This window comes from Paraburkholderia sp. Tr-20389 (genome assembly GCF_017104565.1).
GTDB lineage: Bacteria > Pseudomonadota > Gammaproteobacteria > Burkholderiales > Burkholderiaceae > Paraburkholderia.
Map to the genome: position 1 here is coordinate 56341 of NZ_JAAGPD010000039.1, position 57671 is coordinate 114011.

Consider the following 57671-nt stretch of genomic DNA (forward strand, 5'->3'; position numbering starts at 1 on the left):
GCTCGCCGTCGTATGCGCGCCGCTGCGCACCACCAGCCGCGACGGCAGATGATCGCGCAGCAGCCGGTCCGGCACCGCGCCGAGCAGAAAGCGTCCGCACAGGATGTCGGCCGTTTCGCCCGTGCCGCCGTTCTCCGCGACGGTCAGCATGAAGTTGCGCCGCTCCGTGGCGGGCACGGGCTGCGCGCCGCTGCCGTCGTGGATGCGGTGCGCGTTACCCGTCGGAAACACGATGATGTCGCCCGCCACCAGCGCCTCGGGCGGCCCGTTGCCGTCTTCGAGCACCGCGCGCCCCGACAGCAGCACGTGATACGGAATCTCGCGCACGCCTGCCGGGCCTTCTTCGATCGCCCACGGCGCGCCGAAGTGGCAGCGGACATCCACGCGCCCGCTCACGGGCATCAGCGACAGGAAGCGGCTTAGCAGGTCCATATGAGCCGAATAAGCATGTTTTTGAATCGTTCGAGGATTAGCACAGCGGACCCGAAACCGTACAGTGACACCGTGCAATGCAAACCGATTCTACTGGACGGCAGCACGGCGCGCGGCAGAGGGGAAACCGGATCCGCCGCCCGGCCGTCCGAGCGAGGAACATGATGAAGACGCTTCATATCGATGTCGCAGTGGTTGGCGCAGGCAGCGCAGGTCTGCCCGCGTTTCGCGCGGCGAAGGCGGCGGGCGCGAGTGCGGTGCTGATCGAGGGCGGTGCGTACGGGACGACCTGTGCGCGCGTCGGCTGTATGCCGTCGAAGCTGCTGATCGCCGCCGCAGAAGCCGCGCATGCGGCGCGCAGAACGGCGCCGTTCGGCGTGCACGTCGACGGCGCCGTGCGGATCGACGGACGCGAAGTGATGGCGCGCGTCAAGCGCGAACGCGACCGCTTCGTCGGCTTCGTCGTCGAATCGACGGAAAGCATTCCCGATGAAGAACGGCTGATTGGCTACGCGCGGTTCATCGACGACAACGTGCTGCAAGTGGGCGACCACACGCGCGTCTATGCGAAGAGCGTGGTGATCGCGACAGGGTCGTCGCCGTATGTGCCTGCGATGTATCAGGCGCTCGGCGACCGCGCAATCGTCAACGACGACGTGTTCGCATGGGACGACCTGCCGCGCAAAGTGGCCGTGGTCGGCGCGGGTGTGATCGGGCTGGAACTGGGTCAGGCGCTCGCGTGGCTCGGCGTCGAGGTGACGATGCTGGGCGCGCGCGGTCGCGTCGGTCCGCTGAGCGATCCCGCGATCAAGGACTACGGGCGCAAGGTATTTAGCGACGTGTTCCACTTCGAGCCGCATGCGCAAGTCGAAGCGGCGACGCGCGAAGGCGACAGCGTGCATCTGCGCTATCGCGACAGCGCGGGTGAACTGCGCGAAGACATGTTCGACTATGTACTGGTGACAGCCGGCCGCCGTCCGAACATGGACAAGCTGGCGCTGCACAACACCACGCTCGAACTCGATGCGCGCGGCGTGCCCGTGTTCGATCCGTTGACGCTGCAGGCCGGCACGCATCCCGTGTTCATCGCCGGCGACGCGAACGACGTGCTGCCGCTCCTGCACGAAGCCGCTGACGAAGGCCGTTCAGCAGGCGAGAACGCAGCGCGCTTTCCTGATGTGAAGCCGCTGGTACGTCGCGCGCCGATCTCCGTGGTGTTCTCCGAGCCGGGGATTGCGATGGTCGGTGCTCGCCATGCAGACCTCGCGGCGGGATCGTTCGTGACGGGCGAAGTGAGTTTCGAAGACCAGGGCCGCAGCCGCGTGATGCTGCGCAATCGTGGACTGATGCACGTGTATGCCGACAAGGCAACGCGCCGCTTCGTGGGCGCCGAGTGGATCGGGCCCGATGCCGAGCATATCGCGCATCTGCTTGCATGGGCGCTGCAGATGAACCTCACGGTCGATGCCATGCTGGCGATGCCGTTCTATCACCCCGTCGTCGAAGAAGGCTTGCGCACGGCTTTGCGCGATGCAGCTGCGAAATTGCCGAAGGCGTGATCAGCGTTGGTTTAGTCAATGCCGTCGCCGATTGTTCAATCCGCCGCAAGTGTTGTTGAAGCGCTCCCCGCATACGGCCACTGTCGTGATGCCGGGGTAGCGCTTTTCTATTCTTCCTACGCGATGTCGATCTGATACGCGTGACACACAGGCTTCACCGATATATCACAACATGTGATATTGGTGTCGAAGCGCCCGTCTCGCACCGCCTTCCTTACAGCGCACGCCTGGCGGCCTTGCTTCGCTTAGGGAGCGAGCGCTTGCGCGCTTCATCGGCAAGATCGATACGATTCGATGCGGTGGATGCCAAATACGTGTCAACTTTACATATTCAGCTTTGCATACTTTAATGCTTTAAACCGTCCCCCACGATAAAAGCAGGATCTTCCATGAGCCACTTTCTGGACAGGTTGCGCTATTTCACAACGGCCCGGCCGCAGTTCTCCGATGGACACGGCGCCGTCACGGACGAAGACAGAAAGTGGGAAGACGCCTATCGGCAACGATGGCAGCACGACAAGATCGTGCGCTCGACACATGGCGTGAACTGCACCGGCTCGTGCTCGTGGAAGATCTACGTGAAGGGCGGCATCGTCACGTGGGAAACGCAGCAGACCGACTATCCGCGCACGCGTCCCGACATGCCCAATCACGAGCCGCGCGGGTGTTCGCGCGGCGCGTCGTACTCCTGGTATCTATATAGCGCGAACCGTCTCAAGTATCCGCTCGTGCGCAGTGCGCTCATCAAGCTATGGCGGGAGCGGCGCCGCTCGATGGAACCCCTGCAGGCATGGCAGTCGATCGTCGAAGACGATGCGGCACGGCGCGGCTACCAGAGCCGTCGCGGGCTCGGCGGTTTTATCCGCTCCACATGGGACGAAGTCAACGAGATCGTCGCCGCCGCCAACGTCCACACCATCAGGCGTCATGGGCCCGACCGTGTAATCGGCTTCTCTCCGATTCCCGCGATGTCGATGGTCTCGTATGCAGCCGGCTCGCGTTATCTGTCGCTGATCGGCGGCGTGTGCCTGAGCTTCTACGACTGGTATTGCGATCTTCCGCCTGCGTCGCCGCAAACCTGGGGCGAGCAGACCGACGTGCCCGAATCCGCCGACTGGTACAACTCCACGTTCATCATGCTGTGGGGCTCCAATGTGCCGCAAACCCGCACGCCCGATGCGCATTTCATGACCGAGGTGCGCTACAAGGGCACGAAGATCGTATCGATCTTTCCCGACTACGCGGAAGGCGCGAAATTCGGCGACATCTGGCTGCATCCGAAGCAAGGCACCGACGCGGCGCTCGCGCTCGCGATGGGTCATGTGATCCTCAAGGAGTTTCACCTCGCGGGCAAGAGCGACTACTTCACCGACTATTGCCGCCGCTACACCGACATGCCGTGCCTCGTGCGCCTCGTCGCGCGCGGCGACCGCTATGTGCCTGAGCGGCTCGTGCGTGCATCGGATTTCGACGATGCGCTCGGTCAGCTCAACAATCCCGAGTGGAAGACGGTCGTGATCGACACGGCTACGCATGAAGCCGTCGTGCCCGTGGGTTCGGCGGGCTTTCGCTGGGGACAAAAGAAAGGCGAAGACAAGGGCAAATGGAACCTGAAAGAGCAGGCGGCTTCAGGTACTGCGATCGTGCCGCGGCTGTCGCTCGTCGATGCACACGACGAAGTCGCCGACGTGCTGTTCCCGTACTTCGGCAACATCCGGCATCCGCATTTCAATCACACGTCGCATGCGTCGGAACTGTCGCGCAAGATCGGTGTGCGGCGCATCGCGACGCGCAACGGCGACATGCTGGTCGCCACCGTCTATGACCTGTACGTCGCGAACTACGGGCTCGATCAGGGCCTGGGCGGCGAGCATATCGCCGCGAGCTATGACGACGATCTGCCGTACACGCCCGCATGGCAGGAAGCCATCACAGGCGTGAAGCGCGCCGACGTGATCAACGTCGCGCGGCAGTTCGCGGAGAACGCGCACAAGACGCAGGGCAAGTCGATGGTGATCATCGGCGCGGGGATCAACCACTGGTTCCACATGGACATGTCGTACCGCGCGATCATCAACATGCTGATCATGTGCGGCTGCATCGGCAAGTCGGGGGGCGGCTGGTCGCATTACGTCGGCCAGGAAAAGCTGCGTCCGCAGACGGGCTGGACGGCGCTCGCTTTCGCGCTCGACTGGAACCGGCCGCCGCGCCAGATGAATTCCACCTCGTTCTTCTATGCGCACACGGACCAGTGGCGCTATGACCCGATGGATCCCGCCGCCCTGCTTTCCCCGCTCGTCGACAAGACGCGCTTTCACGGCGCGCCCATCGATTACAACGTGCGCGCCGAACGCATGGGCTGGCTGCCGTCCGCGCCGCAGCTCGATGCGAATCCGCTCGAGATCGGCCGCGCGCTGAGGGACCCTGCGCAAGCGGCCGCGACGATCGCAAGCGATCTCAAATCGGGCAGTCTGCGCATGGCCTGCGAGGATCCCGACAGTCCGACAAACTTTCCGCGCAACCTGTTCGTGTGGCGCTCCAACCTGCTCGGCTCGTCGGGCAAAGGTCACGAGTACTTCCTCAAGCATCTGCTCGGCACGACCAACGGCGTGCAAGGCGAGGAAGTAGTGAAGTCGGGGCATCCGCGTCCCGAGGAAATCACGTGGCACGATGAAGCGCCGCGCGGCAAGCTGGATCTGCTCGTCACGCTCGACTTCCGCATGTCGACGACCTGCATGTACTCCGACGTCGTTCTGCCCACGGCTACGTGGTACGAGAAGGACGACATGAATACGTCGGACATGCATCCGTTCATTCATCCGCTGTCGGCCGCCGTCGATCCCGCCTGGCAATCGAAGAGCGACTGGGAAATCTTCAAAGGCATCGCGAAGCGCTTTTCCGAACTGAGCGTCGGGCAACTCGGCGTCGAGCGCGATGTCGTGCTTGCGCCGATTGCGCACGACAGTCCCGCCGAACTCGCGCAACCATTCGACGTGCTCGACTGGAAACAGGGCGAATGCGAGCCAATGCCGGGCAAGACGATGCCCTCCGTAATCGTGGTCGAGCGAAACTATCCCGCCACGTATGAGCGCTTCACGTCGCTCGGCCGGTTGATGGACAAGCTCGGCAACGGCGGCAAAGGCATTGCGTGGGATACGAAGGACGAAGTTGCGCTGCTCGGCGATCTCAACTATCGCGTTGCCAATGGCCATGACACGCCGAACGGTGCCGCAGGCCGTCCGCGCATCGACACCGCGCTCGACGCCGCCGAAGTGATCCTGTCGCTCGCGCCCGAAACCAATGGTGCCGTCGCCGTGAAAGCATGGCAAGCGGTGTCGTCGCTGACGGGCATCGAGCATGCGCATCTCGCCCAGGCGCGCGCCGACGAAAAGATCCGCTTTCGCGACATCCAGGCGCAGCCGCGCAAGATCATCTCGTCGCCGACGTGGAGCGGCATCGAGTCCGAGCACGTGTCGTACAACGCGGGCTACACCAACGTGCACGAACTGATTCCGTGGCGCACGCTCAGCGGCCGCCAGCAACTCTATCAAGATCACGTGTGGATGCGCGCGTTCGGCGAATCCCTCTGCGTGTACAAGCCGCCCATCGAAACCGGCAACTACGAGAAGATGCTGGGCACGCGCTCGAACGGCAACCCCGAGATCGTATTGAACTTCATCACACCGCATCAGAAGTGGGGCATCCACAGCACCTACACCGACAATCTGCTGATGCTGACGCTGTCGCGCGGTGGGCCGATCGTGTGGCTGTCGGAGACCGACGCGCATAGCATCGGCGTCAACGACAACGACTGGATCGAGTGCTACAACGCGAATGGCGCGCTGTGCGCACGCGCCGTCGTCAGCCAGCGCATCCCGCCCGGCATGGTGATGATGTATCACGCGCAGGAAAAGATCGTGAACACGCCGGGCTCCGAAATCACGGGCACACGCGGCGGCATTCACAACTCGGTGACGCGTGTCGCGCTGAAGCCGACGCATATGATCGGCGGCTATGCGCAGCTTGCGTATGGCTTCAACTACTACGGCACGGTCGGCTCGAACCGTGACGAATTCCTGATCGTGCGCAAGATGAAGCACGTCGACTGGCTCGACGATGCGCCCGCCGACCCCGTCAATCCCGCCACCGAGCATAAACAGCGTCAAGGAGAAACCTCATGAAGGTTCGCGCGCAGATTGCAATGGTGCTCAATCTCGACAAATGCATCGGTTGCCATACGTGTTCGGTGACCTGCAAGAACGTATGGACGAGCCGCGAAGGAATGGAATACGCGTGGTTCAACAACGTCGAGACGAAGCCGGGTATCGGCTATCCGAAGGACTGGGAGAATCAGGACCGCTGGCACGGCGGATGGAAACGCAAGGCCGACGGCAAGATCGAGCCGCGCCTCGGCAGCAAGTGGCGGCTGCTCGCGCAGATCTTCGCGAATCCGCATCTACCCGAGATCGACGACTACTACGAGCCCTTCACGTTCGACTACGCGCATCTGCAGGACGCGGGCGATACGAAGGCGATGCCCGTGGCGCGGCCGCGCTCGCTGATCAGCGGCGAGCGGCTCGAAAAGATCGAATGGGGGCCGAACTGGGAAGAGATACTCGGCGGCGAATTCGAAAAACGCTCGAAGGACTACAACTTCGAGAACGTGCAGAAGGACATCTACGGGCAGTTCGAGAACACCTTCATGATGTATCTGCCGCGGCTGTGCGAGCATTGCCTGAATCCCGCATGCGTCGCGGCGTGTCCGTCCGGTTCGATCTACAAGCGCGAGGAAGACGGCATCGTGCTGATCGATCAGGACAAGTGCCGTGGCTGGCGCATGTGCGTGTCCGGTTGCCCATACAAGAAGATCTACTTCAACTGGCACAGCGGCAAGGCGGAGAAATGCATCTTCTGCTATCCGCGTATCGAGGTCGGGCAGCCTACCGTCTGCTCGGAAACGTGCGTGGGCCGCATCCGCTATCTCGGCGTGATGCTGTATGACGCGGACCGCATCAGCGAAGCGGCGAGCGTCGAGAACGAAGCCGATCTGTACGAAGCGCAGCTGTCCGTTTTTCTCGACCCGAACGATCCCGAAGTGATCGCGCAGGCCGAGCGCGACGGCGTGCCGGCGGCATGGCTCGACGGCGCGCGCCGCTCGCCCGTCTACAAGATGGCGATCGACTGGAAAATCGCCTTTCCTCTGCACCCCGAATACCGCACGCTGCCGATGGTCTGGTACGTCCCGCCCCTTTCGCCCATCAACGCGGCCGCGAATAGCGGCGAACTCGGCATGAACGGCTATTTGCCCGATATCGACTCGCTGCGCATTCCGCTGCGCTATCTCGCGAACCTGCTGACGGCGGGCAAGGAAGCGCCTGTCAAGCTCGCGCTCGAACGGCTGCTGGCGATGCGCGCGTTCATGCGCGCGCGTCACGTCGATCAGGTCGACGCCCCCGGCGTGTTGAAGCAGGCGGGACTGAGCGTCGCGCAAGTCGAGGACATGTACCGCTATCTGGCCATTGCGAACTTCGAGGATCGCTTCGTGATTCCGACCTCGCACCGCGAGTACGCGGAAGACGCATTCGACCTGCGTTCGTCGTGCGGCTTCTCGTTCGGCAACGGCTGTTCGGACGGCCGCTCCGAAGCGAGCCTCTTCACGACGAAAAAGAGCAACCGCAAGATTCCGATCCGCCAGGAGTTCTGACATGGGTTCGCGCGATGCCGTTCCGCCCGGCGCAACGTATGCCGTGCTCGGCGCCCTGCTGAGTTATCCCGACGCGCCACTGCTCGACGCATTGCCGGAAGCCCGGGAACTGCTGAACGGCGAACGCGGCCTGAGCCGCGACGCCCGCGCCGGTCTCGACCAGTTCATCGACTACTGCGCGCAGCGCGATCCCATCACGCTGCAGGAGAATTACGTCGCGCTGTTCGATCGCGGACGCGCGACCTCGCTCTATCTGTTCGAGCACGTGCATGGAGAATCACGCGATCGGGGCCAGGCGATGGTCGATCTGCTGCGCATGTACGACGCGCACGGCCTGCATCTCGCGGCGGGCGAACTGCCCGATTATCTGCCCGTGTTTCTCGAATACCTGTCGCGCCTGCCAGCATCGGAGGCGCGCTCGCTGCTTGCAGAAACGGGCGAGATTCTGCAGTCGATCACCACGCAGCTCGCAAAACGCGGCAGTCCGTACAGCTTCGTCGTGGGCGCGCTGTTGCCGCTCGCAGGCGTCGGCAAGGGCGAGAAGCCCGACGCGTTGCACGACGACGACGCGCAGCAGGCGCCCACGCCCGCCGATTATCGCGCGCTCGATGCCGCATGGGCCGACGAGCCCGTGCGCTTCGTCGGCGCGTCGACACCCGCGCAGGCCCCGATCCAGTTCTACGACAGCCGCACGTCACGCACCCCAGGCAAACGGGAGAACAAGTCATGAGCGACTATTTTCATCAGTTCGTGTTCGGCATCTATCCGTACATCTGTCTTGCCGTGCTGCTGCTCGGCAGCCTCGTGCGCTTCGATCGCGAGCAGTACACGTGGAAAAGCGATTCGTCGCAGATGCTGCGGCACGGTGCGCTGCGGCTCGGCAGCAACCTGTTTCACTTCGGCATCCTCGTCGTGGTCGGCGGGCATTTCGTCGGCTTTCTCGCGCCGCACTGGCTCGTGTCGCCGTTCCTGTCGGCGTCCATGCATCAGTTGCTCGCGATGGTCGCGGGCGGCGCAGCGGGGGTCGTCGCGATCATCGGCCTGACCATCCTGATTCACCGGCGGCTCGCCGATGTGCGTATCCGCCGCAACAGCCGCGTCTCCGATATCGCGATCGTGCTGATCCTCTGGGTACAGCTCGCGCTCGGCCTCGGCACCGTGGTGTTGTCGATGCGTCACATGGACGGCGCGATGTTCGAGCAGCTCACCGACTACGTGAAAGGCGTCGTGACCTTCCAGCCGAATATCGCGAGCCTGCTGGTGGGCGTGCCGCTCACGTATCAGGTGCACATCGCGCTCGGCTTCACGATCTTCCTGATCACGCCGTTTACGCGGATGGTGCATATCTGGAGCGGCTTCGCGTCTGTCGCCTATCTGATCCGGCCGTATCAGCTCGTGCGCAAGCGCTAAGGAGAGCGCGATGAGCACGATCGAACAGTCTATGGCGCCGGAACAGGAAAGCGCATTGCGCGTGAACGGCGTCGCCATCGACGCGGCTACCATCGATTCCGAACGCGAACATCACGCCGACGCACCCGATCCGCACGAAGCTGCACGACATGCACTCGTGATCCGCGAATTGCTGCGGCAGCGCGCGGTCGAGTTGAAGCTGATCGCGGAAGGTGCCCAGTTGGACGACGCATCGCTGGATGAATTGCTTGCGAACGAACTGAGCGTGCCGACCGCGACCCGCGCGGACTGCGAGCGCTACTACGACAGTCATCCGACGCGCTTCCGTCGCAACGACATTGTCTTCGCGAGCCACATCCTGTTCGCCATCACCGAACACGCGCCGCTCGCGCTGATCCGGCAGAAAGCCGAGGCCACGCTGCATGCGATTCTCGCTGCGCCTGACGCCTTCGAAAGCACTGCGCGCGAAGTATCGAACTGCCCTTCCGCAGGCGTCGGCGGCAGTCTTGGACAGTTGCTGCGCGGCGACAGCGTACCCGAGTTCGAACGCGCCGTATTCGATGTGCAGGATACAGGCCTGCTGCCGAGGCTCGTCAACACGCGCTTCGGTTTTCACATCGTTCGTATCGAGCGGCGCGTCGACGGCGAGCCGTTGCCGTTTGAAACGGTCGAAGCCGATATCGCGCGCTTTCTCGGCGAACGTGTCCGCCACAAAGCGATCCAGCAGTACGTGACCGTACTCGCATCGCGTGCGCGAATCGAAGGCGCGCACCTCGGCGAGACCAGCGGGCCACTGCTTCAATAAGCGAGGTGACACCCATGAGCACACACAGCGGTATGAACAAGCTCGGCAGTTCACGCGCCGTCGGCTTGCAGGCATGGTCCGTGTTGCTGTCGAGCACGCTGGCGTTTCTGGTCTGCTTCGTGGTCTGGATGATGTTTGGCGTGCTCGGCGTGCAACTGCGCGAAGACCTGCACCTCAACAGCACGCAATTCGGCCTGCTGACGTCGACGCCCGTGCTGACGGGCGCGCTGATGCGCTTGCCGCTCGGCGCATGGACAGACCGCTTCGGCGGACGCATCGTGATGACGGTGCTGCTGGTGGTCTGCGCGATACCCGTCTATATCGTCAGCTACGCGACAGCGTTGTGGCAGTTTCTGCTGATCGGGCTTTTTCTCGGTTGTGTCGGGGCATCGTTCGCGGTCGGCACGCCTTACGTCGCGCGCTTCTTTCCGGCGGAGCGGCGCGGCTTCGCGATGGGCTTTTTCGGCGCAGGAACGGCGGGCGCAGCCGTCAATCTGTTCGTCACGCCGTCCTTGCAGGCTGCGTATGGATGGCGCTTCGTGCCGCGCGTCTATGCCGTCGCGCTGCTCGTCACCGCGCTGATTTTCTGGTTCGCGTCGGCGCGCGATCCCGGCGCGGGCAAGGCGCAGGGCTCATTGCTCGACTCATTCAAGGTGCTGCGCAATCCAAACGTATGGCGGTTGTGCCAGTACTACTCGATCACGTTCGGCGGCTTTACGGCGCTGTCGTTGTGGATACCGCAGTATCTGAAGGCCGAATACGGCATGTCGCTCGTGATGGCGTCCGCGTTCGCAGCGGGCTTCTCACTGCCGGGTTCTGTCCTGCGCGCAGTAGGCGGCGGACTCGCGGACCGCTTCGGCGCACACAGCGTGACATGGTGGGGACTGTGGGTGGCGTGGATCTGTCTGTTCCTGCTGTCGTATCCGTCGACCGATTTCGTGATTCACACCATCGACGGCACGAGGACGCTGCACATCGAGGTCACGCTCGCCGTATTCGTGCTGCTGACGTTCCTGCTCGGCGCGGTGTTCGCCTTCGGCATGGCGTCGACGTTCAAGTACGTGGCCGACGACTTCCCCGACAACATGGGCGTCGTGACGGGCATCGTCGGCCTTGCGGGCGGGCTGGGCGGCTTTCTGCTGCCGATCCTGTTCGGCATCCTGCTCGACTTCTTCAAGATCCGCTCGACGTGCTTCATGTTTCTCTACGGCATCGTGTGGGTCTCGCTGATCCTGATCTATCTGTCAGAAGTGAAACGCACGCCTGTGACGGGGTAAGCCCCGCTGCGTGACGAGGTGCATGCGCAGATTCAAGCACCCGTCACGCATCGTCCGCATGCGGCGGCAAGTACTCCATGTTCGCCTCTTCATACAGCCGATAGATCAGCTCCAGCATTTGCGTGAGATCTTCGGATTCGTCGAGCATGCGCATGCTCATGATGATGGGTGACACGAGGTTCGAATCGTCGAGTTCCTTGTAGCTGACATCGTCGCGCTTGAGTCCGTACACGCTGCTCGGCACGACGGATATCCCCTCGCCCGCCGCCACCAGTCCCAGCGCGATCTGCAATTCGCGCGTCTCGTAGATATGCGCCGGCTCAAGCCCTCGATCGCGGAAGGCGGCCAGCACCTGATCCGCGTAACTCGGACGCGGTGCCTTCGGAAAGATGATCAGCGTTTCGTTGATCAGATCGTGCAGCGACAACACCGGCTTCAGGTCCGCCAGCGGATGCCCGAACGGCAGCGCGACGATCATGCGCTCCTCGCGCAACACGATGCGCCTGATGCTCGGATCTTCATGACGGATGCGCCCAAAGCCCACGTCGATCGTGCCTTCTTTCAACGCCTTGATCTGGTCCATCGTCGACATTTCGAGCAGCGTCAGCTCGACGGCATGGTGCTCGGTGCGAAAGCGCCGGATGATCTTCGGCAGCATGCCGTACAGCGTCGAGCCGACGAATCCCACCGACAGACTGCGCTCGATCTTGCCGACACGTCGGGTCATCGATTCGAGTTCTGCCGTCTGCGCGAGCAACTGCACTGCGTGCGAGTAAAAGAAGCGCCCCGTGTCCGTCAATTCGACCGGCCGTGAATTGCGCACGAACAGTTGCACGCCAAGCAGATCTTCGAGTTGCTGCATCTGGCGGCTGAGCGGCGGCTGCGCGATATGCAGCCTTTGCGCGGCGCGCGTGAAGTTGCGCTCCTCGGCCACCGCGACGAAATAACGGAGATGGCGCAACTCCATGACGATACCCCTTGGATATTGAACTGATACTAAATCAGTGTTGGACGGGCCGTACGTGCGCCAACTACTCTTCACTCAACCGCAGCGCCCTCACAAATTATACCTTTCGGGTAGCAACCAGACGACGGGCGCGCGCAGACATCGAAAGGAGACATCCGATGATCCCCATCTACCCGGACCGCAGTCCGACACTCAAGCACATCGACGATTATCTGGTCGAAGACACCGCACGCGGCGACTATCGCCTGCACCGCAGCGCCTTCACCGACGAAGCGCTGTTCGAGCTTGAAATGCAGCACATTTTCGAAGGCAACTGGATCTATCTCGCACACGAAAGCCAGATTCCGGCCAACAACGATTACTTCACGACGACGATGGGCCGTCAGCCCGTCGTCATCACGCGCAACCGTCAGGGCGAACTGAGCGCGCTCGTCAATTCGTGCACGCATCGCGGCGCCATGCTGTGCCGCCACAAGCGCGGCAACAAGGCGACCTTCACGTGCCCGTTTCACGGCTGGACCTTCAACAACAGCGGCAAACTGCTGAAAGTGAAAGACCCTGCCGATGCGGGTTATCCCGAATGCTTCAATCACGAGGGCTCGCATGATCTGAAGAAAGTCGCGCGTTTCGAAAGCTATCGCGGCTTTCTGTTCGGCAGCCTGAATCCCGACGTGAAGCCGCTCACCGAGTTTCTCGGCGAGGCCGCACGCATCATCGACATGATCGTCGACCAGTCGGAGCAAGGTCTCGAAGTGCTGCGCGGTTCGTCGACCTATACGTATGAAGGCAACTGGAAGCTGACGGCGGAAAACGGCGCGGACGGTTATCACGTGTCGGCCGTGCACTGGAACTACGCGGCGACCACGAACCAGCGCAAGGAAAAGAACGCCGCAGAAGACAAGATCCGCGCGATGGATGCGGGCGGCTGGGGCCGTCAGGGCGGCGGCTTCTATGCATTCGAGCACGGCCATATGCTGCTGTGGTCGCGCTGGGCGAACCCGGAAGACCGCCCGAACTTCAATCGCCGCGATGAATTCGCCGCGCGCTGCGGCGGCGAAACGGCGGACTGGATGATCCAGAACTCGCGCAATCTCTGCCTCTATCCGAACGTGTATCTGATGGATCAGTTCGGCTCGCAGATTCGCGTGCTGAAGCCGCTGTCCGTCAACAAGACGGAAGTGACGATCTACTGCATCGCACCCAAGGGCGAATCCGACGACGCGCGCGCTCGCCGCATCCGCCAGTACGAAGACTTCTTCAACGTGAGCGGCATGGCGACGCCCGACGATCTCGAAGAATTCCGCGCGTGCCAGCAAGGCTATGCGGCGCGTTCCGTCGAATGGAACGACATGTGCCGCGGCTCGACGCACTGGATCGAAGGTGCGGACGAAGGCGCGAAGAAGATCGGTCTCAAGCCGCTGCTCTCCGGTGTGAAGACGGAAGACGAAGGCCTGTACACGATCCAGCACCGCTACTGGGTCGAAACGATCCGCGATGCCCTCGTGAAGGAAAGGAGCGCAGCATGAGCACGATTGCCACGCCGCCGACGCTCGCGGACATCCAGGCGTTTCTCTATCGCGAAGCGCGTTTGCTCGATGACGAGCAATGGGATGAATGGCTCGACCTGTATCACCCGGACGCCGTCTTCTGGATGCCGTCGTGGGACGACACAGATCAACTGATCACGGACCCGCAGCGCGAGATTTCGCTGATCTATTACCCGAGCCGTCAGGGCCTCGAAGACCGCGTGTTCCGCATCAAGACCGAGCGGTCGAGCGCGACGATTCCCGATACGCGCACGAGCCACAACCTCAGCAACGTAGAACTCGAACAGCACGACGATGGCGTCTGCACCGTTCGCTTCAACTGGCACACGCTCAGCCATCGCTACAAGACCAATTACAGCTACTTCGGCATGTCGCGCTACGTGATCGATTTCAACGGCGAGTCGCCGCGCATCCTGAACAAGTACGTCGTATTGAAGAACGACTACATCAATCAGGTCATCGACATCTATCACATCTGAGCGCGCGGTCTCTCACGATACGCGAGCAGCAGTCAGGAGCAGTTCATGGAACATCGCATCGCACTTCAGTTCGAAGACGGCGTCACGCGCTTCATCACGTGCCGCGACAACGAAACGCTGTCGGACGCCGCCTACCGGCAGAAGATCAACATTCCGCTCGATTGCCGCGACGGCGCGTGCGGCACGTGTCGCGGCTTCTGCGAATCGGGCACGTACGACCTGCCCGAATCGAGCTATATCGAAGACGCGCTGACACCCGAAGATGCCGCGCAAGGCTACGTGCTTGCCTGCCAGACGCGGCCGCGTTCGGACTGCGTGATCCGCGTGCCCGCTTCGTCGGCGGCGTGCAAGACGGGCGTCGCGCGTCATGAAGGCACACTCGCGAACGTGCAGAAACTCTCCGATTCGACGATCGAATTTTCGATCGACGTCGACGCGCCCGATCAACTGACGTTTCTTGCGGGCCAGTACGTGAACGTCGAAGTGCCCGGCAGCCAGCTGTCGCGCTCGTACTCGTTCAGCTCCGCGCCGGGCGAGTCGCGCGTGTCGTTCGTCGTGCGCAACGTGCCCGAAGGCAAGATGAGCACGTATCTGAGCGACCACGCGCAAGCGGGACAACGCGTGGCGTTTTCCGGACCGTACGGCGCGTTCTATCTGCGAGACGCCGCGCGCCCCGTGCTGTTTCTCGCGGGCGGAACGGGCATCGCGCCCTTCCTGTCGATGCTCGACGTGCTCGCCGCGAAAGACGGCGCGAAGCAACCCGTCCGCATGGTGTACGGCGTGACGAACGACATCGATCTCGTCGCGCTGTCGCAGCTCGATGCCGCGCAAGGCAAACTGCCGGACTTCGAATACCGCACCTGTGTGGCCGACCCCGCCAGCGCGCATCCGCTCAAAGGCTACGTGACGACGCATGTCGATCCCGCCTGGCTCAATGGCGGCGATGTGGACGTGTATCTGTGCGGCCCCGTCGCGATGGTCGATGCGGTACGCGGCTGGCTCGGTGAAATCGGCGTGACGCCCGCCAGCTTCCACTACGAAAAGTTCTCTGCCACCAACGCGGCCTGACCATCATGAATCAACGCTTCAAAGGAAAAGTCGTCGTCGTGACGGGCGCGGCACAAGGCATCGGACGCGGCGTCGCACTGACGGCCGCGCGGGAAGGCGCCACCGTCGTGTTGTGCGACCGTTCGGATTTCGTGCATGAAGTCGCGGCAGAAATCTCTGCGCCGGGCGCACGCTGCATTGCCGTGATCGCCGATCTGGAAACGTATGCGGGCGCGTGCAAGCTGACGGAAGCCGCACTCGGCGCATTCGGCCGCATCGACGTGCTGATCAACAACGTCGGCGGAACGATCTGGGCGAAGCCTTATCAGGAATACGAGGAAGCGCAGATCGAAGCCGAAGTGCGCCGCTCGCTGTTTCCGACGCTATGGTGCTGCCGCGCCGTGCTGCCCGCGATGATCGAGCGGCAGGCGGGTGCGATCGTCAACGTGTCGTCGATCGCGACCCGCAGCATCTATCGCGTGCCGTACGCGGCGTCGAAAGGCGGCGTGAATGCATTGACGGCCAGCCTCGCATTCGAACATGCCGCCGACGGCATCCGCGTCAACGCGGTCGCCACGGGCGGCACGGAAGCGCCGCCGCGACGCGTGCCGCGCAACGCGCAACAGCAGACGGAACAGGAAGCGATCTGGTATCAGGGCATCGTCGACCAGACCAGGGCAAGCAGCCTGATGCATCGTTACGGCACGATCGAAGAACAGGTCGGCGCGATTCTCTTTCTCGCTTCGGACGACGCGTCATACATCACGGGCACCGTATTGCCCGTGGGCGGCGGCGATCAGGGCTGACTCACACGCAAAAGACCGGCGAAAAAAAACGCGGCTGGAAAGCCGCGTTCAAAGCGTGTTTGTCTGCTGCGTGCAGACTGGATGAAACGCGGGCGATTTTAAAGCATCGCGTGAAACGATAAAGCCCGCAACAGGCAATTCATTATCGTGGTTTCCGCAATATTCCCGATCGCACGATTATGCGGGGAAATAACGGCGATAAAGCCACTCGGCTTTCGCATCTCCAGCACAATCCGCGCTCTCGCGCCCACAGAACAAGCGGCGCGGAAATACTGTTTGTATCAAGCCGCAATAATCGCGGCATCGCGTGTTGTGAATTTCACTAACGCCTTATTTTGGCGTTTTTACATTTCCTGTGTGCGCCTTTAGGCTCTCGTCACTCACGAATTACCACACGCAGGAGAATAGAAAAATGAAACGCACCGCCCTCTCGATGATGTCGCTGGCCGCTCTGGCCACGGCCACCAGCGCCGCGCACGCCCAGACGAGTGTCACGCTGTACGGCACGATCGACACCGGGATCACGTATGTTCATAACGCCTCGGGCAACAACAGCCTGTGGTCGCTCGGCAATACCAGCGCAGGCAATCTGTCGGGCACGCGCTGGGGCCTCAAGGGCAGCGAAGACCTCGGCGCCGGCATGAAGGCCATCTTCCAGCTGGAAAGCGGTTTTGATCCGAGCACCGGCAAGATGGGCCAGGGCAGCCGTCTGTTCGGCCGTCAGGCATTCGTCGGTCTTTCGCAAGATCAATACGGTTCCGTGACGCTCGGCCGTCAATACGATCCGCTGATCGACCTCGTGCAAGGCATCACGGCCGACAACTACTTCGGCAGCGCATTCGCGACGGCAGGCGACGTCGACAACTACGACAACAGCTTCCGTGTGAACAACGCGGTCAAGTACACGTCGCCCGTATTCGCGGGCCTGCAGTTCGAAGCGATGTACTCGTTCGGCGGCGTGGCGGGCAGCACGGGTTCCGAGCAGTCGTATTCGAGCGCGGTCGCGTACAACAACGGTCCCATCGGCCTCGCGGCCGGCTACTACTACACGACGAACAGCCCGGCTTCGGAAGGCCTTCGCACGACCTGGAACAGCACGTCCGACGGCACCTTCGACGGCCCCGTCAACCTCGGCTATCAGACGGCGCATTCGATCGGCATCGCACGCGTGGCAGGCCAGTACACGGCCGGTCCGTTCACGTTCGGCCTCGGCTACAGCAACGCGCAGTACCGTCGCGACGACAGCTCCGTGTTCGGCTCGAACGAACGCTACAACACGGGCCAGGGCTTCGTGAACTATCAGGCTGCGCCCGCGATCCTGCTGGGCGTCGGCTACAGCTACACGCACTCGAACGGCGACACGTCGGCGACCTATCACCAGGTATCGCTCGGCGCGGACTACACCCTGTCCAGGCGCACCGATCTGTACATGACGGCCGCGTATCAGCACGCCAGCGGCCAGACCCGCGACGCAACGACGAACACGATCACCGACGCGCAGGCATCGATCGGTTCGTACGGCTACGCAGGCACGAGCCATCAGGAGATGGTCAACCTGGGCATTCGCCACAAGTTCTAAAGCGCCGGGTTTCGCCCTGTACGGCGGTTTCTGGCCGGCATGCGGACGCGTGCCGGTTCGGCACCGCCGTTTTTCGTTGTGCGGCCTTTTCCATAATGGCTCATTCAATCTGTCGATAATGGCTCTTTCTATGAACCATTATCGATCGTAGTCTTCGGGTGTGGGCGGCAAGGCCCGGCATACACGGAGATCATCGATGAACAGGACAGTCTTTCTGGCAGGCGCCGCGGGCGCAATCGGCAGCGCGCTCGTGCCGCAACTGGTGGATGCGGGCTATCTCGTCTACGGCAGCACACGCCGCACCGACCGCGCGGCGCAGATCGAACGGGCGGGTGCGACGCCCGTCATCGTCGACGTATTCGACGCAAAAGCGCTGAAGGACGCGCTGCTGCGCATCCAGCCCGCCGCCGTGATCCATCAACTGACCGACCTGCCGCCCGCGCTCGATCCCGCGCGCATGCCGCAAGCCATCGCAGGGAACGCGCGCATCCGCGACGAAGGCACGCGCAATCTGCTCGCCGCTGCGCTGGCGGCAGGCAGCAAGCGCTTCGTCGCGCAAAGCATCGCGTGGGCTTATCGCGAGGGCGCGCAACCGTACGAAGAAACCCAGCCGCTCGATACGGATGCCGAGGGCAACCGGCTCGTCACGGTGCGCGGCGTCGCATCGCTCGAAACGCAGGTGCTCACCGCGCCGCTGATCGGCACGGTGCTGCGATACGGTCAACTGTATGGCCCCGGCACCGGGTCGGCGCAGGCAAAAGGCGCGAGTCCGGTTCATGTCGATGCGGCCGCGCACGCCACTGTGCTCGCCCTGAAGCATGCGCGAGCGGGCGCGTTCAATATCGCCGAAGACAATCCCGTCGTTTCGACGGGCAAAGCGAAGCGCGAACTCGGCTGGTCGGCCGCCTGGCGGCGCACCGCCGCCGCTGCGGCAATGAGTACGGCGAGATGAACGCCGCCCACCTGTTCGCGAGCGAACATGCACGGCATGCGCGCACGCTCGCGACCTTCGCCACCCTCGCGCTCGCCCCGCTCGCCATGCTGCCGGCGCGTCCTGCCCTTCAATGGCTCGACGCGATGTGCAGCACGCCGTTGCTCAGCGTCGCATCGTCGTCCGGCGCAGCGGCACAACGCCCTACGTCGACATCGCACACGCTCTCATGCGAGCCGCTCGCGAACGTGCCCGGCAAATCCGTGACGACCGTCGTGGTCGATTTTCCGCCGCACGCTTTCACGGGCGCGCACCGGCATCCGGGATCGGTCACGGCGTACGTCATATCGGGCACGCTGCGCTCCCGGTTGAACAGCGGTCCGGCCATCGACTATCGAAGCGGCCAGACGTGGTTCGAGCCGCCCGGCACGCTGCATGATTTCGTCGAGAACACGGACCCGGCGCAGCCCGCTAAACTGCTCGCGGTGTTCGTCACCGATTCGAACTGCGGACCGCTCGTGCTGCCGCCGTGATACGCGCAGCGAACCTCACGTCTTGTCGAGCATTTTCTGCAGCACGCGCGCAAGGGTCCGCGCCCCCGCATCGATGTCGTCCACACCGACGCTCGCAAATCCCAGCACCAGCCCCGCCGGCGCCGCACGCCCGATCGCATACGACGACAACGGCCGCGTCTCGATGCCCGCTTCGGCGGCAAGGCGCGCAGCCAGCGCATCGTCCGCGCCTTCGGGCAGGAACGCGGGCGCATCCAGCCCCGCGACGATCGGCGGCAACGCAAGGAGCCCCGTCCAGTGCCGGCGCGCCGCTTCGCGCAGCGCCTCGGCACGCTCGCCGTACAGTTCGCGCATGCGCCGCACGTGACGGCCCGCATGCCCTTCCGCGATGAACGCATGCAGCGTCGCCTGCTGATCGAGGGGCACGTGCCGGCCCGTCAGCGACCACGCGGCGACGAACGGCTCGACGAGACGTTCGGGCAAGACCGCATACGCGATGCGCAGCGCCGGAAACAGCAGCTTGCTGAACGTGCCGCAATAGATCACGTGATCCGCGTTGTCGAGACTCTTCAGCGCCGCGAGCGGACGCCCTTCGAAGCGATACTCGCTGTCGTAATCGTCCTCGATCACGAGCGCGCCGCGCGCGTGCGCCCAATCGAGCAGCGCGAGCCGCCTCTCCAGCGATAGCGCCGGACCCAGCGGCGCCTGGCGACCGGCCGTCACATACGCGAGCCGCGCATCGGGCGCGAGCCGTCGGCCCTCGGCCACGTCGATGCCGTGCATGTCGACGGGAACGGCCGCGATGCGCGCGCCCGCCGCTTCGAGCACGAGCCGCGCGCCCGGATAGCCCGGATCTTCCATCCATGCAGCGTCGCCGGGGTCGAGCCACAGACGCGCGGCAAGATCGATCACCTGCTGCGCGCTGCCGACGATGGCGACATGCTCGGCCGTACACGCGATGCCGCGCGTCACGCGTACATGTTCCGCGATGACCTCGCGCAGCGGCCGGTAGCCTTGCGCTTCGCCATCGGCGAGCATCGAGCGGTTCAAGAGCCGCGAGCGGCGCGCCGCGACACGCGCCCACAACGCAAAGGGAAACGACTGCAAGTCGGGCTGACTTGGCCGGAACGCACGCGATGGAACCGTCCGGCCTTCGACGGCGAACCCGCTGCGCGCCAGCAGGCGTCCGCGTGCGGACAGACCGATATCTGCGTTCGCTGCGTCGCGTGCCCCTGCTTTTCCGCGCACAAGCCGCGGTGCCGCGGCCGCGGGCGCCGGCTCGAAGCGGCCGTCCGGCAATTCGCCCGCAACGAAGCTGCCCCGGCCGACGGCCCCCGACAGATAGCCTTCCGCCGCGAGCTGCGCGAACACGCCCAGCACCGTGCCGCGCGACACGCCGTGACGTGCGGCGAGATCGCGCGTCGCGGGAAGCCGTGCGCCGGGCCCGAGCCGGCCCTGCAGAATCGCCGCGCGCAGTTCGGCATAGAGCCAGCGCTGCAGCGGCATGCCGTCGGGCCGCTCGTTCAGCGCAAGATCGATTTCCGTCGCACGCCGCATGTTCTCCGCTCCGTAAATGGCTCAGCACCTGAAAGATAATTCGCCGACTTGACCAGGCCAATTCCGCGATTATGCCTGCTTGTTCACCACATGAACGCCGTGCGTCGCAGTTGATAAACTGAAGCGGCCCGCGCACGGCCGTCGTGTCGGTTCTGCGTCCGGGCCTGCGTATTGCTTACAATGGCTGCCCCCTATCGATGGCACGCCCGACCGCGGCACAGGACGTCATGAAACTTCCTCTCCAACCGCAACGCCCTTCGTCCAACCGCGTCTACCCGCCGGGGACGCCGGGGCTGCACGGCCTGACGTCGATGATCACGTTCGTCGTTGTAGTTTCGGGACTGTACTTCGCGCGTGAAGTGCTGATCCCGATCACGCTCGCGGTGCTGCTGAGCTTTCTGCTCGCGCCGCTGGTCGGCCTGCTGCGGCGCCTTCACTTCGGCCAGTTGCCGTCGATCTTCGTCGCGGTGCTCACCGCCGTCGTCACGCTGCTCGCCGTCAGCACGCTGATCGGCGCGCAGATCGCGCAGCTTGCCGGCTCGCTGCCGCAATACCAGGCGGCCATCGAGCGCAAGGTCGAGACCGTGCAGGAGAAGACGGTCGGACGCGCCGATGCGCTGCTCGCGCGCGCTGCTACCGCGCTCGCGCGTGTCGCGCCGGAACGCCCGGCGCCCGCGCACGAAGCCGGCCGCTCCCAGAAGCCGACCGTCGCTGCACCCTTGCCCGTCGAAGTGCACGAGCCGATTCCGTCGCCGCTGGAACTCGCGCAGCGTGTGTTCTCGCCCGTGGTCGGGCCGCTCGAAACGACGTTCATCGTGCTCGTCGTCACGATCTTCATCCTGCTGCAGCGCGAAGATCTGCGCGATCGCCTGATACGACTGTTCGGCGCGCGCGATCTGCACCGCACGACCACCGCCATCAACGACGCGGCGAGCCGCCTGTCGCGCTACTTCGTCGCGCAACTCGGCGTGAACCTGGGCGCGGGCGCGACGATCGCGATCGGTCTCGCGATCATCGGCGTGCCGGGCGCGCTGCTGTTCGGCGTGCTGACCGCGCTGCTGCGTTTCGTGCCGTACATCGGCACGTGGATCGCGGGGCTGCTCGCCGTGATTCTCGCGGCCGCGATCCAGCCGCAATGGACCATGGCGGTATGGACGATCGTGCTGTTCGTGTCGATCGACGTGGTGGCGGGTCAGGTCGTCGAGCCGCTTCTGTATGGACATAGTTCGGGGCTGTCGCCCCTCGCCGTGGTCGTCGCGGCGATCTTCTGGAGCTGGCTGTGGGGGCCCATCGGCCTCGTGCTGTCGACGCCGCTCACGCTCTGCCTCGTTACGCTGGGCCGATACGCGGAGCGCCTGAAATTCCTGACCGTGCTGCTCGGCGATCAGCCCGCGCTGACGCCTGCGCAAAACTTCTATCAGCGGCTGCTCGCCGACGATCCGCACGAGGCCATCGTGCAGGCCGACCGTTTTCTCAGAGAGATGCCGCTCACCCGCTATTACGACGACGTGGCGCGCGAAGGCTTGCGGCTGGCGCGCAACGACACGCTGCGCGGCGTGTTCGCGCCCGAGCAGCTGGCGCGCATGAACGAGACGCTGCTCGATATCGTCGAGAACCTCGAACAGGTCGAAGGCATGCCCGAGGACAAGGCCGATCCGAACGCACCCGATGCGCTCCCCGCCCTGTCGCCCGACGACGCTGCACAGCAACAGGTCGTGTGCGTGGCGGGCCGCGGCGCATTCGACGAAGTGACGACGGCCATCGCCGTGCAACTGCTGGCGCGGCGCGGCTTCACGCCCGTCACGGCGAACTACGCGCAGTTCAGGCGCGGTCAGGCGGATGCGTTCGGCGCCGACGGCGCGGCCATCGTCTGCGTGATCACGCTCGATGCGCCCGAAGCGCCGCCCTATCTGCGCAATCTGCTGCGGCGCATCCGTGAGCGTGCGCCCGGCGCGCATCTGATCGTCGGCATCGGCGGGCAATCTGAGACGGTCGACGAGGTCGGCGCATTGAGCGGCACGAACAACGCCAACGCCTTCAGCGACCTCGTCAATCAGTGCGTGCAGGCGGCCTGCGCGCGGTCCATGCCGGCCGTCGAGCAGGCGCCGCGCGGCGTCGACGCGTGAGCGCGCGCGGGCCTCTTTCGGCACGAATGCATCACGCGCTTCATACGTTCTGCGCGTCTGCGTTCGTGAGCGCATCGATTATCTGCATCTTCGCGCGGCAAAGCGCCCATGCGGTGATAAGCTGAATGAAAGCGCGTATGCCGCTGCCCGCAAGCTCACGCGCTCCCTTCCGCTTCGTTCCATTGCCGCCGGGAGGCTCATGTCAGCCACCATCCCGAAGTGCAGGCAGCAGATCCGGCTGTGCACCGCACACGACGGCGCGCGCATCGCGTACGCAACCTGTGGCAGCGGGCCGCCCATCATCAAGGCCGCGAACTGGCTGAGCCATCTCGAGTTCGATCTCGCGAGCCCCGTCTGGAGCCACATGATCGCGGAGATGTGCCGCGAGCACACGCTGATCCGCTACGATCAGCGCGGCTGCGGACTGTCGGATCACGACGTCGACGACATTTCGTTCGACGCATGGAAGCACGACCTGATCGCCGTGATCGATGCGAGCGGTGTCGACCGCTTCGTGCTGCTCGGCATTTCGCAGGGCGCGTCGATTGCCATCACGTATGCCGTCGCGTTTCCAGGACGCGTGTCGCACCTCATCTTGCATGGCGGCTACGCGCGCGGGCGGCTGGTGCGCTCACGCTCCGAGCAGGCGCGCGATGAAGCGGAAACGCTCGCCAAGCTCGCCGAAATCGGCTGGGGCCAGCACAACCCTGCCTTCCGCCAGTTCTTCACGACGCAGTTCATTCCGGGCGGCACGCCGCAACAGCATCACTGGTTCAACGAACTCGAACGCATCACCACCACACCGCACAACGCCGCGCGCATCATGCGCGTCTTCAACAATATCGACGTGGTCGATCTGCTGCCGCACGTGCAGTGTCCGACGCTCGTGCTGCATGCGGTACGCGACGCACGTGTGCCGTTCGAAGAGAGCCGGCTGCTCGCGAGCCTGATTCCCAATGCGCGCTTCGTGCCACTCGAAAGCGACAATCATCTGACGCTCGAATGCGAAAGCGCGTGGCAGCGCTGGCGCGATGAAGTACGCGCGTTCCTGCCGCCCACACGACACATCGACCCTGTGTTTTCAGCGCTTACTCGACGCGAACGCGAGATCGTCGAACTGATCGCGGGCGGCCGCGACAATGCGCAGATTGCCGCGCGGCTTGGCCTGTCGGAGAAGACCGTGCGCAATCACATCACCAACATCTTCGCGAAGCTCGAAGTGGAAAGCCGCGCGCAGGCCATCGTGATGGCGCGCAAGGCCGGCTTCGACGCACCCGCTGCGTAACGGGGCACATGTCCCGGCTTTTCGCTGCTTTGTGCAGTGCGCATCCCGCGTATCGGGACTCGCGTCTCATGCCTGACGAACAGCCGATGCACACACTCTGCATCAGCGTTTCGCTTCGGCTTGCAGCATGTCACGGCGCAGCGCTTTGAGTCAGCGCCGTCTCTGTTCGTTCTCCTTTCGGCGCTCCCCACTGCAATCCCCATTGCCTCATCGCAAGCACAGCCCACTTCAGCTTTAGCGCCGGGGCCGAAGTCCAAGGAGTTCAGAGATGCAAGCTGTAGAGTACCAACTGCCTTCCCATCGCTACGCCAAATGCGTCGAAGTGTCCAAGCGGATCCGCTGGGATATCGACAACGACGTGATTCGCGGCCGCACCTTCGACATCAATCAGAAGTTCCTGCCCGACGGCCTTTCGCAGGTCTACCGGCTGCCGTTTCTGAACGAGGCCGAACGCCGCTTCTATTCGCAGGTTCAAGGGCGCACCTATGCCAACATGTTCAAACTCGTCGAACGCTTCATCGGTGCGAAGATGCTCGAACTGGGACGCGATCACGCACTGGGCGATCAGATCGCGCTCGAAGCCGTCGTGCGCCTGACCGACGAAGAACTGAAGCATCAGGAACTGTTCCGCCGTATCGAACTGCTCGCGGGCGCGGACATGCCGGCGGGCTATCGCTTCCTGCCCGATGCCGACGATATCGCCACGTTCGTGCTGGGTAAATCGACATGGTCGATTCTCGCGCTGACGTGTTTCATCGAAATATTTTCGCAGGTGCATTACCGCCAGAGCATCGAGGCGGACGACACGCTCTCGCCGCTCTTCAAGGACGTGTTCATGTACCACTGGAAAGAAGAATCGCAGCACGCGATCATCGACGAACTCGAATGGATGCGCGAGGACGCGAAAGTCGGCGAGCGCGAGCGCGAGCGCGATGCCGCCGTCGACGACCTGATCGCGCTGGTGGCGGGCGTCGACGGCGTGGTGCAGATGCAGGCGAAGGAAGATGCCGCGTACTTCTGCGAGCACATGGGCCGCACGCTGCTGCACGAAGACATCGCGGAGGTACAGGCCGCGATGCTCGACGCGTACCGTTGGCAGTACATCGTGTCGGGCGTTCAGGAGCCGCGCTTCAGTTCGCTGCTCACCAGCGTGATCAACGACGAGCAAGGCGCGCGCACCTTCGCCGCGCTCACGCCGATCATGACGCCGGCACTGAACCGGCCGACGTTGCCGCTCGTCTGAACACACGGTGACATGCAAACGGCGGGTGCCTGCGGGCACTCGCCGTTTTTTCATGCGTTGCCTGCCTGATGCGTCCCGTCACTTGCTCACTGCAGCCGATGTGCGACACTACCTGCGAAAATGCGCACGACACAGGCCGCGCTGCTGCAAGGGGCATATGAAGGTTCCCTACCGATACCTGTCCGCGATGGTCGTCAATCTCGCGCTGCCGTGGCTCGCGTACCGGGTCGCGCTGCCGCACTGGGGCACGACGTGTGCACTCGCGGCATCGGCGGCGCCGCTGGTGGCGTGGATCGGATGGGACCTGTATCACTCGCGGCACTTCGACGCGCTGAGTGCGATCGTGCTGGCGGGCATTCTGCCGCTGCTCGCCTGGGCGCTGATCGATCGGAGCGAACACCGGCGCGCGCTCGAAGATCCGATGGTGTCGGGCGTCATCGGCGTGACGTTTCTGCTGTCGCTGCTGCTGCGCAAGCCGATGGTCTATTACCTCGCGCGTTCGACGGTATCGCGTGAATCGCACGAACGCGTCGAGGAATTCGAGCGCCATTATCGCGAGCGCCCCGAACTCGTCACGATGATTCGCCGGATGACGGTCATCTGGGGCATTGGTCTCACGGCTGAAAATGTCGCGCGTTATTGGGTCGTGTCGACCTTGAGCGATACGGAGCTGGCCGAGCAGATATCGACGGTGCTGCGCTGGGCCATCTACGGCTCGCTCACGCTCTGGACGATCTGGACGCGCCGCCGCCTGAAGCGCATCGACGCTGCAAGAAGAATGGAGTCTGCATGAAAGACCAGATGTTGATTACCGATGTCCGGATGCCCGACGGCATACGCGTGAATGTGTCGATCGCCGGAGGCCGCATCGATGCGATCGGCCCTGATTTGCAGGTCGAAAGCGCCGTCGCGCGCGAGCACGGCAACGGTGCGCTGCTGTTGCCGGGTTTCGTCGAAGGCCATACGCATCTCGACAAGACGATGTGGAGCATGCCGTGGTATCAGAACGAAGTCGGACCGAAGCTCACCGATCGCATCGAAAACGAGCGGCGCTTTCGTGCAGAGAGCGGACACGACGCGGCGGCGGCATCGCTTGCCTTGGCCCGCGCGTTCCTGCAAATGGGCACCACGCGGTTGCGCACGCACGTCGATATCGACACGGATGCGGGCCTCAAACACCTCGAAGGCGTGCTGAAGACACGCGACACGCTAAGCGGCGTCCTCGACTTGCAGACCGTCGCGTTTCCGCAGTCGGGCATGCTCAAACGCGAAGGCACCATCACGTTGCTAGGCGACGCGTTGCGTGCGGGCGCCGACGTGCTCGGCGCGCTGGACCCGGCGTTGATCGACGGCGATCCCGTCGCGTCGCTGAATGCCTCCTTCGATCTCGCGTCACGTCATCAGAAGCCGATCGATATCCATCTGCATGAGCCCGCCGAGATCGGCGCCTTCACGTTGAAGCTGCTGCTCGATCGCGTCGAAGCGCTCGGCATGCAAGGACGCGTCGTGATCAGCCATGCGTTCTGTCTCGGTGCGCTGGCGCCGCGCGAGCGCGATCCGCTGCTCGAACGGCTCGCGCTGCTGAACGTCGCGCTGCTCACGACGGCGCCCGCTTCCGTACCCGTGCCGCCGCTCGCTGCATGCATCGAAAAAGGTGTCACGCTGTTCGGCGGCAATGACGGCATCCGCGACACCTGGAATCCGTTCGGCTCGCCCGACATGCTGGAGCGTGCGGCGCAGATCGCGATGCGCTACGACCTGCGGCGCGACGACGCGATTGCAATGGCATTCGATTGCGTGAGCCACGCAGCCGCGCGCGGCTGCCGGTTCGCCGACTACGGCCTGCAGGTGGGCGCGCGTGCGGACCTCGTGCTCGTCGATGCGGAAACCGTCGCGCATGCCGTTGCCGCGCGGCCCGTGCGCAAGCTGGTGGTCGCGAACGGACGGGTCGTTGCGCGTAACGGCATGCTGACCGAGGACATTTGAATCCGCCGCTCGCACACAAACCTTGAACGAAAAAAGCCCCGGCACGTGAACCATGCCGGGGCGAAGGTTTGCGCTGTCTTATACGTTATTGTTCAGGCCATGGTCCTTTACGACGCCGCCATGACGGGCGTCACGGCAGCAGGATCGCTGATGCTCGTCTTGCCCGTTTCGACGTGACCCGCAAGGCGGCGCTGGAACGACGCATCGTCGTTGTCGGTCACCGTCAGGTCGTACCAGTGATGGCTCGCCGACAGCACCCACGCCTCTTCGACCGATGCGCCCGGCGGCACGATCACGGGGCGCGGATGCGCGCCGTACGCGTTGTCGACGACCGACAGCCGCGCGATGCTCTCGCCATGATTCTTGAACGTCAGGTACACGTTGCCGTTGCCGACGTCGTAATGCGTCTTCACTTCGGGCAACGCGGGCTTGTGATTGTGATTCACGAGAGCCGCTGCATTCGACGCATTGGACTGTGCATTGCCCGCGAATTGCCGCACGAAACCATTCGGACCATACACGGTGAACTGATACACGCCGTTCGTCGACGCCAGGTTGAACACGTCCTTCAGCGTCTTGCCCGCTTCCACCGTATAGCGCCACGGACCATCCGTGCGGTTGGCCGAGTACACGTAGAAGTGCGCGCCCTGCTCGCCCGTATTGCCGATTTCGATCGTCAGCGAATTTGCCTTCTGATCGACCTTGCCGTTCACATGCAATTCATACGGCAATGCACGCGCGAAGCGGATGCCCGATTCCTGCGGATCGAACGGACCCGGCACGGCAGGCACCGTCGGCGCGGGCTGCGTCGCGCACTGGTTGTCGGCCATGCTCTTGTAGTTGCTCGTGTCCGGCAGCGGCGGCATCTTCGCGTCCGGCGTGCGGAAGTCGAAGGCCGTCGTGAGGTCGCCGCACACCGCGCGGCGCCATGCCGTGATGTTCGGTTCATTCACGCCGAAGCGCGATTCGATGAAGCGGATCACCGACGTGTGATCGAACACCTGCGAGCACACGAAGCCGCCCTTCGTCCACGGCGACACGATCGTCATCGGCACGCGCGGCCCGAGACCGTACGGCAGATTGTCGGCCGTATAGCTGCCGCCACGGGCCGGATTGACGATGTTGTGAATCTCGCCGTCCGTCGTCACCGTCGAGAGACCCTGCGCGCGCGACGTAGCCGGTTGCGGCGGCACGATGTGATCGAAGAAGCCGTCGTTCTCGTCGTACATGATGAAGAGCACCGTTTTGCTCCACACCTCGGGGTTCGACGTGAGCGCATCGAGAATCTGCGACGTGTATTCCGCGCCGTAAGCAGGCGTGTATTTCGGATGCTCCGAATACGCGGCGGGCGGGCACAGCCACGACACTTGCGGCAGGCGGTTGGCCTGCACGTCGGCCTTCAGGTCGTCGATCGTGCGCACCGTCTGCGCGCGCTGGAACAGCGACGAACCCGGCTGCGCGTTGATGAAGTTCTCGAAGTTCTGCAGGATGTTCGTGCCGTAGTTGCCGTTCAGCGGGTCCGAGCCATCCGTGCCCTGCTGATAGATCTGCCACGAAATACCGGCCGCTTCGAGACGTTCCGGATAGGTCGTCCACGACAGCAGCTGATACTTCGGCGGCACGTCGCCATCGACGAAATCGTTGTTGTCGAGCAGCGGGCCGCCCTTCGTGCCCGTCGGATCGACGGTGCCCGTCATCAGATACGAGCGGTTCGGGTGCGTCGGTCCCGGCAGCGAGCAGAAGTAGGCATCGCACACCGTGAACGCATCGGCCAGCGCGTAATGGAACGGAATGTCCGGGCGCAGGTGATAGCCCATCGTCATGTCCGTCTTGTTCGCGGGCCACTGGTCGTAACGGCCGGCGTCGATCGCAGCATGCGTCTTGTACCAGGAGTGATCCAGATCGCCGACGCACTGCGCGCTCGTCGTCTGCGTATTCAGGTGAAACGGCAGCACGGGCTTGGTCGCATCGGCTTTCGACGGCTGATACCAGACGGGCTTGCCGTTCGGCAGCGGAATCGGGAAGCGGTCGTTATAGCCGCGCACGCCGCGCATATGACCGAAGTAGTGGTCGAACGAACGGTTCTCCTGCATGAACACGACAATGTGCTCGACGTCACGGATCGAACCCGTGCGCGAATTGGCGGGCACGGCGAGCGCATTGCGGATCGATTCCGGCAGCATCGTCACGGCGGCGGCGGCGCCCGCGGACGTTGCAGCAGTCTTTAGAAAACGGCGACGGCTATTGGATGTCATGATGTTATTGCCTTCTTCTCGGGGGGAAAGGAATTAACAACGGAATAAGCGCGCGCATTCACGCGCATTCTTTAGTTCTTTATTGCGAGAACATCGATTCAATGGGTGTCGTCGCCTGGCGCGTAGCGGAGCACGGGCGCAACCTGCTGGCTGTCGGCAGCGAGGCTCGCCTGCGCGCTGAGAATCGCGGCGCTGTCCTGGCCGTTGTCCTGCGCTTCGTTTCGTGCGTTACGGGACGCGCTCATGCCGAGCGCCGACGGCGTATTGAAGGCATTGGCGGTACTGCCCGTGGGGCTCGTCGGCAGCGGTGGCGATATGGACGCGTTCAGTGCGGAAGGCGCGCCGTTACTGGATTGCGACGCAGCCGGCGGGGTGTTGCCGACGGTCGCCGCATCATCCGGCCCACAGGCGGCGAGTGCGAACGATGCAAGTGCAACGATTGTACTCACGCGCAAAGACGAGAGAGGAAGTCCGTTCATTCGAGCATCCCGATTCCAGCGTCTGACTACCGGTTAGACCGATGACGGCTCGCTTAAAGAAGGCTTGCCGTCGCTGGAAACGCAGTCTGATGTCGAATGAAGAAATTATTGTGAAACGTTTGCAAAGGCAACGAAATACCTTGAAATATCCTTTAATGGAAAGCTATCAGAAAGCGAAAAGAAACACGCTAGTCATCGTGCTATAGCGCTTATCAGCAGGTCGGCATTAAGTGCCGTTTTTCTATCGCCGCGCAATGCACGGGCGGCATATTCGACCGGCGGCCCTTCGCGCCGCCTTGCCTTCTGCGTTGCAAGTGGCTGGCCGCGCGCGAACTCGACGCAACACTTCGCCAGCACATCCGTCGGATCGACGAGCTGCGCAGTGCGCCCGTTGCGCGTCACCGTGGCCGCTTGCGGAAACAGCAGCGGCAACTCCGTGCAGGCGAGCAGGATGACTTCGACATGCTGGAACAGAAGGCTCTCTACGGCGGCGATGATGTCGTCGGCACATTCGCCGCTCGTATAACCGGCTTTCACGCCGCGTGCGCCGTAGATGGCGTTCGTCACACGCGCCTGCAACGCAGGCGGCGGCAACACCTCGGTCATGCCGCGCGCTTCGAGCGCCTTGTGATAGACGCCGCTCGCAATCGTGCCCTCGGTGGCAAGCAGGCCGATGCGGTCCACCGAAGGAAACGTCGCGCGCAGATAATCGGCCGTCACGTTCATCATGTTGACGATGGGAATCCGCAAACGCGCTTCGATGGATGCGATGAACGCATGCGCGGTATTGCACGGAATCGCGATCAGATCGGCGCCGCCGTCTTCGAGCTTTCTGCATGTCGCGTACAAGGCGAGCGTCGGATCCGCGCCCTTGCCCGTCAGGTAATCGGTGCGATCGGGAATTTGCGGATTCTGTTCGACGATCACCTTGATGTGATCCTGATCGCGCACGGCGGGCGTATTGCGCACGACCTTGTGCAAGAAATCGACGGTCGCGGCAGGCCCGACGCCACCGACCACGCCGAGCTTGATCTGCCGTGCCGGCTGACGAAAGTCCGCATCGAGCAGATGCTGCGCGTACACCGAAAAGGAATCGATCACGGGCACGGCCAGCTCGCCGATACGCCGCAATGACAACGCGCTATCGGTACTGCCCGGCAGCAGCAAGTCGACGCCTTGCAGGATCAATGACTCGCATGCGGCCCGCAGTGCACCGATGCTGTTGACGCCCACGCTCACGACTTCGATGCCGGCGCGTTCCCCGTAGCGCTCGAACAGCCGGCGTTCGCACAGCACCGGCGACGTCAGTACGCCGACGCGGCACCCGGGCGGAAAGCGATGCCGGATATGCGCGAACAACGCGGCGATCATATCGACGATCGCGATGTGCGTGTTCTGCTGCAACGCGTCGATGAAGAGATGGCTTTCAAAACAAGGCAGCGCCACGGCAGGCACATCGCGTTGCTCGAAATCGCGAATCGCGTCGAATGTGCGTAGTTGATGTTCCGCCGAACCTGCCGTACAGGAATCCGATTCACGGCGCCCGCTATTGGACGCGCACTCGACGGCAATATTCAATGGTCGAAACGTTCGCGCCGTGGCATTGGCATCATGCATTTTGCGCAGCACGTCGACGCTCGCGAGACGCGCCGCGCCACCGACCATGCCGAGCGCACGCCGTCCCATCACAGACGATGTATTCATAGTCCCTCGCTTGCAGTCTTATTGCTTTCGGTCTTATTGGAAGCGCGGATTCCAGTCGCCCTGAGCAGCGCGCGGCCCGCGCGCTGCGTCGAATCCGTTATTGCGGCGCCGATCAGAATATAAATCCGAATGCCGATTTATGTCGCATGAATAAAACAGAAAGTCACCCGATAAACAACAGCATTCCGTTTATTCCAATTCGTTTAGCGTCTGCCAATTGCTCTCTTTTCGCTGGTTAACCCTGAGAGGCGCCAAAATTGTCAATTACCGATGATTGATGAGATTGAGAACGGTATTCAACGCGTATCGAATCCGGTCGTCTCGGGCCCGCCCCTTGCTGGATTCGCAGCCTTGGGCAAGCACGCAATACAACGAGGACTGCATGGGACCAGTCCACAAGGAGACCTCCGACAATGGCAACCAGAAACCCGCACGACAGTGACGACGAGTTGCAATGGCGGCCCGTCGGCACGCACATGACCGACAACCGGCGCGTGCTGGTCGTCGACGATTACGCCGATGCCGCCGACGCGCTGCAACTGCTGCTGTTTGCGAACGGCTTCGAATGCCGCGCGATGCATGGCGCCGAAGATGTCTGCGAACTCGCGTCCGAATGGCAGCCCTTCGCCGTCGTGCTCGACATCGCGATGCCCGGCGTCGATGGACTCGAACTCGCGCGCCGACTTCGCGCGAACCCATCCACCTCGCATATGCTGCTGATCGCGTGCACGGGCTACGCGTCGCATCACGACCGCGAACGGGCGCGCGAAGCGGGCTTCGACGCCCATTGCGCGAAGCCGCTCACACCGCAGCGTCTGCTCGAACTGTTGAAGCGGGCCACCTCCGACGACGCATAGCGCGCGTGTAATTCATACATACGCGGCCGCGCGGCACGACGGCATCCATACCCCAAAGGACTGATCGCGCCGTTCGCCAGCTCGCGTGCGGGGTCCGCAGCGGGGGCAGGCACACGAACTGCTGTCACATCGTCAGTCCTTGCCGCTCAAGGGTTTCACCCCGTCGGCGGCGACGGCGCAGCCCCAAGGGAGGAGCTCGCCGAAGGACCTTGCGCTGACAGACAGGAGAACGATGATGCATAGAAGAAAATTCATATTGAGCACCAGTGCCGCGCTCGCTGCGGGCGGCCTTGCCCTTTCAGGCTGCACGATGACGGGCACGCATTCCTCGACGAACGCGAGCAACGCGGATAAGCGCCGCGCGATCGATTCGAGTGTCGACGAAACGCTCTCGCGGCTCTACACGACGGCTCACGGTTCGCGCGAACTCGTGTCGAAAGCGCGTGGCGTGCTGGTGTTCCCGTCGGTCGTGCAGGCGGGATTCTGGATCGGCGGGCAATACGGCCAGGGGTCGCTGCGCGTCGGCGGGCAAACGGTGGGTTACTACAGCACCGCTGCAGGTTCGTTCGGCCTGCAGATCGGCGCACAGTCGAAGGGCGTGGTCTTCCTGTTCATGACGCAGGACGCGCTGGACCAGTTCCGCAACAGCAACGGCTGGTCGGTCGGCGGCGATGCGACCGTCGCGCTCGTAAAGGTAGGCGCGAACGGCAACATCGACACGACCACGGCAACGAAGCCTGTCCAGGCATTCGTGCTGACCAATGCCGGCCTGATGGCAGGCGTGTCGCTCGAAGGCGCGAAGATTTCGCGGCTCGATATCTAGTGCATTTGCGGGTTCGCGCGTGGAGCGTGCATATTCGCGCGCTTCATGCGTCGAGCATACTGGCGAGCCGCGAACGCGCGTGCCAATTTAAAGCGTCCATGTAAAACCCGCTGTTTGTTCCGGCGCGTTTTACATTCGCGCGCAAGCCCTCATTTGTTGCAGGCGCATTCACCAAGTTGACGCATTTCACCCTCTACAGTGCGTCATGCACGGCAGCAAAGCCGCGCGTAAAGATGTGAAGAAAGCTGTGCGCCGCACCACAGCGGCATCGCGCTGGCGCGTGCGTTTGGCACACCGCTTGCTGTTCATCGAAGCCGTCCGTCCTTCGCCTTTCGCCGACCCGATCCGCCTCGCGAATCGCGCCAGCCATTTGCGGCGGCTTTTCAAGCGTCTCCCCGATTACTCTTTCACCAGGAGTCATAACCTTGACGCTGAACGTCCTTCTCGTCGCCTCGGAGGCGATGCCGTTGGCGAAGTCCGGCGGTTTGGGCGATATGGTGAGTGCGTACGCCGCCGCGTTGCGCGATGCTGGCGTCGATTCGACCATTCTGTTGCCGGCGTATCCTTCAGCGCTGGAGCGCGCTGTCGGCGTCACGCCCATTTGCCGCATCAGCGGACTGCCGGGCGGCGACGCGCGTCTGTTGCGCGCGCACATGCCCGATACGGGCGTGCCCGTCCTTCTGCTGCAGATGGATCATCTGTTCAAGCGCGACAATCTCTATCAGGACGAACAGGGCCGCGACTATCTCGACAACGCGATCCGCTTCGCGTCGCTGTCCGCCGCGGCCACCCGTATCGCACGCGGCGTGCGCGGCGTGCAGAAACCCGACATCGTCCACGCGCACGACTGGCACACGGGTCTCACGCCGCTGCTGATGAAGCTCGCAGGTGTCGCGGCGAAAAGCGTGTTCACCGTGCACAACCTCGCGTTCCAGGGCAACTATCCGCTCGCGCTCGGCAGCTGGATGGGCGTGCCGCCCGAGCTGCTCGCGCCTGCACTGACTGACCCGCGCAGCATCGAGTTCTATGGCGCGCTCAGCATGATGAAGGCGGGTATCGTGCACGCGCATCAGGTCGTGACCGTCAGCGAGAACTACGCGCGCGAGATTCTCACGCCGCATTTCGGGCATCTGATGGAAGGCGTGCTGCAGGCGTGCTCGCACAAGCTGTCGGGCATCACCAACGGCATCGACATCGACACGTGGAATCCTGCTGCCGACCCGCTGATCGCGCGCGCGTACTGCGCCGACGACGTGCGCGGCAAGCAGGCCTGCAAGCGCGACCTGCAGCAGACCTTCGGCCTGAGCGTCGATCCTTTCGCGCCGATCGTCGCGATCGGCAGCCGCCTGACGTCGCAGAAGCTCGCCGACGTGGTGGTCGATGCGTTGCCCGTGATACTCGCGCGAGATCCGCGCCTTCAGGTCGCCATTCTCGGCAAGGGCGAAGCCTGGCTGGAAGCCGCGATGCGCGATCTCGCCGCTGCGTGGCCGCAGCGAGTCGGCGTGCACATCGGTTACGACGAGCAGCGCGCGCACATGCTGCATGCAGGCGCCGACCTGCTGCTGCACGCCAGCCGTTTCGAGCCATGCGGACTCACGCAGCTTTACGCGCTGCGTTACGGCACGATTCCCGTCGCCTCGCGCGTCGGCGGACTGCGCGATACGATCGTCGATTACACGCCGGAGCGTTCGCCCGAACTCGGCTTGCCCGAAGACGGCGCAACGGGTTTTCTGTTCGATGGCGAAACGGCCGACGATATCGCCGCGGCCTTGCAACGCGCGCTCGATGCCTTCATGCGGCCTTCGTCGTGGCACGCGTTGCAGCGCAATGCGATGCAAGGCGACTTTAGCTGGCGCAAGCCGGTGCAGGCTTACCTGAAACTGTATGGCAGATTGACGGATGCCCGTCCGGCACTACCGCGCGTCGATGTCGAACGTGTCGCGGCCGGCTCGGCGCAGCGTCGCGTGAATGTTGGCAGCGCGGTGGGCAATGCCGCGAACGCACCGGCGGCGTGGAGCAATGCGGCAGCATCGCAGGAGAGCGTGGCGCGCAGCGCGTGATATCAAAGCCAGATTACATAAAATGAAACGGACCTCTTCTGATGACGAGGTCCGTTTTTCTTCCTACTGCTGCTTCCTCTCAGGTCCGCCACTACGCCTTCAAAACCCTCGCTCTTCTCATTCGGTCAGCCGCTCTTCCAGACGCTGAAAGATCCGCTTCGTTTCGCCCTTCGCGTGCAACGCAAAGAGCAGCAACGAGCGCCCCGTCACCTGGTACACATCGCCCGATTCGAAATCGGGCAACTCGTCACGTTCTGGCGCATTCGTGTCGATCATGCAACTCCATTGATCGCTGCCCGGAATCTCCGGCAGCGTGAACTCGACCACGTCGTGATACGCATTGACGACCACCAGCAGCGTCGCATCCGAAGCCGGGCGCCGGATGCCACTCGCCTGCGCGCGCCCGTCTATCACGAGGCCGAAGCAGCGCATCGCGGTATCGGACCATTGTTCGTCCGTCAACTCGACGCCCGCCGGGCTCAGCCACTTCACGTCCTTGACGCCGATGTCCTCGCGCATCTCGCCCGTCAGAAAGCGATTGCGTCGCAGCACGGGCAACGCATGACGTAACGTGGTCAGCTTGCGCACGAACTCGGCGAGCGCGCGGCCGTCGTCGTCGATACCTTCCCAGTCGACCCAGCTGATCTCGTTGTCCTGGCAATACGCGTTGTTGTTGCCCTTCTGCGTGCGGCCGAATTCGTCACCGGCGAGCATCATCGGCGTGCCTTGCGAAAACAGCAGCGTTGCAAGCAGATTGCGCTTCTGCCGCTCGCGTAATGCGATCACGTCCGGATCGTCGGTCGGCCCTTCGACGTCGCAATTCCACGAGCGGTTGTCGCTATGGCCGTCGTTGTTGTCCTCGCCGTTCGCCTCGTTGTGACGCTCGTTGTACGACACGAGATCGTTCAGTGTGAAGCCATCGTGCGCAGTGATGAAGTTCACGCTCGCCCATGGGCGTCTGCCGCGCCGGTTGAAGAAGTCGCCCGAAGCCGTGAGGCGCGTCGCGAGATCGGCCGCACAGGCTTCGTCGCCCTTCCAGAACGAGCGCACGGTGTCGCGAAAGCGGTCGTTCCATTCGGCCCATCCCGGCGGGAAACCGCCCACCTGATAACCGCCCGGCCCGCAATCCCACGGCTCCGCAATCAGCTTCACGCTGGAGATGATAGGGTCTTGACGGCAGCTGTCGAGAAAGCCGCCACCTTCGTCGAAACCATACGGCTCGCGCCCGAGGATGGTCGCGAGATCGAAGCGGAAGCCGTCGACGTTCATCTCCGTCACCCAGTAGCGCAGGCTGTCCGTGACCATTTGCAGCACGCGTGGATGCGACAGGTTCAGCGTATTGCCCGTGCCCGTATCGTTGATGTAGTAGCGTTGTTCCTCAGGCATCAGCCGGTAGTACGACGCGTTGTCGATGCCGCGGAACGACAGCGTCGGTCCGCGCTCGTTGCCTTCCGCGGTGTGGTTGTACACGACGTCGAGGATCAGTTCGAGGCCGCCATCGTGCAGCCGGTCGATCATCTCCTTGAACTCGTCGATCGCGCCGGGGCCGCGTGCGAAGTAGCGCGGATCGGCCGCGAAAAAGCCGATCGTGTTGTACCCCCAATAGTTCGTCAGCCCCTTGTCGAGCAGATATTGATCGTTGACGAACGAGTGCACGGGAAGCAGTTCGATCGTCGTCGCGCCGATGCGCCGGATATGGTCGATCACGGCCTTTTGCGCGAGTCCGTCGAAGGTGCCGCGCATCGCCTCGGGCACACCCGGATGCAGCTTCGTATAACCGCGCACGTGCGTCTCGTAGACGATCGTACGGTCCCACGGCACGCGGATGCGCGTCGGATGCGTCCAGTTGAAGGTCTGGTCGACCACCTGGCACTTCGGCATGAAAGCCGCGCTGTCGCGTTCGTCGAACGTCAGGTCGTCTTCCGTTTCGAGCGTATAGCCGAACAGCGACGGATCCCAGCGCAATGATCCGACATGCGCCTTCGCGTACGGATCGAGCAGCAGCTTGTTCGAATTGAAGCGATGTCCCGCCTCGGGTTCATACGGACCATGCACGCGATAACCGTACACGGTGCCCGGCTTCAGACCTGCTATATGCACGTGCCACACTTCGTCGGTGTACTCGGGCAATTCGATGCGCTCGAGCTCCTTCTCTCCCTTCTCGTCGAAGAGACATAGCTCGACCTTCGTCGCATGCGCGGAAAACAACGCAAAGTTGACGCCTTTGCCGTCCCAGGTCGCGCCGAGCGGAAACGGCAAGCCCTCGGCAATGCGGGAATCGGTTGGCATGGTTGGGTTCCTCGGGCGAATGGGCTAGAACGGACCTGAATGACGAATGACGATATGCAGGCTGGCTATGCGGCGCAATGGCGTGCATGAAGAGCAATCCATGTGCCCGAAGAAAGTCCACCACTGCCGCGAATCGCCTGTCGCGCGCCAACCAGCCGAATGGAAAAACGGGACCCTGAAAAATCGGCAGCGCGATGCGCCTAAACTTACAACGGTGCGCCCGCTCACCTGGGAACTCGCCCGGTTTCCCGACCGGCCGTTCATGCGCGCCGCTTCCGAACGCACGATGCGCGCCACCTCACGATAACCCGCGCCACGTCTAGGGCAGACGCATCCGCGTGCGTGAACCGATGCACCAGCGGGAGCGCACAAACGCGTACCCCGTGCATCTTCGATACCGCTTCGATCGAATTGGCACGGGTCATGCGTGCCGCGTAATCAATTCACGATCACGATTCGCCTGCACCCGTTAGCCGGCTGCGCGAGCAGAAGTCTGCCTGTACACATGGAATCGAACGCCTTATCGGACAGCCGCCTCCCCACCATCCTGCTCATCGACGACGAGCCGGACCTTCTGATCGCGTGGGCTCTCCTGCTCGAACTGGAGGGCTTTCATGTGCTCACTGCTTTCGAGCCGCGCAAGGGCGTCGAACTCGCGCAACGTGTGCACCCCGCCCTCGTCATCACCGATCTGATGATGCCGGGCATGGACGGCGCCGAAGTGTGCCGCATGCTCAAGAGCGATCCCGGCCTCGACGGCATGCCCGTGATCCTGTGGAGCGCCTCGCCCGACATTCCCGGCGATCTCGATTGCGAGGCCACGTTGCACAAGCCCGTCGCGCGTGAAACCCTGCTCGGCCAGGTCGACCTGCTGCTGCGCCGGCCGCATGGCGGAGCCGGCCCGCTGCAAGGCGCGGGCGACGCGCCGCTGAACTGAACCCGAACCCACTGAAGCGGAATGAACGTCGCGCCAGGCGCTCAATGCGCCCTGCGCGCTCTGCGTGCGTGCGTCGGTGCCCGTGTCGCTTTCGATGGCCTGCGTGGCCGGGTTCCTGACCAGAAGACGATCGCTTCATCTCGATCCGCTTCAATCGCATCGTTCTGTACTCGCAATCAAGCATCCGCGAGCCACGCCGCAATCCGTTGCAGGTACAAGCGATCGTCACGCGGGCCTGGCGCGTCCATCGCAAGCGGCATCGCGGAATCGATCAGTGCATGACGGCTGCGCGTCGCGTCGCGCAGCGCGGCCAGCACATCGAGGAGACGACACGCAAGGTTCCAGTGCGGAATGAATGGACCGCTCATTCCAATGGCTGCGTGCGCAACGGAACGCATAGGGGACGAATGCGACGCAAGGACAAGATGCAAATGCAGGAGCCGGAATGAAACGGGCCGCGTCGCAACGCGGCCCTGCGGGCTTCGCCCGTCTGCTTATACGCTCCCTGCAATCGAACCGCCGGGCGGCGGCTCTATTCTGTGCGCCGCCTGATCAGTGATGATGCTTGCGGTCTTCGCGCGCAACGTCCTTCGCGGCCTCCTTCGCATCGCCATAAGACTTCTGCATTTCGCCGGCGCCTTGTTGCAGGTCGCCCTTCAGTTCCTGGCTACGGTTGCCCGTGGCCTTGCCGACCGCCTCGTTGACCTTGCCCTTCACCTTTTCGGCGGTGCCCTTCACTTGATCCTTGTTCATGGCTGACTCCGTCTGGTTACGCCGACGCACGGTTGCGTCAGTCGACGAGAATCGAGCATCCGCTGTGCCTGGCGCGTCTGGCTCCGGGTCGTCGAACGACAAGCCATCAACCCACTGCGGGCGCACGCGTCTCCAGCGTCCGCAACTGTCCGTCGAGCTTGCTCGCCCGCGTCCGTTGCGACGGCACCAGTTGCGCTGCCAGCACCGCATTGAGCCTGTTGCGCCAGTATGAAAGCGGAAAGCGGTGTTCCGCGGAGAGATGGCCGAGCACCCGCTCCAGATGCTGAAGCTCGCTTTCCAGCTGATAGTTGTCCATTGTGGTCCCCATTGTGTGTTGTTCCTGCCGGGAGATCGATGCGTTGGCGCGGGCGGCGTTCGACACAGCCGCGCATGCGCTGGCCGTTTACAGCACCCGCCGTACCTGAAAACCAATCCGCATCGCCCGACGGTCGACACACCGTCCGGACGTCACGCTAGACGTAAGGGCGCTCGCGCATCCATTTCGTCATGATCCATTTCTCGCCGCTCGTGACGGGCGCGCCGCCGTGCAGCGTCAACGGATCGAGCTGGCGGCGCCCGTTCATGTAGCGAAAGTAGATCGCGCCGCCCTGCCGCGCCATGACCGCGAGCCCCGCATCCGGAAAGACCGTTTCCCCGCCGCCCGCGACATCGCTCAGATAGACGATCAGCGTCGCGACGCGCTGACCGCCACGCGACGTATGCAGCACGCTGCCGTTCTGGCCGGGCGGAAAATAATCGAAGTGCGGGCGGTACTCGCCGCCCTTCGTGTAATGCAGAATCTGCAACCCCTCGCCGTGTTCGAGCGGCCAGTTCATCAAGGCCGAGATGCGGCGGTCCAGCCGTTCGATGAATGCGTCTTCGCAGCGCTGAAACCAGAAGCCTTCGCTGGTGCGCAGCTGGATCACGTCTTCGCGGCCGTTCTCGGGGTTGACGGTGGTCGAGCGCTTCAGGCGATGCCGCGCGCGCTCGATCAGCTCGTCGCATTCGTCGCGCGACAGCACGTCGTCGAATGCGATCACCTGTGGACGCTCGAAGCGCACGCGCACGGCCACGTCGCGGTCGTGCGCACGCACCGTGTTGCCCGCCGCGACGGGACAGGCGTCGTAGTCGTAAGCACGTGCCTCGTCTTGCGGCGTTTCGATGACGACGGCTTCCGCGCCCGTCTCCGACGCCGCGCGGCGCACGATCTCGCGTGCCGCATCCGTTTCGAAGCCCGCCTGCACCATCGCTTCGACCATCGATTCCGGCGTACATCCACGGCCCACGTTCGTCGTGAGCCATTCCTGCCATCCTGCATCCATTTCGCGCATCACACCCTCGCTGCCTGGTTGACGTGCCCCATTACGTCCTGCGTCGTGCCGCATTCACGCTGCGCTCTTACCACCTTTATGCCGATCGCGCCCGCCACGCGGCGAGTCCGCGTTTCGCCTGTTCGCGAATGGCGCCCTGCACGAAGGGCGTCCAGCCGAGCAGCGCGCCTTTCGCACCCAACGCCTGACTGGCCCAGCGCCACAGATCGAAACGGTCGCGGTGCTCGACGATCAGTCCGTCGCGGAACACGAAGCGCGCGTCGATCTGATTGACGACGGCTCTGCCCGTCTGGCTGAACACATAACTCGCGACCCAGTGCGCACTGCCGTGCTGGTCGTCGGCGGTGACATGACTGAAGGCGAGCGTGAACTCCTGCGCGCGCGACACCAGCATGCGCCACATGTCGCTGACTTCATTCCCGTGCAGTTCCGTGAACACGGGATCGCTGAACGTCACGTCGGGCGCGTAGCACGCGGCCATCGTCTCGACGTCGCGCCGCTGGAACGCCTCGTAGAATCGCTCGATCAATGCCGCATTGGGATGAGTCATGTCGGTCTTGTGTGCCCCGTTTTACTTGCCTTTCATGGCCGCCGTCATCACGTCCGATGCGACGGCCGCCATAGCGTCCGATTCCGCCGCGCATGCCGATACGTCAGCGCGATTCAGGCAAGGTACAACACGCGCACGCGGTCGCGCAATCGTTCAGTGATGTCGCCGTCTTACACGGCCTCGGGATCCGAGCGATGAATCGCGATGCCTTCCATCGGGTCCGGCTCGGCGCGCCAGGGCGCCCGTTCGATCATCCGCTGTGTGTCCGCATAACCCGCGTCCCAGCGGCGGCGGATGCCTTCCGCCGAAAAGTCGATGTCCTTGTGCAGATCGTCCTGCCCGAAGCTCGGCGCATCGAGTTCGATCACCTGCATCGTGGTGCCGCAGCCCCAGGTCAGCAGTTCCTTGACGGCTGCCGTATCGCGCTGGTCGTCGGGCAGATGCGTGCCCAGTTCGCGGATCACGTGCCGCAAGCGGTGAATCTGCCGCTGACGCTCCAGATGGCTCTCGGCGCGGCTCGAATACTGGATGTCGCGCTGTCGGCTCATCGCTTCGCGGATCGACGCCGGCTCGGCGCCATGCGCGGGCCACAACTGCACCGTGAAGATCACGGAGCTATGCCGCGGCCGGTCGTCGAGCACGGCTTCGAGCGGCGTATTCGAATAGATGCCGCCGTCCCAGTACGCTTCGCCGTCGATGCGCACGGACGGAAAGCCCGGCGGAAACGCCGCCGACGCCATCACGTGCCCGACGTCGAGCGACTCGTCGCGATTGGTGAAATAACGCATCTGCCCGCTGCCCACGCCGACCGTGCCGACCGTGAGGCGCGTCTCCTTGCCGTTCAGATAGTCGAAGTCGATTAGCGAAGCAAGCGTCTCGCGCAACGGCTCCGTGTGATAGAACGCGGCCTGCTCGATGCCGACGGGCGTATGCAGTGCGAGCCATGCGTGGGCACGCGGCGTGAAGAACGCGGGCAAGCCTTGCGACATGATCGACAGGTTGCGCAGCCATGCCTCGTAGCCTGGAATCCATGCAGCCCACGCGCTCGCCAGATACGCGGGCACCCCCAGTGCGGTGCACGCGGGCGCGCAGGCGGCGAGCCAGTTCGGCGCGTGATGGCCTGTCCATGTCACGCGCTCCCAGAACGTGCGCAGACGGTTCATCCGGTCGGCGGGCCGGTTGCCCGCGATGATCGCCCCGTTGATCGCGCCGATCGACGTGCCGATCACCCAGTCCGGTTCGATTCCGGCATCGTGCAGCGCTTCGAATACGCCGGCCTGATAGGCACCCAGCGCCCCGCCGCCTTGCAGCACGAGCACCACCTGGGCATCGATGTCGGGATGCGCGGCGGCCCAGCGCGAGCCTTCCGGCGCAACTGTCTTGCGAGCCCGCGTGGATCCACGCGAGGCCTGCGCGGAATGCGCGGCAGCATGCACGGCAGCTTTCTTGACCATCGTGCTTCTCCGTTGAGAATCGAAGCGTTCGACTCAAGGTCTGCGGCCCAGACTCAGGCGAGCCCTCAAGGGCAACGCCAGCCGCAAGCAGTCACACGATAGCGCACCTTTATTTCGCGCGCACTTCAGGGCGCGCGCGCCGATCGCCGCGCCGCAACAGAAGCGGCTGACACGGCGCCGTCACCTGCGCCTGCTGCGTCCTCACTTCGCAATGCGCAGAATGGCGGACGCGAGCTGGGCATAGCACGGTTTGATGTCGTTGATCGTCGCCGCGTAGCAATACACGCCGACGGGCTGCTTCGCGTCGAAGCAGCGGCTCGGACCATCTGCGACGTTGGCGATGCACTTCAGGATGTCCTGGCCGACCTCGCCGCTGCCCGCACCCGTCTTCGTCAGCAGCGACGGACCATAGCCGAGCGCGAACACGTAGATCCCTTCCGCGCGCGCCTTGGCAGCCATCATCTCCATCAGGTTGCGCGACGCGTTGTTCACGTTCGCGTACTTGATCAGCATGTTGCTCAGCTTCGAACTGGACGAGGCGACGTTCGGCATGCTGCTGGTCACGGTACGCGTCAGCGTCCCCGCGATGGGAGACGCCGGCGTGATCGGCAGCGTCGAGCTGGCGTCGGATGCGGCGTGCACGTCATACGTGGCGGGCATGCTGGTCACGTTGTCGGCGTAGTTGTCATGACAGCTGCTCTGCTGGTTCTGCACGCTCATGCTGTTGAACGCGCCTGGATTGTTGGACGTGGACGACGACGTCGGCGGGCTGTCGCCGGACACGATCGTGTAGCCGCCCGTCGCGCAGGTCGTCGTCGAGCCCTTGGTGAAGTTCGCTGCAAAGCTGTTGGGCGCGCCGTCCGAAAAGAACACGATCACGCGCAGACTGGACGGCTGCGTGATCACGTGATCGAGCTGGTATTTCGCGTTCCAGATGGCATCCACGGAAGCCGTGTTGCCGCCGAAGCTGTAGCCGTTGATCTTCGTGGTCATCGTCGTGCGGTCGAAGCCGCGGCTCTGGTCGCTCTTGAACGGCACGTCGACCACGGTGCCCGTCGCGAAGTGCATCAGCGACACGCGGTCGGTCGACGTGTTGAAGTTGTTCAGGAAGCCCGTCGACCCTGACCGCACCGCCGCCTGCGTCGTCGAATCGCTCATCGAACTCGTCACGTCGATCACGAACGACAGATCCAGATCGCGCCGGATCGCCTGACCCGAGGTCGCGACATTGAGCACCTTGAAACCCTGGATCTGCATCAACGTCAAGGGCACGGATGCCTGCGCGGCGAGATCGATCGTCACCGTGCCCTTGTCGATCTTGATCGACGGCGCGCTGAGCGACGCGGTCGAGCCGAGGAAGCCCGCTGGATAGTTCGCCGCGAAGAACGCATTCGCGGCAGTGGTTGCGTTGGTGATCTGCTCGTCCTGGCTCGCGCCGCGCGTAACGGCCTGGCCGGCAGCGATCAGCGCGCCGTCGACGGCGGAATCCAGTCGCGCCTTGATCATGTAGCCGAGCCCCGCATCGATCGCGAGGCCGGCAATGCCGAGCAGCGCCACCAGCGACACCACGACGAGGATGCTCACCGAGCCCCGCTGGCGCGTGGGCGTACGCCTCGTTCTTCTGCAAGTTTTCATCGCTTTCCCCGTACCCGGCGCTGCATCGGCGCCGACGCTTCAGAACACGCTCATCGAATAGAGATCGGGCGACAGCGCGGGCGTCGTGACGCCGTTGCCCAGATCGATCGCGCCGACCAGCGGCGTCTGCACATAGAACGCTTCGACGGCATAGGCGATCTGGCCATCGGAGAGCTTGCCCTTGAGCAGCGCGACCGGCTGCGGCGGCGTCTTGCCGCCGAGGCCGTTGCACGCACCGCTGCCGTCCGTCGCCCATGAGGTGCCCGCCGTCGAGCAGTTCCAGATCTTGCTGGCCGCGCCGCCATCGCCGCCGCCCGTCCATTTCCATTGCGCGACGACCGTTCCCGTGCAGCCGTTGCCCTTCGCATCGCACCCCGTCGAGCCCATGATCTGCGTGATGTAGATCATGCCCTTCCCGCTCATGCTGAGCGGCGGCGTGGTGGCCGCGAGCGACGACATGATCGTCTGCATCGGATAGGTGGCTGCCGCGCGCGACGCGAGGTTCGCGCCTTCGCGGCTGACGTTGATGAGGATCATCTGCGCCTGCACGTTGCGCGCGATGTCGTAGAGCGGCAGCGCGACACCGAGCAGCAGCGGCAACAGCAACGCGAACTCGACGCTGACGATGCCGCGCGTCTTGTGGCGCCTCGTGAGCCGTGGTCTCGTCTTCATGTCAGAAGCCCTCGTTGCGCATGGTCGCGGCGACGCTGAAGTTGAAGAAGCCGCCGGGAAAGAACGAGCGGATCATCGGCGTAATCATCGGCCATGCGCAGTTGACCTGCAGCACGACGATGTCGCCGGGATTGCCGAACATGTTCGACTGGTAGCTCGTGTCGCTCGCATAGCTCTGCGTCTTGCCGCTGTTGACGGTGATCGCGTAGCTCGGATTGACGAGGGGATACAGGCCCATCGACTGATCCCTGATTTCCTGGATCACGGCCAGGTAGCGCTGCGGGTTCGACTGGTTCGGATCGAGCCCTGCCTGACCCGTCACGGCATAGCGCGCGCCCTCGCGCACCGCGTATTGCATCGTCAGGTTCACCCACAGCGCGATGCCGAGATCCATCACCATGCACAACAGAAAGAACAGCACGGGCGCCACGAGCGCGAATTCAAGGGTCGCGACGCCGCCCTGGCGCCCGCCGCGCCTTCGTATGCGTGGCAGCACGCGTGGATGATCACCTGTGGTTTTCATCGTGTTCGCTCCCCGTAGACCGTTCAGTGCATGCCGCTCATGGTCGGCAGCAGCTCATGTACGACGCGCATCGCGGCAGGCCCGATCAGCACGATGATCAGCGTCGGGAAGATGCAGAACATCAGCGGAAAGAGCAGCTTCAGCGCGATCTTCGCCGCCTGCTCCTCGGCGCGCAGACGGCGCCTCGTGCGCAGCGCGTCGATGAACACCCGCAGCGAATCGCCGACGCTCGTGCCGAAACGGTCCGCCTGAATCAGCATCGACGTGAGCGTGTCGATGTCTTCGACGCCCGTGCGCAGCGCCAGATTGCGCAGCGCCTTGTCGCGCCCCGAGCCCGCGCGCAGTTCGAGCAGCACGAGTTCGAGTTCGTCCTTGAGTGCGTGGCTCTTCACGCCGATCTCTTCGGCGACGCGCTGCATCGCCGAGTCCAGCCCCAGTCCCGCTTCGACGCACACGGTCATCAGGTCGAGCGCGTCGGGCAGGTCTTCGAAGATCGTGCGCTTGCGCGACTCGACGAGACGGCTCAGCACCACGTTCGGCAGATAGAAGCCAAGCGCGGCCGACCCAAGCGTCGCCATCAGCAGGAACTTCTGCGCGTCCTCACCGGCCAGCAGCGTGATGCCGACCAGCGCGAATGCGGGCAGCGCGAGGGCGAGCAGCGTTTTCGCGGCGAAGTAGATCGCGGGCGCGCTGTCGCTGCGCAGCCCCGCATTCGCGAAACGGCGCCGCAACACCGACTTGTCCCAGTCGTCCTTCGGCAGCGACAGCCGCGCGACGTGATGCGACACCTTCGCGACCGTTTCCATCCACGCGGGACTTTCGTCGTCCGCGGCACCCGGCGCGCCGTCCATGCCTGCCATGCCCGCCGAAGACGACGCCGCGATACCGTCGATACGGCGCTTCAGCGGATCGGGACGAAGCAGCGACATCGCCTTCCACGCCGCGCCGAACACGATCGCGAACATCGCGGCCAGCACGAGAATCTGTTGGGTTTCCATGATTTCCCCGTTTATTGCGTTGCCTGTGTTGTTTTCGTCGATCCGGTTTCGCGCTTGCACGCCACTACACGCGGATGCGCACGGTCCTGCGCAGCCACAGCACGCCGAAGAACATCATCGACAGCGCGATACCCGCGATCTTCCGGCCCGTCTCGTCTTCCCAGAACACCTTGCAGTAGCCGGGATTCAGCACCGACAGCGCGGCGATCACGAAGAACGGCAGCAGGCCGAGGATCCACGCCGACAGCCGGCCTTCCGCCGACAGCACGCGCACCTTGGCGAGCAGCTTGAGCCGCTCGCGGATGATGGTGGCGATGTTGCCGAGAATCTCCGCGAGGTTGCCGCCCGCCTCGCGCTGGATCAGCACGGCGATCACAAAGTAGCGCACGTCGTCGACGGGCACGCGGCTCACGAGGTTCATCAGCGCGTCGTTCATCGACACGCCGCAATTGATCTCGTCGAACGCGATGCGGAACTCGCCGCCCAGCGGCATCGGCAGCTCGTCGGCGACCATGCCGAGCGAGGCGGGGAACGAGTGGCCGGCGCGCAATGCACGGGCGATCAGATCGGCGGCGTCGGGCAACTGGCGCTCCAGCTGCACGATGCGCTTCGCGCGCTTGCCGCGCAGATACACGAGCGGCAGCAGCGCGGCGCCACCCGCTATGGCCAGCGCGATCGCGAACGGCAGGTGCATCCCGCCGATGCCGAACAGCAGCCCGCCGACCGCACACGCGGCCGAATAACCGACGAAGCGTCCCACCGACCACGACAGCCCCGACTGCTGCAGATACAGGTCGAGCAAATGCACGCGCGGCATGTGCATCAGCACGCGCGTGAAGGTCGGCGATTCGCTCAGCAGACGCTGCTTGAGAATCGACATCTGTTCGCCGCTCACGTGACCGCCCGCCGACATCGCGCGGATGCGCGCATCCATCCGCTTGACGACGGGGCCGTGCCGGCTGTTCCAGAACACATACACGCCTTCGATCAGCAGCACGATCGCGACGAAGCCGAGGACGGCAAATGCCAGCAATGTCGTATCCATGTCCGTCTCCGTGACCGTTCAGACTTCGTAGCGTCGCGACGGATCGAACATCTGATCCGGCAGCGCGAGACCGAACGCGGCAAGCCGGTCGGCGAACTTGGGGCGCACGCCCGTGGCGCAGAAGTAGCCTTTGACCGTGCCGTCTTCCGCAACGCCCGTGCGCCTGAAGGTGAAAATCTCCTGCATGTTGATGATCTCGCCTTCCATCCCGGTGATTTCCTGGATGCTCATCAGCTTGCGGCGGCCGTCCGTGAGACGCGACGCCTGCACGACCACCGTGATCGCCGATGCGATCTGCTGGCGCATCGCCTTGATCGGCATCGTCAGGCCTGCCATCCCCACCATGTTTTCGAGGCGCGTCAGCGCGTCGCGCGGTGTGTTCGCGTGCAGCGTCGCCATCGATCCTTCGTGGCCCGTGTTCATCGCATGCAGCATGTCGAGCGCTTCCGCGCCGCGCACTTCGCCGAGGATGATGCGGTCGGGGCGCATCCGCAGCGCGTTCTTCACCAGCGAACGCTGCGAGATTTCCCCTTTGCCTTCGATATTCGGCGGCCGCGTTTCGAGGCGCAGCACGTGCTCCTGGCGCAGTTGCAGTTCGGCGGCGTCTTCGATCGTGACGATGCGCTCGTCGTTGGGAATGAAGCCCGACAGCAGGTTGAGCATGGTCGTCTTGCCGCTGCCCGTGCCGCCCGAGATCAGCACGTTCAGCTTCGCCTTGATCAGCGCTTCGAGCAGTTGCGCCATCGCGGGCGTGAAGGACTGGTTCTTCACCATGTCGTCCACTTTCAGCGGATTCACGGCGAAGCGGCGAATCGACACGAGCGGCCCGTCGATCGCGGACGGCGGAATGATCGCGTTCACACGCGAGCCGTCGGGCAGACGCGCATCGACCATCGGCGTCGACTCGTCGATGCGCCGTCCGACGCGCGACACGATGCGCTCGATGATCTTCATCAGATGCGCGTCGTCGAAGAACGTGATGTCGGTCTGCTCGAGCTTGCCGCGCCGCTCCACGTACACGTGCTGCGACGTGTTGACGAGAATGTCCGACACCGTCGGATCGGCGAGCAGCGGTTCGAGCGGTCCGAGTCCGAACATTTCGTCGTGCACGTCCTGGGCGAGACGCCGGCGTTCGATCTCGTTCATCGGAATCTTGTCTTCGTCGACGATGCGCTCGACCAGTTGCGCGAGTTCGCGCCTGATCTGTTCGGGCGTGAGGCGCTGCAGCTTGTCGAGTTCGACGCGGTCGATGATCTTCTCGTGCACGTTCATCTTCAGCTGCTGATACGCGCGCCGCGCGGCCATGCTCTCGGCCGTGTTGCCTGCTGGCAGGTCGGCCGAGGCGGCACCGCCGGCCGCGCCGTTCATCGACACACTCTGCAATCTCAGTTGATCGCGCAATGACATGATGAGGTTCCCCCGTTGCTGTGAGATGGCGCGCGGTGCGTCAATGGCCCGTCTTCAGTTGCGGCACGTCGCGCGGCTTCGACGCGAACAGGCGCGCAAGGCCGCCCTTCTTCTCTTTCTGCGGCGCGGGCGACAGCACATGCGCGAAGGCCACGATGTCCTGCGCGAGCGCGCTGCCTTTCGCCACACTCATGATGGGCAGCCCCTGATCGAGCGCCGCGCCCGCCTGTTTGTCGTCGCGCGAAAAGCGATGCGCGATGCTCATCCCGAAGCTCTGCTCGAACGCCTGCAGATCGACGGGTGCGTGTTTGTCGTACTGGTTCACGAGCACGCTGATCTTGCTGCTCGCGTAGCCGAGTTCGTTGAAGATGTCGAGCATGCGGCGGCCCGCGCGCAGATAGAGCACGCTCTGGCGCACCAGCATGCAGATGCGTTCGCTCTGGTCGAGCACGTGGATCGCGAGCGGATTGATCCCGAGGCCGAGATCGACGATCACCGCGTCGTATTGCGAGCGCGCGAGCGCGAGCACGCGTTCGAGCTGGGCGGGGCGCAGGTCGCCCGCGCGGATCGGATCGCCCGCTCCCGCCAGCACGTCGAGGTTCTCGTTCATGTGCATCACACAGGAGTCGAAGAACGCGTTGTCGAGCCGGTCGATCTGCGCGCACACATCGGCGAGCGTCGCGGCCGGCGTCTGGTCGGCCACCAGCAGGCTGGCGTCGGCGAACTGCTGGTTGGCGTCGACCAGCAGCACCCGCTTGCCGCGCTGCGTCGCGAGCGCATGCGCCACGTTCATCGCGATGAAGGTCGTGCCCGTGCCGCCCTTGCACGAAGTCAGCGATACGACCCGCCCTTCGCGCCGCGTACCCGCGGTCTTCTTGCCCCACACGTGCGAAAGCTCGCTTGCGAATGCCTGCGCGTCGAGCGGCCAGGGCAGCACATGGCGCACGCCGGCCCGCATCGCCGCCATCAGCAGCGCCGTCGAGGGCGCGGGCGTCACCAGCATGCAGTTCAGCTGCGGCACGTGCGACAGCGCTTCCTCGATCGACGCCATGTCGTGGGGCTCGAGATCGACATCGTCGACGATCAGCAGATCCGCCGACTTGATGTCCGCGGCGTGCGCCCGCAATTGCGGCACCGAGCCGTGCTGCACCCGCACGCGATGCGCGATGCCGCATCCCTCCAGCAACTGCTCGATCTTCTGCGAGCGGTCCGGACCCGATGAGATGAGGAGGATGTCGATCATGTTCAGTCTCCGCGTACGGGGCTTGTCGTGAGTTGGGTCGGTGGCGTGCGCGCGCCGTGCTGCGACGCGCGCGCGTCTTCGTCAGTTCACCGTCGCCATCAGTTCGAGTTGGGCAGGCCGACCGCGAACACGTTGACAGGCGGCGGCGGCGACGTGAACGACTTCGCGTAGTTCTTCTGGATCGCCGTGGCCGTCGCGCCGTCGACGCCCGCCACCGGGTCGGTGTTCATGCCCGCGTTGGGATTGAGCGTCTGCATTTCCTTGATCTGCTGAACGGAACTGCCGAAGGTCGCGTCCCAGTGCGGCGTCGAGGTCAGGCAGCCTCCGAGCGTCACGCTCGCCGCCGCGCACAGCGACGCGCGGATCAATGTCTGGATGGTTTTCATGTCGGTCTCCAGGGGTTCGTCGGTTGCGCGTCGCGCTTATTGCGTGCGAGCGTTGTCGCCGGTTTCTCGGGCCTGCTGCGTGGCGGGCTGCGTGGCGGCCTGCGTGGCGGTCTCTGCGGCAGGCTGCGCGACGGCGGTCGTGCCTGCCGTTGCCAGCGGCTGCACGCTCACGCTCGCCGTCTGCACGGCTGCCGTATGCACGTCGGTGGGTTCGACCCGCGTGATCGGGCCCGAACCGTCGCCGCCGTTGCCGCTCTCGGGTGCGCGAGGCGTGGCGGGTGCGCGGATCGCGTCCGACACCGGCTGCGTGCGCTCGGGCACCGGCACCGGCGTCGGCGCCGTCGTGCCTTGCGAGGTGATGACGGGCGTCAGCACCACGGGCGCAGCCGAACCCGTCGTCGGAATCGAGCCGCCCTTGACGGGCATCGGCGACGGAATCGCATTGGCGGGCACGGCGGCGCCCGTCGACGGCGGCGCGGCTTCGGCGGGCGCCTTCGGATTCTTGCCTTCCATGTTGCCCGTGAAGAGCACGCTCGCTTCCGTCACCTTGCCGAAGTGATCGGTCGGCAGCGGGTAGTTCTGCGGCAGCGGTTTCGCGAGGCGCGGCGTCACGACGAACACGAGTTCCGTCTTGTCCTCCTGGAAGTTCGTGCTGCGGAACAGCGCGCCGAGCACGGGCACTTCGCCGAGTCCCGGCAAGCCCTTGAGCGTGCCCGTCACGTTGCTCTTCATCAGACCGCCGATCGCGAAGCTCTGACCGTCGTACACCTGCAGCGTGGTCGACGCGCGGCGCGTGGTGATGAGGGGCAGCACGGCCGTCGTGCTGACGGTGCCCGCCGTGACGGCGACGCCTGTCGGCGACAGCTCCGACACTTCCGGCGAAACCTTGAGATTGATGCGGCCGTTGTCGAGCACGGTCGGCGTGAAGGTCAGGCCGACGCCGAACGTCTCTTCCTGCAGGATGATCGTCGTGCCCGCCGCGCCGTTGCTTTGCGGCACGGGGATGAACACCTTGCCGCCCGCGAGGAAGCTCGCCTCCTGGCCGCTGATCGCCATCAGGTTCGGCTCGGCCAGCACCTTGACGAGCTGGTCGGTCTTCTGCGCGTCGATGGCGAAGTTGAGCGGCTTGTTGTTCGCCTTCGAGCCGAGCAGCGCGCCCATGCCGCCCGACAGGAAATCGGCCAGCAGGCCGAAGCTCCAGCTGCCCGTGCCGCCCTGGATGTTCGCGGCCATGCCGAGCTGATCGATCAGCGTCTTCGACACTTCGGCCACTTTCACTTCGAGCATCACCTGCTGCGGCGCGGCCACATGCATCATGTTGACGATGCGCTCGTTGTTGCCGTTGCCCGATGCGCCTGCCGGCCTCAGCACGGCGGGGATCATCGCGCCGCCCTGGGCGCCGCCCGCATTGGCGGGCGCGGCGACGGGCACGGGCGCCGCCTGGCGCGCCACATACGCACGCGCCAGCTCGACGATGCGCTCGGCCTTCACCGAGTCGGACACGGTGCCCGTCAGCACGAGTGTGTCGGCGGCGGCCTTGACCTGCACGCCCGATTCTTCCGGCATCAGCACGGCGAGCGTCTGCTGCAGGCCGCCGGGATCGGCGCCCACGGCGACGTCGATGATCGTGCACGAGCCGCTGCGGCCCTGCACGATCATGTTGGTCGTGCCGACGTCGGTGCCGAGCAGATAGAGCGTTTGCGGCGACACGAGCATCGCCTGCACGATCGACGGATTGCCGACCGTGCGCGTCTTCACCGACTCGCGCACGTTGACCATCGTCGATTTGCCGACGGGAATCGTCACCGTCTGATGATCGGCGATCGCGCCCGTGCAGTTCGGGCCCTTGCCGCCCTGCGCCACGCCCGCGGCAGCCGCCGGCGCTGCGCCGCTCATGCCGATCGTCAGATGCACGGCGCCGCCGTTCGACGCCATGGTCATCGGCAGCGGCGCCTGGCTCGCGGCTTCCTGGCTGGCGGCCTGCGCGGCGGGCAATGCCCACAGGCAGGCGCCCATCAGTCCGCAGACGCTCGCCTGGATCAGACGCGCGCGGCGCGCGAACGGTGCGGCGTGCGTGCCGATGTGCGTCGGCTGCGCGGCTTGCTTCGTGTCGCGTCCGCACCGTGCGTGCGCGCGCTGGCTATCTCTCGCGTTCATGTCCTACCCCCGTATTGGCGCCGTTGTCTGGTCTCGACCCGGCTTGCGCTTTCGCGTCTCTGTTCGTTCTGCTCAAAAACATTCCTGTCTGCTCTGCGATCCGTCGATCACGCTCACGCAGTTCGACGGCGCCCGTGCAACGACCTTGTGCACCACCGGCTTCGGCGCAGGGGCCGGTGCGGCGGGCGGCGCGGCGACGGGAATCTTCAGCAGCGTGGCCTTGGTCGCGCCTGCCGTCGATGTGTCCTGCGGATCGACCTGGTTGCGCAGCACGAGCGACAGCGAACCGATGCTGCGCGCGAGGTCGATCTTCTCGGCCTGCTCGGGCGTGACTTCGAGCGTCACGGCGTCGACGACCTTCGGCTTGGTTTCGTCGCGGCCCGCTTCCTGCGCGACGGCGAGCACGAGGATCTTCTCGAGCACGATCTTCGAGATGTTCTGATCGCGGCCCGATCCGCCGCTGCCTTCACCCTTGCTGCCGTTGTCCTTCTCGGTGTTCACGAGAATGTCGACGTAGTTGCCCGGCAACGCGAAGCCCGCGACGCCGATCACGTCGTTCACGCGCACCGTGATCGCGCGCTTGCCTTCGTTGATGACGGCCGACAGGCCGCCCAGCGTGCCGACGGGCGAGAGCTTCGCCTCCAGCACGGGTTCGCCGCGCGACAGGCTCGCCTTCAGCACGCGGCCTTCGAGCTTCTTCACGTCGTTGAACGTGCCGGGCGGCACGCTGCCCGCGGGCCAGTCGGACACCTTGAGCATTTCGGGCGAGACGCGCTGGCCGAGACTCATGTCGGCCGATGCGATCACCACCTTGGTCGTGGATGTCGACGTCTGCTGCACCATCCAGCGCGCCGCGAACACCACGGCCGCAAGACCGGCCGCCGTCGCGACGAGCAACATCACCAACGCGCGAGCGTTCTTCATGTCGTTCTCCTGACTGTCGCCGTCGGTGACGGCGTTTGGGATCGTGTTACGGGAATGGGGTGGATCAGTCCGTCAGATCGCGGTCGTCGCAGGGATCGCGGTACTGCGGGCCGGGCGCTTCGTCTTCGCTCTGCGCGGCCGGGTGCCGGACCGGCTGCGGAGCCGCGAGCCACAGCTGCGCGGCCTGCCGCTGCCCGGCGGCCAGCGCGCGGCGTTGCGCTTCGCGCTTCGCCACCCATTGCGCGACCACCAGCACGTCGATGAGCGCGAGCATCGTGTGTTCGCGTTGCCGGCGTCCCGCAGGCGTGAGCAGCGCGCGCTGATGCAGATGGATCGCCGGATTCGCCGTGTGGCGCAATTCCGGCGCCGCGTCCACGTAGTACATTGCGTACGCGGTGGACGCGGTCTCCGTGCGGCGCGGCCGGCCGGTCTTGCCGGCCAGGTTTGCGCCGCTGCCGTTTTCCGCCGATGCGGAACGGCTTCCCCGTGCGTCGGCCGTCTTGCGGCCTGAATCATTTGTCTTCATGACTACCCCCGTATCTGGCCGTCCTTCTTTCGAAGGCGCTTTCCAGGTGGACGACCCCACGTCCACACCCCGTTCCTGACTTTGCTTCCGGCCTTTCTGTGAAGGCTCTCTGTTATCTTGCTTCACTGCGGCTGCGTTCCTTGCTGCGTCGTCGCGGGCTTCGGCTGTTTTCAGGTGCTGTCCGCCGTTCGCCCGATGCTGGTTGTCGTCGTCGCGTTGTTTTCTTGTTGTTGTCCTGCCCTGATTCGCCTGCTTCGCGTCTCTTGCAGTTCCCCGCCACTGCCCCTCGTTACCGCCCCCTCGTTACTGCTGTCCGCTGCGGCTATCTCACCCGCTTCTGTGTTATCGCTTCGTTGCCGTGCGGCCTGTTATGTCGTCCCTCGTCCCTCGTCACACGCTCACGAACAGCGAGAGCATCGTGCCCGTCGCGATGGCGACGCCGTACGGCAGCGTTCCCATCGTCGGCCGTCTCGTTCTCGTGCCGCCCGCGTCCTGCGGGCTGTCGCGCCGGGCGCCGCCCGATGCGACCGACACATCGATCAGCACGGCCGCCATGTTGTGCAATCCGGCGTACACCTGCCGGCGCCGCAGCATCTCGACGAGCGCCCACACCCCGCCGACCGCGCAGACGATCAGCGCCGCCTGCAACGCGCCGCTCGCGCCGCAGAAACAACCGACGGCCGCCATCAGCTTGACGTCGCCCGCCCCCATCATCCGTAGCAGATAGCCGGGCAGAAGCACGGCGCCGCCCGCAAGCGCGCCGCCCACCCACATCTGCACTCCCTCCATCGCGCCATGCAGCGCGCACTGCACGACGAGCCCTACGCCCAGACCGACGATGACCAGCCAGTTCGGAATGCGCCGTGCGTGGATGTCGTAGATCGCGGCAATCACGACCAGCGCCAACACGCATGGACCCACTGGAAAAGGCACGCCGTTCATCGAAAACTCCGTTGTCTGGTTACGACTGTTGAATCTTGCCGGCCGCCGCTGCCCTGTCTCGAACGCTTGCGTTGGCGAGACAGGGTGCGGTGCTGGCTTGCCGACTGACACTCGACCGCAGAATCAACCTGCGGCCACTGCTGCAAGCTTGTCGGCAATGGTGGAGAAGGCCTGCCTCAGGTTGGTGCCGAGCGTCGTGACTGTCGTAATGATCGCCACGGCGATCAACCCGGCCAGCAGGCCGTATTCGATTGCCGACACGCCGTCTTCTTCGCGCAGGAATTGCAGGATTGCGTTCTTCATCTGGTCCCTCGTAGCCTGTGAACCGGAATCCGGCTGTTGGATCAACCTGCCGCAACCGCTGCGAGCTTGTTCGAGATCGTGGTGAAGACAGTCCGCAGGTTGGTGCCGAGCGTCGTGACCGTCGTAATGATCGCCACGGCGATCAGCCCGGCCAGCAGACCGTATTCGATTGCCGAGACGCCGTCTTCTTCGCGCAGGAATTGGTTGATTGCGTTCTTCATGATGTCCCCCGTAGGAAATGAGATGTCACATGGCCGCCGCGCCCCATGCGCATTGACCGGGAAAAAACCGTCCTTTCGGACGTACTGCAAGCGGCTTGCTCCATCGGAAGCGTCGTCATGGTCGCGAATGGCCGTACGTCGTACGAACCATTCGCGCCACTTTCTGCCGACGTCCGCCCCCCTTTGGCTCCGCCGCCCCCACAGTCGCATTGGCAATCCCCGGCCGCGACTGCGAAGTACTGTGCTGCTGCCGGAGACTTCCTTTGGCCTTGCTTTCCGGCTGCAGCGTTTCGTGTGACAGCCATATCGCAACGGGTGTGCCATGCAGGCGCAAACCCTTGTCGCGCCGTGATCCTGCTTCGGGCATGTGCTGTTTTGCGGCGGAACGCGGCACGCGATGTTGCGTACCCGTAACGTCCTTTCGATGTGAAAGCCAGATGTTCGCTGGACCGCGCAAGCGCTTCCACGAAGTCGCCAATCCGCTGCGTCCGGCCGGAAAGGCCCGTGGAAGCGGGGTTCCGGTCAGAACTACCGTACGCGGGTCGTCGTCGCGGTATGCGGCAAAGCGATTGTCAAATGTGTCGCACAGTTGAGACGCAGCCAGCGGCATCGTGACAAAACCCGCTCAGCCTTGCGAAACAAGGCTTCCAACGATCGAATCCGAGATCGGGCCGCTTCATGACGAGCGCTTTGGAAACGTTTTAAGCGCCGGTAGAAATTGCTCGAAGCGAGCGGCTGCATCCAGATTTACGCTGATACAAAGCCCCTACCCATTCATTTATCTTTGTTTCCACCGCGCCATTCGTGCGACGATAAAATCGCTTTGCAACGGATGGACGCATAGCACGAGCCACACGACATTGCGGCGCGCATGACCCGCATGTAGAAGAAAAACGAAAAAGACTCAGGTTCGCCCAGCTGAACCCTCAATAGACCAACTGTTTTGCCGTAGTACAAGGATCACTGGCCTTGAGGCATCATGAGAACGATGCGCAAGGGCAACGTCCAACCCGGGGGTAACATGAATTCCACTTGCACAACGGGCGCTTCGGACCGCACCGTGCTTTGTGTGGCATCGATGCCCGACGAAGCACTCGCGGCCTTCCTCGCCGATGCCGGATGGCAGGTCGTGCACGCCAGAACCACGGCGGCGGCGGAGAAACTGCTCGATCGCGGCGACATCAAGGTCGGTCTCATCACGCTGCCCGACGACGTGACGCAGCAGCAGCTGTCGGCGTTCGAGGCCTGCATGCGTCACGGCGAAGCGAACTGGATCGCGCAGATCGCGCCGGGCCAGGCGACCGACGAGCTCACCAGCCGCTTCATCCTCGACTACTGCTTCGACTTCGTCACCGCACCCTGTCTCAACGACCGGCTGATCTTCGCGCTCGGCCACGCGCATGGCCTGTCGAACCTGCGACGCGCGAGCTTCCGGCCGCAGCCGTCGCTCGGTGCGCACGGCATGGTCGGCCATTGCGAGCCGATGCAAAAGCTGTATCGGCGGATCGAAAAATGCGCGCAGACCGACGCGCCCGTGTTCATCGCGGGCGAATCGGGCACGGGCAAGGAACTGACCGCGCGTGCCGTGCACGACAGCTCGACGCGCGCGCAGCAGACGTTCGTCGCGATCAATTGCGCGGCGATCCCGCCCACGCTGTTGCAGGCCGAACTGTTCGGCCATGAGCGCGGCGCCTTCACGGGCGCGCTGCAACGCAAGATCGGCCGGATCGAACATGCGAACGGCGGCACGCTGTTCCTCGACGAAATCGGCGACATGCCGCACGAATGCCAGGCCGTGCTGCTGCGCTTCCTGCAGGAAGGCACGATCGAGCGCCTCGGCGGCAACACGCCCATCAAGGTCGACGTGCGCGTGATCTCGGCGACGCACGTGAATCTCGAAGCCGCCGTGAAGGACGGACGTTTCCGCGCCGACCTGTATCACCGG

General features: G+C 64.0%; 52 protein-coding genes (2 of these 52 only partly in view). 25 read left to right on the top strand and 27 right to left on the bottom strand.

Going from position 1 to position 57671, the window contains the following annotated elements:
• On the bottom strand, positions 1-432 hold the beginning of the coding sequence (locus tag G3N95_RS29415) for an AraC family transcriptional regulator (protein WP_205973608.1). Its footprint begins 591 nt before the window's first position; 432 of the gene's 1023 nt are visible here — the first part of the coding sequence; the start codon lies at positions 430-432; the stop codon falls past the left edge of the window.
• Positions 433-596: 164 nt separating this feature from the next.
• On the opposite strand from G3N95_RS29415, the gene G3N95_RS29420 reads away from it, so the two are divergent.
• From G3N95_RS29420 to G3N95_RS29450, 7 genes are all read left to right on the top strand, one after another.
• Positions 597-1991, top strand: coding sequence for a dihydrolipoyl dehydrogenase (locus tag G3N95_RS29420; RefSeq protein ID WP_205973664.1), 1395 nt, complete (start codon positions 597-599; stop codon positions 1989-1991).
• A 389-nt stretch (positions 1992-2380) separates the two neighbouring features.
• Positions 2381-6172, top strand: coding sequence for a nitrate reductase subunit alpha (locus G3N95_RS29425; protein ID WP_205973609.1), 3792 nt, complete (start codon positions 2381-2383; stop codon positions 6170-6172).
• On the top strand, positions 6169-7695 hold the full coding sequence (narH, locus tag G3N95_RS29430) for a nitrate reductase subunit beta (protein ID WP_205973610.1): 1527 nt from the start codon (positions 6169-6171) through the stop codon (positions 7693-7695). The genes G3N95_RS29425 and narH overlap by 4 nt, the downstream gene beginning before the upstream one ends.
• A 1-nt stretch (position 7696) precedes the next feature.
• On the top strand, positions 7697-8425 hold the full coding sequence (gene narJ / locus G3N95_RS29435; protein ID WP_205973611.1) for a nitrate reductase molybdenum cofactor assembly chaperone: 729 nt from the start codon (positions 7697-7699) through the stop codon (positions 8423-8425).
• Positions 8422-9105: a respiratory nitrate reductase subunit gamma gene (gene narI, locus G3N95_RS29440; protein WP_205973612.1), complete on the top strand. Its 684-nt coding sequence runs from the start codon at positions 8422-8424 to the stop codon at positions 9103-9105. Before narJ ends, narI begins: the two co-directional genes overlap by 4 nt.
• A 10-nt stretch (positions 9106-9115) precedes the next feature.
• Positions 9116-9910, top strand: coding sequence for a peptidylprolyl isomerase (locus G3N95_RS29445; RefSeq protein WP_205973613.1), 795 nt, complete (start codon positions 9116-9118; stop codon positions 9908-9910).
• Between the two features lie 14 nt (positions 9911-9924).
• Positions 9925-11187, top strand: a complete 1263-nt coding sequence (locus G3N95_RS29450; RefSeq protein ID WP_205973614.1) for a nitrate/nitrite transporter — start codon at positions 9925-9927, stop codon at positions 11185-11187.
• A 43-nt stretch (positions 11188-11230) separates the two neighbouring features.
• On the opposite strand, the gene G3N95_RS29455 is transcribed toward G3N95_RS29450, so the two are convergent.
• Positions 11231-12154, bottom strand: coding sequence for a LysR family transcriptional regulator (locus G3N95_RS29455; protein WP_205973615.1), 924 nt, complete (start codon positions 12152-12154; stop codon positions 11231-11233).
• Between the two features lie 158 nt (positions 12155-12312).
• Here G3N95_RS29455 and benA point away from each other — a divergent pair, with 158 nt between their 5' ends.
• From benA to G3N95_RS29490, 7 genes are all read left to right on the top strand, one after another.
• A complete protein-coding gene (gene benA / locus G3N95_RS29460) occupies positions 12313-13680 on the top strand; it encodes a benzoate 1,2-dioxygenase large subunit (RefSeq protein ID WP_205973616.1) in 1368 nt (455 codons plus the stop codon).
• On the top strand, positions 13677-14180 hold the full coding sequence (gene benB / locus G3N95_RS29465) for a benzoate 1,2-dioxygenase small subunit (protein ID WP_205973617.1): 504 nt from the start codon (positions 13677-13679) through the stop codon (positions 14178-14180). Before benA ends, benB begins: the two co-directional genes overlap by 4 nt.
• Before the next feature lie 45 nt (positions 14181-14225).
• Entirely contained in the window at positions 14226-15248 is a 1023-nt protein-coding gene (benC, locus tag G3N95_RS29470) for a benzoate 1,2-dioxygenase electron transfer component BenC (protein ID WP_205973618.1), read from the top strand.
• 5 nt (positions 15249-15253) lie between these two features.
• Positions 15254-16033 carry a 1,6-dihydroxycyclohexa-2,4-diene-1-carboxylate dehydrogenase gene (locus G3N95_RS29475; RefSeq protein ID WP_205973619.1) on the top strand — a complete coding sequence of 260 codons (780 nt, stop codon included), beginning with the start codon at positions 15254-15256 and terminating at the stop codon, positions 16031-16033.
• A 412-nt stretch (positions 16034-16445) separates the two neighbouring features.
• Positions 16446-17612, top strand: coding sequence for a porin (locus G3N95_RS29480; RefSeq protein ID WP_205973620.1), 1167 nt, complete (start codon positions 16446-16448; stop codon positions 17610-17612).
• Positions 17613-17808: 196 nt separating this feature from the next.
• A complete protein-coding gene (locus G3N95_RS29485; protein ID WP_205973621.1) occupies positions 17809-18564 on the top strand; it encodes an NAD-dependent epimerase/dehydratase family protein in 756 nt (251 codons plus the stop codon).
• On the top strand, positions 18561-19076 hold the full coding sequence (locus tag G3N95_RS29490; RefSeq protein ID WP_205973622.1) for a cupin domain-containing protein: 516 nt from the start codon (positions 18561-18563) through the stop codon (positions 19074-19076). Before G3N95_RS29485 ends, G3N95_RS29490 begins: the two co-directional genes overlap by 4 nt.
• 15 nt (positions 19077-19091) lie before the next feature.
• On the opposite strand, the gene G3N95_RS29495 is transcribed toward G3N95_RS29490, so the two are convergent.
• Positions 19092-20612 carry a PLP-dependent aminotransferase family protein gene (locus G3N95_RS29495; protein ID WP_205973623.1) on the bottom strand — a complete coding sequence of 507 codons (1521 nt, stop codon included), beginning with the start codon at positions 20610-20612 and terminating at the stop codon, positions 19092-19094.
• A gap of 227 nt (positions 20613-20839) precedes the next feature.
• On the opposite strand from G3N95_RS29495, the gene G3N95_RS29500 reads away from it, so the two are divergent.
• The 5 genes from G3N95_RS29500 to G3N95_RS29520 all read left to right on the top strand — a co-directional run bounded on the left by G3N95_RS29500 (position 20840) and on the right by G3N95_RS29520 (position 27252).
• Entirely contained in the window at positions 20840-22738 is a 1899-nt protein-coding gene (locus G3N95_RS29500) for an AI-2E family transporter (RefSeq protein ID WP_205973624.1), read from the top strand.
• Positions 22739-22937: 199 nt separating this feature from the next.
• Positions 22938-24023 (top strand): alpha/beta fold hydrolase, encoded by a 1086-nt coding sequence (locus G3N95_RS40915; RefSeq protein WP_205973625.1) that lies wholly within the window; start codon positions 22938-22940, stop codon positions 24021-24023.
• Between the two features lie 268 nt (positions 24024-24291).
• Complete coding sequence (locus G3N95_RS29510; protein ID WP_205973626.1) at positions 24292-25266, top strand: hypothetical protein; 975 nt, start codon at positions 24292-24294, stop codon at positions 25264-25266.
• 157 nt (positions 25267-25423) lie between these two features.
• On the top strand, positions 25424-26059 hold the full coding sequence (locus G3N95_RS29515) for a VC0807 family protein (protein ID WP_205973627.1): 636 nt from the start codon (positions 25424-25426) through the stop codon (positions 26057-26059).
• The gene (locus G3N95_RS29520; RefSeq protein WP_205973628.1) at positions 26056-27252 is read left to right on the top strand and encodes an amidohydrolase family protein; all 1197 of its coding nucleotides are present in this window, start codon (positions 26056-26058) and stop codon (positions 27250-27252) included. The genes G3N95_RS29515 and G3N95_RS29520 overlap by 4 nt, the downstream gene beginning before the upstream one ends.
• Before the next feature lie 107 nt (positions 27253-27359).
• Here the strand turns inward: G3N95_RS29520 and G3N95_RS29525 are convergent, their stop codons facing one another.
• The 3 genes from G3N95_RS29525 to G3N95_RS29535 all read right to left on the bottom strand — a co-directional run bounded on the left by G3N95_RS29525 (position 27360) and on the right by G3N95_RS29535 (position 31690).
• Complete coding sequence (locus G3N95_RS29525; protein ID WP_205973629.1) at positions 27360-29507, bottom strand: phospholipase C, phosphocholine-specific; 2148 nt, start codon at positions 29505-29507, stop codon at positions 27360-27362.
• 98 nt (positions 29508-29605) lie between these two features.
• Positions 29606-29986, bottom strand: a complete 381-nt coding sequence (locus G3N95_RS29530) for a hypothetical protein (protein ID WP_205973630.1) — start codon at positions 29984-29986, stop codon at positions 29606-29608.
• A 192-nt stretch (positions 29987-30178) separates the two neighbouring features.
• On the bottom strand, positions 30179-31690 hold the full coding sequence (locus tag G3N95_RS29535; protein WP_205973631.1) for an amino acid racemase: 1512 nt from the start codon (positions 31688-31690) through the stop codon (positions 30179-30181).
• Positions 31691-32103: 413 nt separating this feature from the next.
• Here G3N95_RS29535 and G3N95_RS29540 point away from each other — a divergent pair, with 413 nt between their 5' ends.
• The 3 genes from G3N95_RS29540 (at position 32104) to glgA (ending at position 35430) form a co-directional block, all read left to right on the top strand.
• The gene (locus G3N95_RS29540) at positions 32104-32547 is read left to right on the top strand and encodes a response regulator (RefSeq protein ID WP_205973632.1); all 444 of its coding nucleotides are present in this window, start codon (positions 32104-32106) and stop codon (positions 32545-32547) included.
• Positions 32548-32782: 235 nt separating this feature from the next.
• Complete coding sequence (locus tag G3N95_RS29545) at positions 32783-33370, top strand: YSC84-related protein (protein WP_205973665.1); 588 nt, start codon at positions 32783-32785, stop codon at positions 33368-33370.
• Between the two features lie 425 nt (positions 33371-33795).
• On the top strand, positions 33796-35430 hold the full coding sequence (glgA, locus tag G3N95_RS29550; RefSeq protein WP_205973633.1) for a glycogen synthase GlgA: 1635 nt from the start codon (positions 33796-33798) through the stop codon (positions 35428-35430).
• A 117-nt stretch (positions 35431-35547) separates the two neighbouring features.
• On the opposite strand, the gene glgX is transcribed toward glgA, so the two are convergent.
• Positions 35548-37719, bottom strand: a complete 2172-nt coding sequence (gene glgX, locus G3N95_RS29555; RefSeq protein ID WP_205973634.1) for a glycogen debranching protein GlgX — start codon at positions 37717-37719, stop codon at positions 35548-35550.
• 67 nt (positions 37720-37786) lie between these two features.
• Here glgX and G3N95_RS29560 point away from each other — a divergent pair, with 67 nt between their 5' ends.
• Both G3N95_RS29560 and G3N95_RS29565 read left to right on the top strand, forming a co-directional pair.
• A complete protein-coding gene (locus G3N95_RS29560; protein ID WP_205973635.1) occupies positions 37787-38026 on the top strand; it encodes a hypothetical protein in 240 nt (79 codons plus the stop codon).
• A gap of 198 nt (positions 38027-38224) precedes the next feature.
• Positions 38225-38656, top strand: coding sequence for a response regulator (locus G3N95_RS29565; RefSeq protein ID WP_205973636.1), 432 nt, complete (start codon positions 38225-38227; stop codon positions 38654-38656).
• A gap of 176 nt (positions 38657-38832) precedes the next feature.
• On the opposite strand, the gene G3N95_RS29570 is transcribed toward G3N95_RS29565, so the two are convergent.
• The 20 genes from G3N95_RS29570 to G3N95_RS29665 all read right to left on the bottom strand — a co-directional run bounded on the left by G3N95_RS29570 (position 38833) and on the right by G3N95_RS29665 (position 55726).
• Positions 38833-39024: a hypothetical protein gene (locus tag G3N95_RS29570; RefSeq protein ID WP_241019025.1), complete on the bottom strand. Its 192-nt coding sequence runs from the start codon at positions 39022-39024 to the stop codon at positions 38833-38835.
• A 184-nt stretch (positions 39025-39208) separates the two neighbouring features.
• Positions 39209-39409, bottom strand: a complete 201-nt coding sequence (locus G3N95_RS29575) for a CsbD family protein (protein WP_205973637.1) — start codon at positions 39407-39409, stop codon at positions 39209-39211.
• A 106-nt stretch (positions 39410-39515) separates the two neighbouring features.
• Positions 39516-39725: a hypothetical protein gene (locus tag G3N95_RS29580; RefSeq protein ID WP_205973666.1), complete on the bottom strand. Its 210-nt coding sequence runs from the start codon at positions 39723-39725 to the stop codon at positions 39516-39518.
• 157 nt (positions 39726-39882) lie between these two features.
• On the bottom strand, positions 39883-40740 hold the full coding sequence (locus tag G3N95_RS29585; RefSeq protein WP_205973638.1) for a 2OG-Fe(II) oxygenase: 858 nt from the start codon (positions 40738-40740) through the stop codon (positions 39883-39885).
• A 76-nt stretch (positions 40741-40816) separates the two neighbouring features.
• The gene (locus tag G3N95_RS29590; protein WP_205973639.1) at positions 40817-41290 is read right to left on the bottom strand and encodes a nuclear transport factor 2 family protein; all 474 of its coding nucleotides are present in this window, start codon (positions 41288-41290) and stop codon (positions 40817-40819) included.
• 170 nt (positions 41291-41460) lie between these two features.
• Positions 41461-42744, bottom strand: a complete 1284-nt coding sequence (locus tag G3N95_RS29595; protein ID WP_205973640.1) for a patatin-like phospholipase family protein — start codon at positions 42742-42744, stop codon at positions 41461-41463.
• Between the two features lie 201 nt (positions 42745-42945).
• Entirely contained in the window at positions 42946-44328 is a 1383-nt protein-coding gene (locus G3N95_RS29600) for a vWA domain-containing protein (protein WP_346778422.1), read from the bottom strand.
• Between the two features lie 90 nt (positions 44329-44418).
• A complete protein-coding gene (locus G3N95_RS29605) occupies positions 44419-45051 on the bottom strand; it encodes a TadE/TadG family type IV pilus assembly protein (protein WP_205973642.1) in 633 nt (210 codons plus the stop codon).
• A gap of 1 nt (position 45052) precedes the next feature.
• The gene (locus G3N95_RS29610) at positions 45053-45574 is read right to left on the bottom strand and encodes a TadE/TadG family type IV pilus assembly protein (protein WP_205973643.1); all 522 of its coding nucleotides are present in this window, start codon (positions 45572-45574) and stop codon (positions 45053-45055) included.
• A 23-nt stretch (positions 45575-45597) separates the two neighbouring features.
• On the bottom strand, positions 45598-46572 hold the full coding sequence (locus G3N95_RS29615; protein WP_205973644.1) for a type II secretion system F family protein: 975 nt from the start codon (positions 46570-46572) through the stop codon (positions 45598-45600).
• Positions 46573-46636: 64 nt separating this feature from the next.
• The gene (locus tag G3N95_RS29620) at positions 46637-47617 is read right to left on the bottom strand and encodes a type II secretion system F family protein (protein ID WP_205973645.1); all 981 of its coding nucleotides are present in this window, start codon (positions 47615-47617) and stop codon (positions 46637-46639) included.
• Positions 47618-47635: 18 nt separating this feature from the next.
• On the bottom strand, positions 47636-49024 hold the full coding sequence (locus G3N95_RS29625; RefSeq protein ID WP_205973646.1) for a CpaF family protein: 1389 nt from the start codon (positions 49022-49024) through the stop codon (positions 47636-47638).
• A 40-nt stretch (positions 49025-49064) separates the two neighbouring features.
• Entirely contained in the window at positions 49065-50267 is a 1203-nt protein-coding gene (locus tag G3N95_RS29630; protein WP_205973647.1) for an AAA family ATPase, read from the bottom strand.
• A 98-nt stretch (positions 50268-50365) separates the two neighbouring features.
• On the bottom strand, positions 50366-50653 hold the full coding sequence (locus tag G3N95_RS29635; protein ID WP_205973648.1) for a hypothetical protein: 288 nt from the start codon (positions 50651-50653) through the stop codon (positions 50366-50368).
• Between the two features lie 36 nt (positions 50654-50689).
• A complete protein-coding gene (locus G3N95_RS29640) occupies positions 50690-52810 on the bottom strand; it encodes a type II and III secretion system protein family protein (protein WP_205973649.1) in 2121 nt (706 codons plus the stop codon).
• Positions 52811-52882: 72 nt separating this feature from the next.
• Positions 52883-53734, bottom strand: a complete 852-nt coding sequence (cpaB, locus tag G3N95_RS29645; RefSeq protein ID WP_205973650.1) for a Flp pilus assembly protein CpaB — start codon at positions 53732-53734, stop codon at positions 52883-52885.
• A gap of 64 nt (positions 53735-53798) precedes the next feature.
• Positions 53799-54260 (bottom strand): hypothetical protein, encoded by a 462-nt coding sequence (locus G3N95_RS29650; protein WP_241019026.1) that lies wholly within the window; start codon positions 54258-54260, stop codon positions 53799-53801.
• A 390-nt stretch (positions 54261-54650) separates the two neighbouring features.
• Positions 54651-55202, bottom strand: a complete 552-nt coding sequence (locus G3N95_RS29655) for a prepilin peptidase (RefSeq protein ID WP_205973652.1) — start codon at positions 55200-55202, stop codon at positions 54651-54653.
• A gap of 123 nt (positions 55203-55325) precedes the next feature.
• Positions 55326-55505 carry a Flp family type IVb pilin gene (locus G3N95_RS29660; RefSeq protein WP_205973653.1) on the bottom strand — a complete coding sequence of 60 codons (180 nt, stop codon included), beginning with the start codon at positions 55503-55505 and terminating at the stop codon, positions 55326-55328.
• Between the two features lie 41 nt (positions 55506-55546).
• Complete coding sequence (locus G3N95_RS29665; RefSeq protein WP_205973654.1) at positions 55547-55726, bottom strand: Flp family type IVb pilin; 180 nt, start codon at positions 55724-55726, stop codon at positions 55547-55549.
• 1021 nt (positions 55727-56747) lie between these two features.
• Here G3N95_RS29665 and G3N95_RS29670 point away from each other — a divergent pair.
• Positions 56748-57671, top strand: the 5' portion of a protein-coding gene (locus G3N95_RS29670; RefSeq protein WP_205973655.1) for a sigma-54 dependent transcriptional regulator. It continues 585 nt past the right edge of the window; the window shows 924 of its 1509 coding nt (coding positions 1-924); it begins with the start codon at positions 56748-56750; its stop codon lies off the right edge, out of view.

What these genes read in the sequence shown, in the direction of transcription:
- G3N95_RS29420 (WP_205973664.1), top strand. Translation starts at nt 597, where the DNA reads ATGAAGACGCTTCATATCGATGTCGCAGTGGTTGGCGCAGGCAGCGCA.
- G3N95_RS29425 (WP_205973609.1), top strand. Translation starts at nt 2,381, where the DNA reads ATGAGCCACTTTCTGGACAGGTTGCGCTATTTCACAACGGCCCGGCCG.
- narH (WP_205973610.1), top strand. Translation starts at nt 6,169, where the DNA reads ATGAAGGTTCGCGCGCAGATTGCAATGGTGCTCAATCTCGACAAATGC.
- narJ (WP_205973611.1), top strand. Translation starts at nt 7,697, where the DNA reads ATGGGTTCGCGCGATGCCGTTCCGCCCGGCGCAACGTATGCCGTGCTC.
- narI (WP_205973612.1), top strand. Translation starts at nt 8,422, where the DNA reads ATGAGCGACTATTTTCATCAGTTCGTGTTCGGCATCTATCCGTACATC.
- G3N95_RS29445 (WP_205973613.1), top strand. Translation starts at nt 9,116, where the DNA reads ATGAGCACGATCGAACAGTCTATGGCGCCGGAACAGGAAAGCGCATTG.
- G3N95_RS29450 (WP_205973614.1), top strand. Translation starts at nt 9,925, where the DNA reads ATGAGCACACACAGCGGTATGAACAAGCTCGGCAGTTCACGCGCCGTC.
- G3N95_RS29455 (WP_205973615.1), bottom strand. Translation starts at nt 12,154, where the DNA reads ATGGAGTTGCGCCATCTCCGTTATTTCGTCGCGGTGGCCGAGGAGCGC.
- benA (WP_205973616.1), top strand. Translation starts at nt 12,313, where the DNA reads ATGATCCCCATCTACCCGGACCGCAGTCCGACACTCAAGCACATCGAC.
- benB (WP_205973617.1), top strand. Translation starts at nt 13,677, where the DNA reads ATGAGCACGATTGCCACGCCGCCGACGCTCGCGGACATCCAGGCGTTT.
- benC (WP_205973618.1), top strand. Translation starts at nt 14,226, where the DNA reads ATGGAACATCGCATCGCACTTCAGTTCGAAGACGGCGTCACGCGCTTC.
- G3N95_RS29475 (WP_205973619.1), top strand. Translation starts at nt 15,254, where the DNA reads ATGAATCAACGCTTCAAAGGAAAAGTCGTCGTCGTGACGGGCGCGGCA.
- G3N95_RS29480 (WP_205973620.1), top strand. Translation starts at nt 16,446, where the DNA reads ATGAAACGCACCGCCCTCTCGATGATGTCGCTGGCCGCTCTGGCCACG.
- G3N95_RS29485 (WP_205973621.1), top strand. Translation starts at nt 17,809, where the DNA reads ATGAACAGGACAGTCTTTCTGGCAGGCGCCGCGGGCGCAATCGGCAGC.
- G3N95_RS29490 (WP_205973622.1), top strand. Translation starts at nt 18,561, where the DNA reads ATGAACGCCGCCCACCTGTTCGCGAGCGAACATGCACGGCATGCGCGC.
- G3N95_RS29495 (WP_205973623.1), bottom strand. Translation starts at nt 20,612, where the DNA reads ATGCGGCGTGCGACGGAAATCGATCTTGCGCTGAACGAGCGGCCCGAC.
- G3N95_RS29500 (WP_205973624.1), top strand. Translation starts at nt 20,840, where the DNA reads ATGAAACTTCCTCTCCAACCGCAACGCCCTTCGTCCAACCGCGTCTAC.
- G3N95_RS40915 (WP_205973625.1), top strand. Translation starts at nt 22,938, where the DNA reads ATGTCAGCCACCATCCCGAAGTGCAGGCAGCAGATCCGGCTGTGCACC.
- G3N95_RS29510 (WP_205973626.1), top strand. Translation starts at nt 24,292, where the DNA reads ATGCAAGCTGTAGAGTACCAACTGCCTTCCCATCGCTACGCCAAATGC.
- G3N95_RS29515 (WP_205973627.1), top strand. Translation starts at nt 25,424, where the DNA reads ATGAAGGTTCCCTACCGATACCTGTCCGCGATGGTCGTCAATCTCGCG.
- G3N95_RS29520 (WP_205973628.1), top strand. Translation starts at nt 26,056, where the DNA reads ATGAAAGACCAGATGTTGATTACCGATGTCCGGATGCCCGACGGCATA.
- G3N95_RS29525 (WP_205973629.1), bottom strand. Translation starts at nt 29,507, where the DNA reads ATGACATCCAATAGCCGTCGCCGTTTTCTAAAGACTGCTGCAACGTCC.
- G3N95_RS29530 (WP_205973630.1), bottom strand. Translation starts at nt 29,986, where the DNA reads ATGAACGGACTTCCTCTCTCGTCTTTGCGCGTGAGTACAATCGTTGCA.
- G3N95_RS29535 (WP_205973631.1), bottom strand. Translation starts at nt 31,690, where the DNA reads ATGAATACATCGTCTGTGATGGGACGGCGTGCGCTCGGCATGGTCGGT.
- G3N95_RS29540 (WP_205973632.1), top strand. Translation starts at nt 32,104, where the DNA reads ATGGCAACCAGAAACCCGCACGACAGTGACGACGAGTTGCAATGGCGG.
- G3N95_RS29545 (WP_205973665.1), top strand. Translation starts at nt 32,783, where the DNA reads ATGCATAGAAGAAAATTCATATTGAGCACCAGTGCCGCGCTCGCTGCG.
- glgX (WP_205973634.1), bottom strand. Translation starts at nt 37,719, where the DNA reads ATGCCAACCGATTCCCGCATTGCCGAGGGCTTGCCGTTTCCGCTCGGC.
- G3N95_RS29560 (WP_205973635.1), top strand. Translation starts at nt 37,787, where the DNA reads ATGCGGCGCAATGGCGTGCATGAAGAGCAATCCATGTGCCCGAAGAAA.
- G3N95_RS29565 (WP_205973636.1), top strand. Translation starts at nt 38,225, where the DNA reads ATGGAATCGAACGCCTTATCGGACAGCCGCCTCCCCACCATCCTGCTC.
- G3N95_RS29570 (WP_241019025.1), bottom strand. Translation starts at nt 39,024, where the DNA reads ATGAGCGGTCCATTCATTCCGCACTGGAACCTTGCGTGTCGTCTCCTC.
- G3N95_RS29575 (WP_205973637.1), bottom strand. Translation starts at nt 39,409, where the DNA reads ATGAACAAGGATCAAGTGAAGGGCACCGCCGAAAAGGTGAAGGGCAAG.
- G3N95_RS29580 (WP_205973666.1), bottom strand. Translation starts at nt 39,725, where the DNA reads ATGGACAACTATCAGCTGGAAAGCGAGCTTCAGCATCTGGAGCGGGTG.
- G3N95_RS29585 (WP_205973638.1), bottom strand. Translation starts at nt 40,740, where the DNA reads ATGCGCGAAATGGATGCAGGATGGCAGGAATGGCTCACGACGAACGTG.
- G3N95_RS29590 (WP_205973639.1), bottom strand. Translation starts at nt 41,290, where the DNA reads ATGACTCATCCCAATGCGGCATTGATCGAGCGATTCTACGAGGCGTTC.
- G3N95_RS29595 (WP_205973640.1), bottom strand. Translation starts at nt 42,744, where the DNA reads ATGGTCAAGAAAGCTGCCGTGCATGCTGCCGCGCATTCCGCGCAGGCC.
- G3N95_RS29605 (WP_205973642.1), bottom strand. Translation starts at nt 45,051, where the DNA reads ATGAAGACGAGACCACGGCTCACGAGGCGCCACAAGACGCGCGGCATC.
- G3N95_RS29610 (WP_205973643.1), bottom strand. Translation starts at nt 45,574, where the DNA reads ATGAAAACCACAGGTGATCATCCACGCGTGCTGCCACGCATACGAAGG.
- G3N95_RS29615 (WP_205973644.1), bottom strand. Translation starts at nt 46,572, where the DNA reads ATGGAAACCCAACAGATTCTCGTGCTGGCCGCGATGTTCGCGATCGTG.
- G3N95_RS29620 (WP_205973645.1), bottom strand. Translation starts at nt 47,617, where the DNA reads ATGGATACGACATTGCTGGCATTTGCCGTCCTCGGCTTCGTCGCGATC.
- G3N95_RS29625 (WP_205973646.1), bottom strand. Translation starts at nt 49,024, where the DNA reads ATGTCATTGCGCGATCAACTGAGATTGCAGAGTGTGTCGATGAACGGC.
- G3N95_RS29630 (WP_205973647.1), bottom strand. Translation starts at nt 50,267, where the DNA reads ATGATCGACATCCTCCTCATCTCATCGGGTCCGGACCGCTCGCAGAAG.
- G3N95_RS29635 (WP_205973648.1), bottom strand. Translation starts at nt 50,653, where the DNA reads ATGAAAACCATCCAGACATTGATCCGCGCGTCGCTGTGCGCGGCGGCG.
- G3N95_RS29640 (WP_205973649.1), bottom strand. Translation starts at nt 52,810, where the DNA reads ATGAACGCGAGAGATAGCCAGCGCGCGCACGCACGGTGCGGACGCGAC.
- cpaB (WP_205973650.1), bottom strand. Translation starts at nt 53,734, where the DNA reads ATGAAGAACGCTCGCGCGTTGGTGATGTTGCTCGTCGCGACGGCGGCC.
- G3N95_RS29650 (WP_241019026.1), bottom strand. Translation starts at nt 54,260, where the DNA reads ATGAAGACAAATGATTCAGGCCGCAAGACGGCCGACGCACGGGGAAGC.
- G3N95_RS29655 (WP_205973652.1), bottom strand. Translation starts at nt 55,202, where the DNA reads ATGAACGGCGTGCCTTTTCCAGTGGGTCCATGCGTGTTGGCGCTGGTC.
- G3N95_RS29660 (WP_205973653.1), bottom strand. Translation starts at nt 55,505, where the DNA reads ATGAAGAACGCAATCCTGCAATTCCTGCGCGAAGAAGACGGCGTGTCG.
- G3N95_RS29665 (WP_205973654.1), bottom strand. Translation starts at nt 55,726, where the DNA reads ATGAAGAACGCAATCAACCAATTCCTGCGCGAAGAAGACGGCGTCTCG.